Origin of the sequence: Nonomuraea harbinensis (assembly GCF_019396385.1) — a bacterium.
Classification (GTDB): domain Bacteria; phylum Actinomycetota; class Actinomycetes; order Streptosporangiales; family Streptosporangiaceae; genus Nonomuraea; species Nonomuraea ferruginea.
This window is the reverse complement of sequence record NZ_JAHKRN010000006.1, coordinates 112,757-170,427: the sequence shown is the minus strand read 5'-3', so window position 1 is coordinate 170,427 and position 57,671 is coordinate 112,757. Positions and strand designations below refer to the sequence as shown.

General features: G+C 71.7%; 50 protein-coding genes and 1 pseudogene (2 of these 51 running past the window's edge). 30 read left to right on the top strand and 21 right to left on the bottom strand.

Features of this window, described 5'->3' with window-relative positions:
- Positions 1–30 carry the 3' end of a Gfo/Idh/MocA family protein gene (locus tag KME79_RS08970; protein WP_219544031.1) on the top strand. 921 nt of this gene lie to the left of the window's left edge, so the window shows 30 of its 951 coding nt (coding positions 922–951); its start codon lies beyond the left edge, outside the window; the stop codon is at positions 28–30.
- On the opposite strand, the gene KME79_RS08965 is transcribed toward KME79_RS08970, so the two are convergent.
- Both KME79_RS08965 and KME79_RS08960 read right to left on the bottom strand, forming a co-directional pair.
- The gene (locus KME79_RS08965; RefSeq protein WP_219544030.1) at positions 19–1,182 is read right to left on the bottom strand and encodes an MFS transporter; all 1,164 of its coding nucleotides are present in this window, start codon (positions 1,180–1,182) and stop codon (positions 19–21) included. The genes KME79_RS08970 and KME79_RS08965 overlap by 12 nt on opposite strands.
- Before the next feature lie 77 nt (positions 1,183–1,259).
- The gene (locus KME79_RS08960; protein ID WP_219544029.1) at positions 1,260–1,931 is read right to left on the bottom strand and encodes a DUF998 domain-containing protein; all 672 of its coding nucleotides are present in this window, start codon (positions 1,929–1,931) and stop codon (positions 1,260–1,262) included.
- A 96-nt stretch (positions 1,932–2,027) separates the two neighbouring features.
- On the opposite strand from KME79_RS08960, the gene KME79_RS08955 reads away from it, so the two are divergent.
- Positions 2,028–2,672 carry a DUF1707 SHOCT-like domain-containing protein gene (locus KME79_RS08955; protein ID WP_219544028.1) on the top strand — a complete coding sequence of 215 codons (645 nt, stop codon included), beginning with the start codon at positions 2,028–2,030 and terminating at the stop codon, positions 2,670–2,672.
- On the opposite strand, the gene glpX is transcribed toward KME79_RS08955, so the two are convergent.
- Positions 2,673–3,707 (bottom strand): class II fructose-bisphosphatase, encoded by a 1,035-nt coding sequence (gene glpX, locus KME79_RS08950; protein ID WP_148029191.1) that lies wholly within the window; start codon positions 3,705–3,707, stop codon positions 2,673–2,675. It abuts the gene before it with no gap.
- An 82-nt stretch (positions 3,708–3,789) separates the two neighbouring features.
- On the opposite strand from glpX, the gene KME79_RS08945 reads away from it, so the two are divergent.
- The 3 genes from KME79_RS08945 to KME79_RS08935 all read left to right on the top strand — a co-directional run bounded on the left by KME79_RS08945 (position 3,790) and on the right by KME79_RS08935 (position 5,319).
- The gene (locus tag KME79_RS08945) at positions 3,790–4,401 is read left to right on the top strand and encodes a TetR/AcrR family transcriptional regulator (RefSeq protein ID WP_148029192.1); all 612 of its coding nucleotides are present in this window, start codon (positions 3,790–3,792) and stop codon (positions 4,399–4,401) included.
- Positions 4,402–4,412: 11 nt separating this feature from the next.
- A complete protein-coding gene (locus tag KME79_RS08940) occupies positions 4,413–4,949 on the top strand; it encodes a DUF4245 domain-containing protein (RefSeq protein WP_219544027.1) in 537 nt (178 codons plus the stop codon).
- Positions 4,950–5,088: 139 nt separating this feature from the next.
- The gene (locus tag KME79_RS08935; protein ID WP_148029194.1) at positions 5,089–5,319 is read left to right on the top strand and encodes an exodeoxyribonuclease VII small subunit; all 231 of its coding nucleotides are present in this window, start codon (positions 5,089–5,091) and stop codon (positions 5,317–5,319) included.
- 117 nt (positions 5,320–5,436) lie between these two features.
- Here KME79_RS08935 and KME79_RS08930 read toward each other — a convergent pair whose 3' ends face one another.
- Entirely contained in the window at positions 5,437–5,844 is a 408-nt protein-coding gene (locus tag KME79_RS08930) for a nitroreductase family deazaflavin-dependent oxidoreductase (RefSeq protein WP_219544026.1), read from the bottom strand.
- Between the two features lie 95 nt (positions 5,845–5,939).
- On the opposite strand from KME79_RS08930, the gene KME79_RS08925 reads away from it, so the two are divergent.
- Complete coding sequence (locus KME79_RS08925) at positions 5,940–6,551, top strand: TetR/AcrR family transcriptional regulator (RefSeq protein WP_219544025.1); 612 nt, start codon at positions 5,940–5,942, stop codon at positions 6,549–6,551.
- On the opposite strand, the gene xseA is transcribed toward KME79_RS08925, so the two are convergent.
- Positions 6,529–7,731: an exodeoxyribonuclease VII large subunit gene (xseA, locus tag KME79_RS08920; protein WP_219544024.1), complete on the bottom strand. Its 1,203-nt coding sequence runs from the start codon at positions 7,729–7,731 to the stop codon at positions 6,529–6,531. The two genes, KME79_RS08925 and xseA, sit on opposite strands and share 23 nt — an antisense overlap.
- Entirely contained in the window at positions 7,728–8,627 is a 900-nt protein-coding gene (locus tag KME79_RS08915) for a DUF8129 domain-containing protein (RefSeq protein WP_219544023.1), read from the bottom strand. The genes xseA and KME79_RS08915 overlap by 4 nt, the downstream gene beginning before the upstream one ends.
- 101 nt (positions 8,628–8,728) lie before the next feature.
- Between KME79_RS08915 and KME79_RS08910 the strand changes: the two genes are divergently transcribed.
- A complete protein-coding gene (locus KME79_RS08910; protein WP_219544022.1) occupies positions 8,729–9,694 on the top strand; it encodes a 4-hydroxy-3-methylbut-2-enyl diphosphate reductase in 966 nt (321 codons plus the stop codon).
- On the opposite strand, the gene KME79_RS08905 is transcribed toward KME79_RS08910, so the two are convergent.
- Complete coding sequence (locus KME79_RS08905) at positions 9,691–10,206, bottom strand: DUF6542 domain-containing protein (RefSeq protein WP_148029199.1); 516 nt, start codon at positions 10,204–10,206, stop codon at positions 9,691–9,693. The genes KME79_RS08910 and KME79_RS08905 overlap by 4 nt on opposite strands.
- Before the next feature lie 14 nt (positions 10,207–10,220).
- Positions 10,221–11,477: a DNA recombination protein RmuC gene (locus KME79_RS08900; RefSeq protein ID WP_148029200.1), complete on the bottom strand. Its 1,257-nt coding sequence runs from the start codon at positions 11,475–11,477 to the stop codon at positions 10,221–10,223.
- A gap of 84 nt (positions 11,478–11,561) precedes the next feature.
- On the opposite strand from KME79_RS08900, the gene ychF reads away from it, so the two are divergent.
- The 13 genes from ychF to KME79_RS08835 all read left to right on the top strand — a co-directional run bounded on the left by ychF (position 11,562) and on the right by KME79_RS08835 (position 29,160).
- On the top strand, positions 11,562–12,638 hold the full coding sequence (gene ychF, locus KME79_RS08895) for a redox-regulated ATPase YchF (RefSeq protein WP_187280942.1): 1,077 nt from the start codon (positions 11,562–11,564) through the stop codon (positions 12,636–12,638).
- A 57-nt stretch (positions 12,639–12,695) separates the two neighbouring features.
- A complete protein-coding gene (locus KME79_RS08890) occupies positions 12,696–13,427 on the top strand; it encodes a class I SAM-dependent methyltransferase (protein WP_219544021.1) in 732 nt (243 codons plus the stop codon).
- A gap of 115 nt (positions 13,428–13,542) precedes the next feature.
- The gene (locus tag KME79_RS08885) at positions 13,543–13,821 is read left to right on the top strand and encodes a hypothetical protein (protein WP_148029202.1); all 279 of its coding nucleotides are present in this window, start codon (positions 13,543–13,545) and stop codon (positions 13,819–13,821) included.
- Between the two features lie 682 nt (positions 13,822–14,503).
- Positions 14,504–15,259 (top strand): conjugal transfer protein, encoded by a 756-nt coding sequence (locus KME79_RS08880; protein WP_261808299.1) that lies wholly within the window; start codon positions 14,504–14,506, stop codon positions 15,257–15,259.
- Positions 15,260–15,334: 75 nt separating this feature from the next.
- Positions 15,335–15,580 (top strand): hypothetical protein, encoded by a 246-nt coding sequence (locus KME79_RS08875; protein ID WP_231619207.1) that lies wholly within the window; start codon positions 15,335–15,337, stop codon positions 15,578–15,580.
- Positions 15,581–15,634: 54 nt separating this feature from the next.
- The gene (locus tag KME79_RS08870; RefSeq protein ID WP_219544019.1) at positions 15,635–18,769 is read left to right on the top strand and encodes a TcpE family conjugal transfer membrane protein; all 3,135 of its coding nucleotides are present in this window, start codon (positions 15,635–15,637) and stop codon (positions 18,767–18,769) included.
- Between the two features lie 47 nt (positions 18,770–18,816).
- A complete protein-coding gene (locus KME79_RS08865; RefSeq protein ID WP_148029206.1) occupies positions 18,817–21,294 on the top strand; it encodes an ATP-binding protein in 2,478 nt (825 codons plus the stop codon).
- Positions 21,291–23,738, top strand: coding sequence for a type IV secretion system protein (locus KME79_RS46200; protein WP_219544018.1), 2,448 nt, complete (start codon positions 21,291–21,293; stop codon positions 23,736–23,738). Before KME79_RS08865 ends, KME79_RS46200 begins: the two co-directional genes overlap by 4 nt.
- Before the next feature lie 3 nt (positions 23,739–23,741).
- Positions 23,742–24,368, top strand: coding sequence for a hypothetical protein (locus tag KME79_RS08855; protein WP_148029208.1), 627 nt, complete (start codon positions 23,742–23,744; stop codon positions 24,366–24,368).
- Positions 24,365–25,456, top strand: a complete 1,092-nt coding sequence (locus tag KME79_RS08850) for a C40 family peptidase (protein ID WP_308248846.1) — start codon at positions 24,365–24,367, stop codon at positions 25,454–25,456. Before KME79_RS08855 ends, KME79_RS08850 begins: the two co-directional genes overlap by 4 nt.
- Positions 25,453–25,848 (top strand): (deoxy)nucleoside triphosphate pyrophosphohydrolase, encoded by a 396-nt coding sequence (locus KME79_RS08845; RefSeq protein WP_148029209.1) that lies wholly within the window; start codon positions 25,453–25,455, stop codon positions 25,846–25,848. Before KME79_RS08850 ends, KME79_RS08845 begins: the two co-directional genes overlap by 4 nt.
- A gap of 65 nt (positions 25,849–25,913) precedes the next feature.
- The gene (locus KME79_RS08840) at positions 25,914–27,716 is read left to right on the top strand and encodes a hypothetical protein (RefSeq protein ID WP_219544017.1); all 1,803 of its coding nucleotides are present in this window, start codon (positions 25,914–25,916) and stop codon (positions 27,714–27,716) included.
- Between the two features lie 73 nt (positions 27,717–27,789).
- Positions 27,790–29,160 (top strand): hypothetical protein, encoded by a 1,371-nt coding sequence (locus tag KME79_RS08835; RefSeq protein WP_219544016.1) that lies wholly within the window; start codon positions 27,790–27,792, stop codon positions 29,158–29,160.
- 257 nt (positions 29,161–29,417) lie between these two features.
- On the opposite strand, the gene KME79_RS08830 is transcribed toward KME79_RS08835, so the two are convergent.
- From KME79_RS08830 to KME79_RS08805, 7 genes and pseudogenes are all read right to left on the bottom strand, one after another.
- Positions 29,418–30,170, bottom strand: coding sequence for a succinate dehydrogenase/fumarate reductase iron-sulfur subunit (locus KME79_RS08830; RefSeq protein ID WP_148029212.1), 753 nt, complete (start codon positions 30,168–30,170; stop codon positions 29,418–29,420).
- The gene (locus KME79_RS08825) at positions 30,167–32,068 is read right to left on the bottom strand and encodes a fumarate reductase/succinate dehydrogenase flavoprotein subunit (protein WP_372452410.1); all 1,902 of its coding nucleotides are present in this window, start codon (positions 32,066–32,068) and stop codon (positions 30,167–30,169) included. Before KME79_RS08825 ends, KME79_RS08830 begins: the two co-directional genes overlap by 4 nt.
- A gap of 12 nt (positions 32,069–32,080) precedes the next feature.
- A complete protein-coding gene (gene sdhC, locus KME79_RS08820; RefSeq protein WP_148029213.1) occupies positions 32,081–32,869 on the bottom strand; it encodes a succinate dehydrogenase subunit SdhC in 789 nt (262 codons plus the stop codon).
- A 191-nt stretch (positions 32,870–33,060) separates the two neighbouring features.
- Positions 33,061–33,210 (bottom strand): annotated as a pseudogene (locus KME79_RS44625) (response regulator); the annotation flags it as partial.
- A 13-nt stretch (positions 33,211–33,223) separates the two neighbouring features.
- Complete coding sequence (locus tag KME79_RS08815; RefSeq protein WP_219544015.1) at positions 33,224–34,378, bottom strand: sensor histidine kinase; 1,155 nt, start codon at positions 34,376–34,378, stop codon at positions 33,224–33,226.
- A complete protein-coding gene (locus tag KME79_RS08810) occupies positions 34,375–35,505 on the bottom strand; it encodes a PP2C family protein-serine/threonine phosphatase (protein WP_219544014.1) in 1,131 nt (376 codons plus the stop codon). The genes KME79_RS08815 and KME79_RS08810 overlap by 4 nt, the downstream gene beginning before the upstream one ends.
- Positions 35,506–35,536: 31 nt before the next feature.
- Positions 35,537–36,466 carry a LysR family transcriptional regulator gene (locus KME79_RS08805; RefSeq protein WP_148034272.1) on the bottom strand — a complete coding sequence of 310 codons (930 nt, stop codon included), beginning with the start codon at positions 36,464–36,466 and terminating at the stop codon, positions 35,537–35,539.
- A 129-nt stretch (positions 36,467–36,595) separates the two neighbouring features.
- Between KME79_RS08805 and KME79_RS08800 the strand changes: the two genes are divergently transcribed.
- The 5 genes from KME79_RS08800 (at position 36,596) to KME79_RS08780 (ending at position 42,108) form a co-directional block, all read left to right on the top strand.
- Positions 36,596–37,360, top strand: coding sequence for a succinate dehydrogenase cytochrome b subunit (locus KME79_RS08800; protein WP_148029217.1), 765 nt, complete (start codon positions 36,596–36,598; stop codon positions 37,358–37,360).
- Positions 37,357–39,282, top strand: coding sequence for a fumarate reductase/succinate dehydrogenase flavoprotein subunit (locus KME79_RS08795; RefSeq protein ID WP_148029218.1), 1,926 nt, complete (start codon positions 37,357–37,359; stop codon positions 39,280–39,282). Before KME79_RS08800 ends, KME79_RS08795 begins: the two co-directional genes overlap by 4 nt.
- Positions 39,279–40,019, top strand: a complete 741-nt coding sequence (locus KME79_RS08790; protein ID WP_148029219.1) for a succinate dehydrogenase/fumarate reductase iron-sulfur subunit — start codon at positions 39,279–39,281, stop codon at positions 40,017–40,019. The genes KME79_RS08795 and KME79_RS08790 overlap by 4 nt, the downstream gene beginning before the upstream one ends.
- A 98-nt stretch (positions 40,020–40,117) precedes the next feature.
- Positions 40,118–40,606, top strand: a complete 489-nt coding sequence (locus tag KME79_RS08785; RefSeq protein ID WP_219544013.1) for a MarR family winged helix-turn-helix transcriptional regulator — start codon at positions 40,118–40,120, stop codon at positions 40,604–40,606.
- A gap of 71 nt (positions 40,607–40,677) precedes the next feature.
- Positions 40,678–42,108 carry an MFS transporter gene (locus tag KME79_RS08780; RefSeq protein WP_148029221.1) on the top strand — a complete coding sequence of 477 codons (1,431 nt, stop codon included), beginning with the start codon at positions 40,678–40,680 and terminating at the stop codon, positions 42,106–42,108.
- 36 nt (positions 42,109–42,144) lie between these two features.
- On the opposite strand, the gene KME79_RS08775 is transcribed toward KME79_RS08780, so the two are convergent.
- Positions 42,145–43,053: an alpha/beta hydrolase family protein gene (locus KME79_RS08775; protein ID WP_219544012.1), complete on the bottom strand. Its 909-nt coding sequence runs from the start codon at positions 43,051–43,053 to the stop codon at positions 42,145–42,147.
- A 45-nt stretch (positions 43,054–43,098) separates the two neighbouring features.
- Entirely contained in the window at positions 43,099–45,822 is a 2,724-nt protein-coding gene (locus KME79_RS08770) for an AAA family ATPase (RefSeq protein ID WP_219544011.1), read from the bottom strand.
- 123 nt (positions 45,823–45,945) lie between these two features.
- On the opposite strand from KME79_RS08770, the gene KME79_RS08765 reads away from it, so the two are divergent.
- A complete protein-coding gene (locus KME79_RS08765) occupies positions 45,946–47,445 on the top strand; it encodes an ATP-binding protein (protein WP_219544010.1) in 1,500 nt (499 codons plus the stop codon).
- A 56-nt stretch (positions 47,446–47,501) separates the two neighbouring features.
- On the opposite strand, the gene KME79_RS08760 is transcribed toward KME79_RS08765, so the two are convergent.
- The gene (locus KME79_RS08760; RefSeq protein WP_148029224.1) at positions 47,502–48,122 is read right to left on the bottom strand and encodes a phosphotransferase; all 621 of its coding nucleotides are present in this window, start codon (positions 48,120–48,122) and stop codon (positions 47,502–47,504) included.
- Positions 48,123–48,267: 145 nt separating this feature from the next.
- On the opposite strand from KME79_RS08760, the gene KME79_RS08755 reads away from it, so the two are divergent.
- Entirely contained in the window at positions 48,268–49,956 is a 1,689-nt protein-coding gene (locus KME79_RS08755) for an ABC transporter transmembrane domain-containing protein (protein WP_219544009.1), read from the top strand.
- A gap of 488 nt (positions 49,957–50,444) precedes the next feature.
- A complete protein-coding gene (locus tag KME79_RS08750; RefSeq protein WP_219544008.1) occupies positions 50,445–52,202 on the top strand; it encodes an ABC transporter ATP-binding protein in 1,758 nt (585 codons plus the stop codon).
- A gap of 64 nt (positions 52,203–52,266) precedes the next feature.
- Here KME79_RS08750 and KME79_RS08745 read toward each other — a convergent pair whose 3' ends face one another.
- On the bottom strand, positions 52,267–53,643 hold the full coding sequence (locus KME79_RS08745) for an alpha/beta fold hydrolase (protein WP_219544007.1): 1,377 nt from the start codon (positions 53,641–53,643) through the stop codon (positions 52,267–52,269).
- A gap of 91 nt (positions 53,644–53,734) precedes the next feature.
- The gene (locus tag KME79_RS08740) at positions 53,735–55,801 is read right to left on the bottom strand and encodes a S9 family peptidase (protein WP_148029229.1); all 2,067 of its coding nucleotides are present in this window, start codon (positions 55,799–55,801) and stop codon (positions 53,735–53,737) included.
- 33 nt (positions 55,802–55,834) lie between these two features.
- Between KME79_RS08740 and mshB the strand changes: the two genes are divergently transcribed.
- Positions 55,835–56,740 (top strand): N-acetyl-1-D-myo-inositol-2-amino-2-deoxy-alpha-D-glucopyranoside deacetylase, encoded by a 906-nt coding sequence (gene mshB, locus KME79_RS08735; RefSeq protein ID WP_219544006.1) that lies wholly within the window; start codon positions 55,835–55,837, stop codon positions 56,738–56,740.
- 11 nt (positions 56,741–56,751) lie between these two features.
- Complete coding sequence (locus KME79_RS08730) at positions 56,752–57,189, top strand: DUF6113 family protein (protein WP_219544005.1); 438 nt, start codon at positions 56,752–56,754, stop codon at positions 57,187–57,189.
- 135 nt (positions 57,190–57,324) lie between these two features.
- Here the strand turns inward: KME79_RS08730 and KME79_RS08725 are convergent, their stop codons facing one another.
- A protein-coding gene (locus tag KME79_RS08725) for a hypothetical protein (RefSeq protein WP_219544004.1) crosses the window boundary here: on the bottom strand, positions 57,325–57,671 show its final stretch. The gene runs 532 nt beyond the window's last position; 347 of the gene's 879 nt are visible here — the last part of the coding sequence; its start codon lies off the right edge, out of view — the gene reads right to left on this strand; the stop codon is at positions 57,325–57,327.

Here is a 57,671-nt window from a genome sequence, read left to right as displayed (position 1 = left end):
GCCGAGGTCAGGCCGAGCTCACCGCGGTGAGGTGACCGCCTTCGGCTCGAACCCCCTCGCCAGGACCACGATCGCGGCGGCCAGCACCAGCGGCGCGGCGAAGCCCACGCGCATGCCGGCCGCGTCCGCGAGCCCGCCCACCAGGGCCGAGCCCACGATGAAGCCGACGTAGTTGAACAGGTTGACCCGGGCGATCGCCACCCCGGTGCCCGACGGGTCCAGCCGCCCGGCGGCCGAGAACGACTGCGGCGCCACCACCGAGAGCCCCACCCCGGTCAGCCCGAACGCCACGATGGCCAGCGGCTGGCCGGGCGCGAGCACGATCCCCAGGAAGCCCAGCGTGGCGATCGCCCCGCCCAGCCTGACGACGGCTGCGGGACCGTACCTTCTGACCACCACGTCCCCGGCCAGCCGAACCAGCAGCGTGGTCGCCTGGTAGGCGGCGTAGGCCAGCGGGATCACCCGGGCGTCGGCGGACAACTCGTCCTGCATGAAGACCGTGCTGAAGTTCGAGACCGCCGCGTCGCCCACGTACAGGAAGCCCATGGCCAGGCAGAGCGGGATGATCGGCCCCCACGGGAACCGGGTCCCGGCGGCGCGCTCCACGGTGCCGGCCCGCTCCTCGTCCGGCGCGTACAGCCGGGGACCGGCGTAGAGCGACCCCGCGACGGCGAGCACCATGGGGATCGCCATGACCGCCTCCAGGGGCAGCCCGTCGCCCGCCGCCGACACCCACAGCGCGCCCGCCAGGCTGAACACGCTCCACAGGCAGTGGAAGCCGTTCAGCACCGCCCGGCCGTACCTGCGCTCGACCGCCACGCCCTGCATGTTCATGCCCGCGTCCACCGCGCCGACCGCCACGCCGAACAGCAGCAGCACCGGCACGAGCAGCGTCACGCTGGGAGCCAGGCCGGCGAGCACGACGGCCACCGCGACCGCGGGCTGGGCCAGGCGCAGCAGGAGCCGGCTGCCCAGACGGGCGGCGAACGCGCCCGCCGCCACGCTGCCCACCCCCGCGAACACCGGCACGATGAGCAGCAGCGCGGTCAGCGCCCCGGTGCTCAGCCCGTGTTTGTCCTGGAGGTGTGCGACCTGGGTGAGCAGGGTGGCGAAGGACAGGCCCTGCACCGCGTACACGGCGAAGGTGGCGAAGCGGGCCTGGCGATCACGCGGAGACGGCACGGCGGCCTCCTGAGTGGGGGGAAATCAAACGTGAGGCTGGGTCAGGTTAATCGCTGGGAACGCCGCTCCACCAGCACTCAGGCGAGGTTCTTCGGCCGGCTTTCCACCGCGCCCGCCACGGCGTGCTCCGCCGACAGCTTCTTCCCCGCCGCCCAGAAGCCGAGCGCCGCCACCGCAGCCACCTCCACGGCCGCCAGCCCGCGCTCCACCAGGCCGAGCGGCACGACCTGCCACCACCGCAGCCCGTCCTGCGCACCGAGCAGCACCAGCACGCCCAGCCCCGCCACGTACAGCAGCGAGCACACCCCGAGCCCGAACGCCACCAGCGACGCGGGGCGCCGCACGCCGCGCCGCCACGGCCTGGCGATGATCAGCGCGGCCAGGGGCAGGCACAGGAAGGCCACCAGGCTGCCCGCCCGGTGGATGCTGCCGCTCAGGCTCGGCCCCACCGACCAGTCGTGCTTGGGGAAGTAGGCCGCCACCAGCAGCCCGGCGCTCCACGCCAGCAGCGCGAGAGTGCCGACCGCCCCCGCCAGCCTGGCCCGCGCCAGCGACACCCCGATGGCCGCCGACCCCACGGCCAGCAGCGTCACGCCGAGCCCGAACAGCCAGCCCAGCTCGGTCAGGCCGTGCTCGCTGATCGTGCGCCGCAGCGGGTCGATCTCGCCCAGGGCGGCCAGGTCCAGCCCGAGGACGACCACGACACCGGCGCCCACCGCGCCCAGTCCCCAGCGTGCCGGCCGTCGCACCGCGCCTCCAGTGTCGATCTCTCCGGGTGCAACGGCTCGCGGACGCCGGGGATTCCGATCGGGCAAAGCTCGTGTTCGCCGGATATCGTGTTAGGCGTGAACGAACGCCCCGGATCCTGGCTCCCCCGCCTGCAGGAGGCCGGTGAACGGCTGGCCGAGGAGTGGGTGTCGGCCCGCCGCGCACCCAAGGACAAGCTCCCGCAGCCCGCCGAGCTGCGCGCGTCCGACGCCGACCGCGAGCGCATCGCCCAGGTGCTGCAGGATGCGCACGCCGACGGGCGGATCACGCTTGAGGAGCTGGAGGAGCGGCTCGGCGTCCTCTACTCGGCCCGCACGCTCGGCGAGCTGGCCAAGCTGACCGAGGACCTGCTGCCCGCCGACGAGCAGCCGCTCAACCTCGACGGCAGGCCGGTCTCCGCGTTCTTCCGCCAGCAGCAGCGGGGCGGGCGCTGGGTGGTGCCGGCGGAGCTGGACGTCACCGCCATGTTCGGCACCACCAAGCTCGACTTCCGCGACGCGATCCTGCAGAACAGCCGCGTCGTCATCAACGCCACCCTGGTCTTCGGCGGGCTGGAGATCCAGGTGCCGGAAGGACTCGAGGTCATCCGGGTCACCAAGGACAAGACCGCACGGCTCACCAAGGGGCCCGAGGAGCCGGGCGCGCCCGTCGTCGAGGTGCGCACCACCAACTTCGTAGGTGACGTCTCGGTCAAGCAGCCCAAGCGCAGGCGCCGCCGCTGATCAGCCCGCGGTGTCGAAGTTGATCGCGCTGTAGGCGCGCAGCTTCCACAGCTGGTGCTCGCTCTCGATCTTGCGGATCGTGCCGGAACGCCCGCGCATCACCAGCGACTGGGTCATCGCCACGCCGCCGCGGTAGCGTACGCCGTCCATCAGCTCGCCCTGGGTGATGCCCGACGCCGCGAAGAACACGTCGTCGGACTTGACCAGGTCGTTCGTGGTCAGTACCTGGCCGAGGTCGAGCCCGGCGTCCAGCGCCTTGCGGCGCTCCGCCTCGTCGCGCGGCCACAGCTTGCCCTGGATGACGCCGCCCAGGCACTTGAGCGCGCACGCGGCCACGATGCCCTCCGGCGTGCCGCCGATGCCCAGCATCAGGTCGATGGCGGAGCCGCCGCGGGCCGCCATGATCGCGCCCGCCACGTCGCCGTCGGTGATGAACTTGATCCGCGCCCCGGTCTCCCTGATCTCCTTGACGAGCTGCTCGTGCCGGGGCCGGTCGAGCACCACCACGGTGACGTCGGCGGGCGAGCAGTGCTTGGCCCTGGCCACCGCCCTGATGTTGTCGCCCACCGGCCGCTCGATGTCGACCACGTCGGCCGCCTCCGGGCCGGTCACCAGCTTCTCCATGTAGAACACGGCCGACGGGTCGTACATCGAGCCGCGCTCGCTCACCGCGATCACCGAGACCGCGTCCGGCATGCCCAGGGCGGTCAGCCGGGTCCCGTCGATCGGGTCGACGGCCACGTCGCACTCTGGACCGCTGCCGTCACCCACCTGTTCGCCGTTGAACAGCATCGGGGCATGATCCTTCTCGCCCTCGCCGATGACCACCACACCGTTCATCGACACCGTGTTGATCAACTGGCGCATGGCGTTCACCGCGGCGCCGTCGGCGCCGTTCTTGTCACCCCTGCCCACCCAGCGGGCCGCGGCCATCGCCGCCGCCTCTGTAACGCGGACGAGCTCCAGAGCGAGGTTACGATCGGGGGCATGCTCGCCCGTGGCCAACGGCTCGGGCACCGAGGTCTGATCCGACATGATGTGTGAGGCCTCCTCGTGACGACTATCCCGATGGTAGTTGTCCCTGTATCCCCGGTCAGCGGAGGATAATGTGCCAACCATGAGCAGCGAAGCGCAACCGCCTGTGACAGGCCGCACATCCGAGCGTGGTGCGGCCACGCGCTCCGCGCTGCTGCGCGCCGCCAGAGACGTCTTCGTCTCCAAGGGCTTCGCCGAGGCGGGCGTGACCGACGTGGTGGCCAAGGCCGAGGCCAGCGTCGGCAGCCTCTACCACCACTTCGCCGGCAAGGCCGACCTCTACCTCACGCTGTTCGAGGAGTTCCAGACCCGGCAGGCGCAGCGCACCAAGCAGGCCGCGCGCGCCGCCCGCGAGGCCGGCGAGACCGACCCGATGCGGGTGTTCGTCAGCGCCGCCCGCGCCTATCTCGACGGCTGCCTGGCCGAGCGCGAGCTGGCCGCGCTGTTCCTGCGCGGCGACGGGCCGCCCGGCTTCGAGGTCGTCATGCGCGACCGGCTCCGCACGTGGGCGCGCCGCAACGCCGCGCTCTTCGACGACGACGAGAACGCGCTGGTGGTGGTCCTGACCGGCGCGCTGGCCGGCGCCGTCAGCGAGATCGTCCAGTCGGGCGACAGGAAGCTGGCCGAGAACGTCCTGGAGATCATCGGCCGGCTCCGACCCGCCGGGTCCGCGACCGGCCCCGCCCGCGGGTAACCTCGCTAACTGTGCGACGGTTCACCGAAGGTCTCCACGGCTACGTCGTGGCCGTGCTCGTCTGCCTGGCGGCGGTCGGGCTGTTCCTGCTGGTCACACCGAGAGGCCAGGCGGAGCACATCCCCAAGCGCGACTACTCCATCACGGTCGCCAACTTCTCCCGTACGGTCCCGTACACGGTGTGGGAGCCCGCCTCGGATCCCGAGGGGTGGATCTCCAACAGCAACCGGATCGCCGAGGGCGAGAACGGCGCCCAGGTCCTCCACATCGGCTACGCCACGGCCGCGCGCGAGCACGCGATGTTCATCCAGAGCGACGAGAAGCCCGCGGCGGAGTTCGCCAACCGCATGGCCAACTCCGACAAGGCCGTCGGCACCCAGCAGGTCGGCGGCGAGACGTGGGAGCGGCGCTTCCGCGAGGACAAGAAACAGCGCTCCCTGATCCGCGTGCTGCCCGACGTGACGCTGGTCGTGACCGGCACCGCCGACTGGCCGGAGCTCGGCCAGCTCGCGTCCGCGCTGCGAGAACGTCCCCAATCGGCCACCTGACCCGCCCCGGACGCTGCTAGCATCAGCGTCCGCGTGGAAGGACGCGCCTTGACGGGTGCCGGTTCTGCTGTCAACCACGTGCGAAGGCCCCCGCCCGAGGCGGGGGCCTTCCCTTTGGCGCGGCATTAGGGTGGGGAGCGTGGCTGACGAGAAGACGCCCTCGTACGAGCAGGCGCGCGAGGAGCTGACCGACGTGGTGCGCCGCCTGGAGGCCGGCGGGCTCACGCTGGAGCAGTCGATCGAGCTCTGGGAGCGCGGCGAGAAGCTGGCCGCCGTCTGCGAGGAGTGGCTGCAGGGCGCCCGGGTCAAGCTGGCCGCCGCCATGGCCCGCCGGGCCGAGCCGGGCACCCAGGACGACACGCCCTTCTGAACGCGGGCCCCGTCGGGGATGACCGGCCCGCCGTGTTCCCCTTCCCGGCCCGCGGTCAGCTGAGCCGGTCTGACGGGGGTGGTTCGCTCCCCGCACCCTTCTTTTTTCGGCCTGTGGTCAGCTGAGCCGGTTGAGGGTGATGACGGGGATGACGCGGGTGGTCTTGGTCTCGTAGTCGGCGAAGCCGGGTGCCTTCTCCACCATGCGGGCGTAGAGCCGGTCGCGCTCCTGGCGGTCCACGACGGAGGCCTCGGCCTGGAACTCCTCGGTGCCGATCTCGACCTTCACCTCGGGGTTGGCGCGGAGGTTGTGGAACCACGCCGGGTTGTCGTCGGCCCCGGCCTTGGAGGCGATCACGACGAGCCGGCCGCCGTCCTCCAGGTACATCACCGGGCTGGTCACCTGCCTGCCCGACCTGGCACCCGTGGTGGTCAGCAGGAGCAGGTCGGCGCCCTCGAAGTAGCCGCCCACCTTTCCGCCGTTCGCCCGGAACTCCTCGATGACTTGCTGGTTGAAGTCGCTCATGGTTCCTCCTGTCAAGCGGAGAGCTCTCCGTATTGTGTCAACCGCGGAGCCTAACCGGAGATTCCTCCGGTTGCAACGCGCGTATGCTCGGATCCGTGTGCGGACGTCGCCAGCTGCCGGTGGTGGGGCAGCCCCAGCCGGAGCGCGCCGACGCGGCGCGCAACCGGCAGAAGATCATCGATGTCGCGGCCCGCATGATCGAGAGCCGGGGCGCCGACCAGCTCTCCCTGGACGAGGTCGCCAAAGAGGCCTGCGTCGGCGTCGGCACGGTCTACCGGCGCTTCGGCGACCGGGCCGGGCTGGTGTGGGCGCTCATCGACGAGCGGGAGCGCCGCTTCCAGGAGGCGTTCATGAGCGGCCCGCCGCCGCTGGGGCCGGGAGCGGCGCCGGCCGAGCGGGTCGGGGCCTTCCTCGCCGGTCTCGTGGACCGCGTCGTGTCGCAGCTCGATCTGTTTCTGCTGGTGGAGCTGGGCTCACCCAAGTCCAGGTTCGGCGGGCCCTATCGGGTCCACCATACCCACCTGGCCACGCTGCTGGCCGAGGCCAGGCCCGACGCCGACCCGCACTTCCTGGCCGACGCCCTGCTGGCCCCGCTCAACGCCCACCTGATCTCCTACCAGCGCGACGAGCGCGGCCTGACGGTCGAGGAGATCAAGGCGGGGGTCGCCTCCATCGCCGCAGCGGTCACGGCTCGGCCCGCACCGTGAGGCGGTCGTCGGGCAGCCGTACGGTGAGCTCGTCGCCCGGCGCGACCTCCTCGGCCCGGCGCACCACCTCGCCCGTCGGGCGCTGCACGATCGCGTAGCCGCGCTCCAGCGTGGCCGCCGGCGACAGCGCCACCAGACGGGCCCGCACGTGGCCGAGGTCGTCTCCGGCCCGGTCCAGCGAGCCCGACAGCGCGCGCCTGGCGCGCTCGCGCAGCGCGTCGGCCTGCTCGGCGTGCCGCTCCAGCTCGCGCACCGGATCCGCGAGCGAGGGACGCGAGCGCACGGCCGCCAGCCAGGACATCTCCCGGTCGAGCCAGCCGCTCACCACCCTGCGGCCGCGGTCGCGCAGCTGGCGCACCAGCGAGAGCTGCTCGCCCACGTCGGGGACGACCTTCTTGGCGGCGTCGGTGGGGGTGGAGGCGCGTACGTCGGCCACCAGGTCGAGCAGCGGGCTGTCCTGCTCGTGGCCGATCGCGCTGACGACCGGGGTGCGGCACGCGGCCACCGCGCGCACCAGCGTCTCGTCGGAGAACGGCAGCAGGTCCTCCAGCGACCCGCCGCCCCTGGCGATGACGATCACGTCTACGCCGGAGTCGGCGTCGAGCCGGCCCAGCGCCTCGGTCACCTCGCCCACCGCGTACGGGCCCTGGACCGCGACCTCCTCCACCTTGAACCGCACGGCGGGCCAGCGGCGCCGCGCGTTCTCCAGCACGTCGCGCTCGGCCGCCGAGTCGCGGCCGCAGATCAGCCCGACCGTGCCGGGCAGGAAGGGCAGCCGCCGCTTGCGCTCCGCGCCGAACAGCCCTTCGGCCGCCAGCAACTGGCGCAGCCGCTCCAGACGGGCCAGCAGCTCGCCCACGCCGACCGGGCGGATCTCCAGCGCGGTGAAGGCGAACGAGCCGCGGTTGACCCAGAAGTCCGGCTTGACGTGGACCACGACCCTGGCGCCGTCGGCGGGCCTGGGCATCGCGGCCTCGTACACCCCTCGCGGGGCCGTGACCCGGGCGGACACGTTGGCCACCGGGTCGCGCAGCGTCAGGAAGACCGTGCCGCCGCGCGCGCTCAGATCGGTGATCTGACCCTCGACCCAGACCGTGCCCAGCTTGCCGATCCAGCCGCCCACCATCTGCAGGACCGTGCGGACCGGCAACGGCGCCTCGGGCGTGGTCTTGGACGTCATTCGCCCGCGCGCAGCTTGGCCAGGCGGTTCTCGTACATGCGGATCACCTCGGGCCGACCCGAGGTGGCCTGCTCGTACGCGAGGTACTCGGCGATCTGCTCGCCGGTCTTGCCGCGCATGCGGGCGCGCAGCGAGGCCACCGACAGCGAGGCGAAGCCGGGCAGCGGCTCGGTCAGCTCGCCCGCGCCCAGGGTCGGCTCGTGCTCGGCGACGGCGGCGGGGACGGTCTCGGCGGCCTCGGCCAGCTTCGCGGTCTCCGGCGCCTTGGCGGGCGCGGCCTTGGCCTTCTTGGCCTTCGGCTTCTCCTCGGCCTGCTCGGGCTCCGGCTCGGTGACGGTCACCGGCTGGGCGACGGCCGGCTCATGGGCGAGCGTCGGCTCGGAAGCGGGCTCCGGCGCGGCGGCGGGCTTGTCCTCCGGCTTGGGCGGCGCCTCGGTCTTGGCTTCGGGCTTGGTCTCGGTCTTGAGCTTGGCCTCGGGCTCGGGCTTCGGCTTGGTCTCCGGCTCGGGCTTGGTCTCGGCCTCCGGCTTGGTGTCCGTCTTGGCGGCCGGGCTGAAGATGACAGGGTCCGGCTTGGTCTTGGCGGTGCCGTTGGGCTCGGCCGCCTCCGGCCTGGGGGCGAAGATGACCGGCTCCTTGCGGGCCGGCTTCGCCTCCTCCTCGACGGCGGCCGGCTTCTCGGCCGCCGCGGGACGGGATTCGAGGTCGTCCTTCTTCTCCTCGTCCTTGCCGCCCCTGAGCGAGTTCTTCACCCGGTCGACCAGCATGAGCGTCTGACCGGCGGCGCTGAGCGTGGTCTGGACGACGAAGAGCGGCAGCTCGCGGGCCTTCTCCTTGAGCCTGTCCTTGTCGGTTACGGTCTTGGCGATGTTGCGTATCACGTCGCTGAGGGACATGTACGTCTCCCTGGGAGGTCAGTGTGGAACGGCCAGTCTGGCAAAACGCGGGCACACGCGCACGCGCGGGCCGGTCGGCCGCTCCACGTAGCATATGGACTATGGAGCTCCACACCCCTACTTCCCGCCGCGTGCTCGTGGCCAGGCCGCGCGGTTACTGCGCCGGAGTCGATCGTGCCGTCGTGGCGGTCGAGAAGGCGCTGGAGCAGTACGGCGCGCCCATCTACGTGCGTAAGCAGATCGTCCACAACACCCACGTGGTCAAGACGCTCGAAGCCAAGGGCGCGATCTTCGTCGAGGAGACCGAGGAAGTGCCCGAGGGGGAGATCGTGGTGTTCTCCGCCCACGGCGTCTCTCCCGCCGTGCACGCCGAGGCCGAGCAGCGCGCGTTGCGCACCATCGACGCCACCTGCCCGCTGGTCACGAAGGTCCACAACGAAGCCAAGAGATTCGCCGGTCAGGACTATGACATCCTGCTCATCGGTCACGAAGGGCACGAGGAGGTCGAGGGCACGAGCGGCGAGGCGCCCGACCACGTCAAACTCGTCGACGGCCTCGACGCGGTCGACCAGGTCGAGGTGCGCGACCCCGGCAAGCTGGTGTGGCTGTCGCAGACCACGCTGTCGGTCGACGAGACCAACGAGACCGTCGCCCGGCTCAAGCAGCGCTTCCCGGCCCTGATCGACCCGCCCAGCGACGACATCTGCTACGCCACCCAGAACCGGCAGGTCGCGGTCAAGGAGATCGCCGCGGAGTCCGAGCTGGTGATCGTGGTCGGCTCCGACAACTCCTCCAACTCCAAGCGCCTGGTCGAGGTGGCCAAGGAACACGGCGCCGCGGCCGCCTACCTCGTCGACAACGCCACGTTCATCCATGACGAGTGGCTCGACGGCGTCACCACGGTCGGCGTCACCAGCGGCGCGTCGGTGCCCGATGAGCTGGTGGAGGAGGTGCTGGCGCGGCTGGCGGGCCACGGCTTCGACGATGTGACCGAGGTCGAGTCGGTGCAGGAGAAGGTGCGCTTCGCGCTGCCCCACGAGCTGCGCAAGGATCTGCGCGTCTCCTAGTCCTCGCCCCGGGGCGTGCCGTAGACCCGGGGCTCGAAGTAACCTTCGGGCTCCGGCACGTACGGCTGCGGCTGGCGCGGGCGCGGCACCTCCGCGCCCGCCCGGAGCTCGTCGCGGAGCTCCCGCACGTTGTCGCGCAGCCCGCGCGCCCACGCCACGCCGAGCACGATCGCCGAGCCGGCGAACAGCCAGGGCGCGCCGCGCGACAGCGAGCCGTAGAGGCCGAGCGCGAGCGACTGCAGGATGCCCACGGAGACGAGCGCCCGGCCCAGCTCGACGAAGAGGGTCGCGACGAAGAACACCAGCGGCGGCGTCACCACCAGCGACAGCAGCTCGCGCGGGTTGACCAGCACCACGCCGAGCACGCACGCGGCCACGAACGCCAGGCCGACCAGCAGCTGCATGTCGAGCAGGGCGGCCAGCACGTAACCGCCGAGCGTGGAGACGAGCGTGAGCGCGATGGCGCCGCGGGCGGTCAGCCTGACGGCGGAACGCTTGCCTGTGCCGGTCACCGGCCCCACCCCCCTTATTGCGACCCGTTGGCCAACTTACCGTTCGTGTGTGTGATGAGAGACGTGGTTTCGAGCAGTTCGGGGGATGCCAGGGGTCGCGGCACGCCCTCGACCATCTCGGGGGAGTCGAGCTCGCCGTCGACGACGCCCAGATCGTGCAGTTTGCGTGCGGTGACCAGGACCCGGCTCTCCAGCGACCCGACGGTCTTGTTGTACATCTCCACGGTACGGGCCAGCGACCTGCCGAGCGACTCCACGTTCCGGCCCATCGAGGACAGTCTTTCGTACAGCTCCTTGCCCAGCTCGAACACCGCGCGCGCGTTCTCGCTCAGCGCGGCCTGCTGCCAGGCGTAGTGAGCGGTGCGGAGCATCGTGATCAGCGTGGTCGGGGTGGCGATGTGCACCCGGCGGGCCATCGCGTAATCCAGCAGGGCGGGGTCGCGCTCCAGCGCGGGCGCCAGGAACGCCTCGCCGGGGATGAACAGCACCACGAACTCCGGCGTGGGAGCGAACGCCTGCCAATAGGACTTGGCGGCCAGCCGGTCGACGTGCTCGCGCACGTGCCGGGCGTGCGCGTCGAGCCGGACCGTGGCCAGCGACTCGTCGCCCGCCTCCGCGGCCTCCAGGTAGGCGGCCAGCGACACCTTGGCGTCTACCACGATGTTCTTGCCGCCGGCCAGCCGGACCACCATGTCAGGACGTACCGGACCCTCGGCGACCTGCTCGTCGAAGTCGCAGTGGCGCTGCATGCCGGCGATCTCGGCGACCCGGCGCAGCTGCATCTCGCCCCATCGGCCGCGCGCCTCCGGTCGCTGCAGCGCCCGCACCAGCGCCATGGTCTGGGAGCGGAGCTGCTCGTGGCTGTGGCGGACGAACTCCATCTCCTTGGCCAGCTCCGCCCGGGCCGCGCGCTGGCCGGACTCGGTGTCGCGCAACTGCGTCTCGACCCGCGCCAGCGCGTCGCGCAGCGGCTCGACCAGGTGCTCGACGGCCTGCCTGCGCTGCTCCAGATCGCCCGCCGCCTCCGCCCTGGTGGCGGCGAGACGGGTCTCGGCCAGCTCCAGGAAACGCACGTTGTTGACGTCGAGCGCACGGGTGGACAGGGCCTGGAAGCGCTCGGCGAGCTGCTCCTCGACGTAGACGAGCTTCTCGCCGGCGGACTTGGCGCGCGCGTCGGCCTCGGCCACCCGCACCGCCGCCCTCGTCCTGGCCACGAGGAACCCGACGGCGGCGCCGATGAGCAGGCCGAGGAGAAGCGAGACGACATCCATCTGATCGATGATTGCAGCCCGTCCCGCCCGGATCGGCCCCCGACACGCCTGGCCGCCTTCGGGGAGCAAGTAAACTCGCTGGGCGTGAGCCTCTCCATCGGCATCGTCGGCCTGCCCAACGTCGGTAAGTCCACGCTGTTCAACGCGCTGACCAAGACCGGCAACGCCCTCGCCGCCAACTACCCGTTCGCCACCATCGAGCCCAACGTGGGCATCGTGGGCGTGCCGGACGAGCGCCTGCCCAAGCTGGCCGAGATCTTCGGCTCCGCCCGCATCCTGCCCGCCAAGGTGGAGTTCGTCGACATCGCGGGCCTGGTCAAGGGCGCGTCGGAGGGGCAGGGGAGGGGCAACCAGTTCCTCGCCAACATCCGCGACACCGACGCCATCTGCCAGGTGATCCGGGTCTTCGACGATCCCGACGTCACCCACGTCGACGGCGACATCTCCCCCAAGCGCGACATCGAGACGATCAACACCGAGTTGATCATGGCCGACCTGCAGACGGTCGAGAAGGCCATCCCGCGTCTGGAGAAGGAGTCTCGCCACAACAAGGACAAGAAGCCCGCGCTGGAGGCGGCTCAGGCCGCGCTCGCGGTCCTGGAGACCGGCAAGACCATCTTCGAGAGCGGGCTCGGCGGCCCCGACCTGCGCGAGCTCCACCTGCTGACGGCCAAGCCGTTCCTCTACGTGTTCAACGTCGACTCCGACGAGCTGGTCGACGACGCGCTGAAGGCCCAGATGTCGGCCCTGGTCGCGCCGGCCGAGGCGGTGTTCCTCGACGCCAAGCTGGAGTCCGAGCTGGCCGAGCTCGACGAGGAGGAGGCCATGGAGCTGCTGGAGTCCGTCGGCCAGCACGAGTCCGGGCTGAGCAAGCTCGCCCGGGTCGGCTTCGAGACCCTCGGCCTGCAGACCTACCTGACCGCCGGGCCCAAGGAGTCGCGCGCCTGGACCATCCCCAAGGGCGCCACCGCGCCGGAGGCGGCCGGGGTCATCCACACCGACTTCCAGCGCGGCTTCATCAAGGCCGAGGTGGTCTCGTTCGACGACCTCGTGGAGGTCGGCTCGATCGCGGCCGCCCGCGCGGCCGGCAAGGCCCGCGTCGAAGGCAAGGACTACGTCATGCAGGACGGCGACGTGGTGGAGTTCCGCTTCAACGTGTAGCCGCGGTGGCCCTCCCGTCTCCGGAAAACGGGTTGTACGGGTCGATAGCGTCATTTCATGCCTGATCCGCACTACGCCGAGCCTCGGCTCGCCCGGATCTACGACGCGATCGACGCCGACCGGAGCGATCTCGTCGCGTACGCCGCGATGGTGACGGAGTTCGGCGCGCGGCGGGTGCTCGACGTGGGCTGCGGCACCGGCGTGTTCGCCTGCCTGCTCGCGGAGCGCGGCGTCGAGGTGGTCGGCGTGGACCCCGCCGAGGCGTCGCTGGCGGTCGCCCGCGCCAAGCCGGGCGCCGATCGGGTGCGCTGGATCCTCGGCGACGCCACCGTATTGCCGCCGATCCGGGCCGACCTCGCCACCATGACGGGCAACGTGGCCCAGGTCTTCCTCACCGACGACGACTGGCTCGCCACCCTGCGCGGCGTGCGCGCGGCGCTGCGGCCGGGCGGCGTGCTCGCCTTCGAGACCCGCGACCCCGCCCGCCGCGCCTGGGAGGAGTGGAACCCGGCCCGCACGCACGCCGTCACCGAGATCCCGGAGGTGGGCCCGGTCGAGTCGTGGAGCGACGTCCTGGACGTCTCGAGTCCGCTGGTGACCTTCCGCCAGACGTACGTGTTCGCGGCCGACGGCGCGGTGCTCACCTCGGACTCGACACTGCGCTTCCGGGAGAGGGAGGAGGTCGGGCGCTCGCTGCGGGAGGCCGGCTTCCGCGTCGAGGACGTCAGGGACGCTCCGGATCGGCCGGGTCGCGAGTTCGTGTTCGTGGCCCGTGCCGCTGATGTGTGATCTGTCACAATTACCCGGAAGCTAAACATCTGATTGCGGGATCTCTTCCGCGTCAACCACTTGGGCCTCCCGCGCGTCGAACGGTCACGGCGGCCACGCTGACTCGGGAGGGCCCATGCTCCGTCGCATCATCAGGAACCGGCGTCCGGCGCCCAGACTCACCGGCATCAGCCTGGAGGAGGAGCTCGCGCTCCTGCGGGTCGAGCTGATGTACGGCCTGCGCGTCGACCGCGACGACTACCTCCGCATGAAGGCGGGCGAGCGCGAGGAGGTGGTGGCCCGGCTGCGCGGCCGCGACGCCGCCACGAGCGTGCTGGCGGAGCTGCGCGGCTCGCTGGAGCGCGCCGTCCACCCGGCAGGGCTCCGCGACCACCGCCCCGGCGAACCGGCCTGACACCCCCGCGGCCGGGCAGTCCGGGGGCGGGAGCCCCGGCGTCCCGCGTCGCCGAACAGCCGGATCTCCGCCGGCCGTGCCCCGATGGCAGACCGAGCGGGTATCGGAGTCCGAGGAAATCGCAGGTCAAAGCCATTGCTCCGCCATGAGGACAGGTATTCGTGGCGGTCGGGTTATGCGTTCTTAGGTCTCTGGCCTGGTCGAATGCCCTTTCGGCAGGGAACACACACAAATCGGCGCGCCGGGTGCGTCCTATGCGGACTCGGTTTGCCCCTGGACGGCGATGCTTGCAGCATGGGCGTGGCTTTCCTGGAACAATGGCGGAGACCGGATAAGGTGACTGCTTCACCGCGGATGATGGGGATCGGCAACGGACGACACCGCGCCAGCCGGGGCGATTGGCGCGAGCGGAGGCGTGATGGCTCGTAGGTCAACCGTCCAGCACGGTCCTCGGACCACTGGCGGGCCCGAGCTTTCAGCACACCCCGACACCGGATACGACGCGCCGCCGCCGCGCAGGCCGCGGCGCGGCGGTTGGTCGGGTGGCGGCGGGCGGTGGCTCGTCTGGACGGGCCGCATAGTCCTGTGGGCGCTTATCGTAGTAATCGTGGTAAATGGGATCCGTGCCCCATTCGAGCGGTTTACCGGGCAAAACGCCGCCGCTCCGAATGAGTCTGCGCAAGTGGGCAGCGGTTTTCCCGACGACCAGGCCATGGCGTTCGCCGCCCAGTTCGCCGGCGTCTACCTGAATTTCAGCCCGGAAGACGCCGTGAGCAGGTCCAGCAAGCTGGCCGCCTTCGTCGCCGAGGGCATGGACCAGCAACTCGGCTGGGACGGCAACGGCAAGCTGGGCGCCGTCGCCATCCAGCCGTACGACATCGAGGTCGCCGACGACGCCAACGCCGTCGTCACGGTGGCCTTCCAGTCCGGCCCGCGCAGGCTCCACCTGTCGGTGCCGGTCTACTACTCGGGTGGCGACGACGGCCGGCGGTTCGTCGTCTCGGGCTGGCCCGCGATCCTGCCCGCGCCCGCCCCCGCCCAGCTGCCCCAGGTGGCCGGGCCGGAGACCGACGACGCGGCGACCGCCGAGCTCAAGCCGCAGCTGGAGGGCTTCTTCCGCAACTACGCCTCTGGCAACACCGCCGAACTTCAGCGTTACGTCACCGCCGGCACGAGCCTGCCGAGCTTCGCCGGCGCCTTCAGCTTCGCCGAGCTCAAAAGCGTCGTGGTGCCTGTGGGGGGTGCCACAAGAGAGATCGAGGCGGTCGTGGTCTGGGTCGTGCCCGGCAGCGCGCCCGCGTCCACCGACCCCGACGTCACCGCCGAACCCGGCGTGACGGACGGCCGCCTCCAGCAGGCATACCGCCTCACAGTCGAGAAACAGGGCGACAAATGGTACGTCGACGACATCCGTGGCGCCGGTCGTGTCGTCGGATAACAGCGTCCTGCTGATCGGCACCCCCCGGGAGGACAAGAAGTGATCGTGAAAACCCTATTGCTCAACCTGATCGAGATGACGCCGACACCCGCACCCACCGGCGTCAACACAGAAGGGCTCGCCGAGTTCCTGCGCGCGTTCTTCGCCCCGCTCTTCCTCGTCGTCGTGTCCGTGGTCGCGCTGTTCTTCCTCTTCACGCGCGAGATCACGCGGTTCGTGCAGTTCCTCATCCTGGCCGTGGCCATCGGAGTGATCTTCTACGTACCCAACATCATCGAGGTGACGGCCAAGGCGATCGCGGGTGCCCTCGGCATCCAGTAAGGGTTGAGACCACTCTCCTGTGGTCATGAACGAGCGGGTGGAGAGGAGGACCGCGTGGACCTGCCCACGTACACGAACATCTGGCGTATCGAGAAGCGGCTCTACAAGCTGTACGACCTACGGCTGCCCATGCCGCTCCCGATCGTCTGGATCGGCGTGTTCGTCGGCGTCTTCGTCCCGTGGTCGCTCCTGCTCTGGGTCATCGGCGTGCCGGTGGCGATGCCCTGGCACGTGCTCTTCCTGGTGCCGCCGGGCATCGTGACATGGCTGTCCACCCGGCCGGTCATCGAGGGCAAGCGGCTCACCGAGCTGCTGGAGTCCCAGCTGCGCTACCTGGGGGAGCCGAAGGCGTGGTACCGCCTGGCCTCCCTGTCGGAGCCCGACACCGTCACCTTCTCGGCCCGCGTCTGGCGTGCCTACCCCGTACGGGTCAAGGCCGCTCGCAAGTCCCGCAAGCCCGCGCGCAAGCGCGCGCCGGCGACGGGTCCACGGCAGGTCCGGCCGGCGGTGGCCGCCGCCGCTGCCGCCGCGGCCCAGGCCCCCGTGGCGGCAGCCCAGCTCACGGTCACGGTCGCGGAGTCGGCCCGGCTCCCCGCCACCGCGGTGGAGCCCGCCCGCACGGCCTGGGGCTCCCGGACCCGGCCCGGCGCTCCGCCCGCCCTCCCGTCCCAGGAGCCCGCGGCTCCGCCCGCCGACGATTCCGCTCCCGTACGTGAGCGGGCCCACTCGGGTGAACCTGCCGCTTCCCGCATGCCGGTACGGGAGCTTCGGCTGGTTCGCGACACCGAGACGCCGGAGCGCGAGGCCGGAGAAGTGGAGCGTCAGCCGGTTTCCGAGGGCGGGACCGTACCGGCGGTTCCGCCTTCCGACGTGCCGCCCGCGGCTTCGCAAGAGGAGGACTCTCGCGCGGACACCGGCGGACGCAGGTCGCGTCAGGAGACCGGGGCCAAGCCGATCGACACCGAAGCGCTGCGGCGGCTCCGCAAGCTGGCCGCCAGCGCCGACGGGCCCCCGGCCGGCGCCGCGCGCCCCGCGCCCGAGCAGGGCCGGGAGGACGAGGCGGCCAGGAGCCAGCATCGCAAGGGGCAGCCGCCGAAGCTCAACCCCGCCCTGCTCGCCGAAGCACAGCGGAGCTGGGCGCCGCTGACCCCCGACTCCCGGCCGGTCACGTTGTCCCGGCCTCTGCGCGGCTCCGACCAGGCGTTCCCCACCAGACGAGACGAGCCCCCGAAGACAGCCGACACCTCCTCCGACCGGCCGTCCCCTCATGAAGACAGCGCCCCCTCCGGGGAAGGCGCCGGTACGCCGGGTGGGCGAGTCTCCCAGCCGGTCGTACGGGAGTTCCCGCCCGAGGAGGTTGCCTCGTCGGACCTGCGGGATGGCGCGCCGGGTGCGGAGTCCCCGTCCGGGGAGGCCTCGTCAGTCGGGCGCGGTGGTGTTCCGGGTGCGGAGGGCCTGCCCGAGCGAGCTGGTACGCCCGGTGCGGAGGCACCTTCCGGGGAGCATGGCAGGACGGATGCTGAGGGCTCCCACGAGATCGGGGAGGGCGAGGGTGCGGAGAGCGCTCCCGGGCCTGCCGAGCACGAGGAGGACAGCGCGACGGCGCGGTCCGAGCGTGCGCGCGAAGAGACCGGGGTCGTCGAAGAGCAGGACTTGTCCGTAAGCCAGGAGGGTGCGGGCGAGATAAGCCTCGTGGTGGACACGTCGGTGCGGCACCGCGGGCTTCGGGCGGTTTCCACCGACCCCGAGCCTGCCGATCGCCCAGAGGCTCAGGCCGCCGGCGAGCATCCCGTACCGGACCCGGAGACGCGGTCCGAAGCAGGGCAGGACACGGACACCGCTCGCGGGCAAGAGACGCACGCCGACGACTCGCACGACGCGCGGCGCGGGACGCGCGCTGGGAGCGGACAGGAAGCAGCTCCCGGGACGCGGGCTGGCGATCGGCGGGATGCACGCCTGGGGAGGGGTGCCGAGGACTTGCGGGACGCGCTTCCCGGGACGCGGGCTGGCGACCGACGGGATGCACCCGCCGGGACGGGGGCCGAAGATTTGCGGGACGCGCCTTCCGGGAAGCGTGACGGTGACTTGCGGGATGTGGAGCGCGGGGGTCGGGCTGAAGGTGGGCGGGAGCCGCGCGACGGTGGGGTGCGGGACGTACGGGGTGATGGGGGTAGGCGGGATGTCGAGGGTGCTGATGGGGTGATCGTGCCGGGGCCTCGGGCGGGGGAGGCCAAGGTGCGGCGGGTCGAGTCCGTCGTGGGGCGGGACTCCGGCGGGTGGCGGCGGGTCGCGCGGGTCGTGGTCGGCGGGAACGGGGTGCGCGGCGACGGGTCCGAGATCGACGAGGCGCGGGCCAGGAGCGTGTTCAGCGGCAGCCGCCGGATCGTGGTGCTCGGCTGCACGGGCGGCGCGGGTCAGAGCACCACGGCGCTGATGCTGGGTCACACGCTGGCCCACTACCGCGACGACCGCGTGGTGGCCGTCGACGCCAGCAGCGGCGCGAGCACGCTGAGCAGCAGGATCGAGCCGGAGACGCCCGAGACGCTGACGTCGCTGCTGGCCGGGCTGCCCCAGGTCGGCGGCTACCTGAGGATGCGCGGCTACACCACCCGCACCTCCTCGGGCCTGGAGGTGGTGGGCGCCGACGGCGACGCGGAGGCCGAGCAGCGGCTGGCCGACCGCAGTCTCTTCTCGGACGACCGGCTGGGCGACGCGCTGGCCCTGCTCGACCGGCACTACAAGCTGACCGTGATCGACCCGGCCGCCGCGCTGGCCGCCCGGGTGCTCCCGTACGCGGACCAGCTCGTGCTCGTGGTGCCCGCCAGCGAGGAGGCGCCCGAGGCGGTCGGGATGACGTACGAGTGGCTCGACGGCCATGGCTGCGCCGACCTGAGGCGGCGCGCGGTCATGGTGGTCAACGGGGTGAGCAGGCGTTCGATGCCGGACGTCGAGCAGGCGGAGGCGGTGGCCAGCGGCAGGTGCCGGGCCATCGTCAGGGTGCCCTGGGAGGACGACCTGGCCCCCGACGGGGTGGAGGTCGTGGATCCCGGGCGGTTGCGCACGGCCGGCAGGAGGGCGTACCTGGCGCTCGCGGGGGTCGTGGTCGCAGGCTTCGCGGCACAGAGGATCCGACCTAGCGAAGAGGAGTTGGCGAGTGACCCCCCGGGCACGAGAATCGGTGAGCGTTAAGTGAACATCCGAGCAGGTCTGGCCCGTTCATGCGCTGAGGGGGCGGCATGAGCAGGGCGTCCCGTGCGCAGCAGCGCCTGGCCGTCCGCTTCTTCGACGACCGCATCCTGCTCACGGACACGTGCGCGTGGGCGTACTTCCGCCTTCCGACGGTCAGCTACGAGTTCGTCACGCCGGAGGAGCGCGAGGCGCTGGCCACCAACATCACGATCGCGCTGGCCGCGATCAGGATGCCCGACGCCGAGGTGCACCTGCGGGTGGCGCATCGGGCCTACCCGGCGGCCGAGTGGGCGATGGCGCTCAACGGCACCTCCGACGAGGGGCCTGGGTGGCGCGACTACCTGGAGGAGATGTACCGCCACGTCTGGGCCAAGGACTTCTGGACCAAGGAGGTCTATCTCGGGGTCCGGCTGGGGGCGCGGGGCAAGCAGCTCGGCGCGGGCGCGCTGGCCCAGCTTCTCGGGTTCTACCAGCGTACGGAGAAGGTGCTGGGCCTGGATGACGACCACGTGCCGGACGGCGAGATCACGCGCTGGACCGAACAGGCCGAACGGCTCGGGCGGGCACTCGCCTCCAGCGCCCTCTACGCCAGGCACGCCACCTCCACGGAGGTGGCGTGGTTGTTCCAGCACGCGGCGGCGGGCGGGCTCGCCGACGGGCCGCCATCGGCCAGCCCGAAGCGGCGCTGGGGCAAGGGCGAGATCGAGGCGCTGGTCGAGGGGGAGATCCACAACGGCCGGTCGCTGCTGCGCGTCGTGCAGCCGCAGGGCGACTCGTACGTGGCCCACCTGTCGTTCGCGCGGTTCCCCGACCTGATGCCGTTCCCCGACGGCGAGCCGTGGATGCACTTCGCCGACCAGCTGCCGTTCCCGGTGGAGATCTCGTCCCGGATGCGGCTGATCCCGCCGGTGAAGGCGTCCCGCGACGTGGCGCGCAAGCTGGCGCACGCCCGCGACATGGACATCCACATCCGCGAGGCCGGCGCGGAGGCGCCGCTGGCGCTGGCGGAGCAGATCGACGCGGCCCGGATGCTGGAGCACGGCATCACCAAGGAGCGGCTGCCGTTCGTGTACGGGTGGCACCGGCTGATCGTGTCGGCCCCGACCGAGGACATCTGCGTGCAGCGGGTGGAGGCGGTCGTCGAGCACTACCGCGACATGGGCATCGACGTGGTGAACTCGACGGGCGACCAGTTCTCGCTGTTCTGCGAGTCGCTGCCGGGCGAGCGGGTCAAGATCAACGCCTATGCCCAGCGGCAGCCGCTGCGGACGATCGCGGGCGGCATGGCCACGGCGACCGTCGATCTCGGCGACCGGCTCGAACACGACGGCGAGGGCTGGCTGGGCCCCTACATCGGCGAGACCGTCGGCCGGGCCCGCAGCATCGTCCACTTCGACCCGCTGCTGGCCGCGAGCCGCAACCGGCCCACGGCGATCGCGATCACCGGCGAGCCGGGCGGCGGCAAGACCACGCTCGCGCTGCTGATGATCTACCAGATGGCGCTGCGCGGCGTCACGGTGGCGGTGATCGACCCGAAGGGCGACGCCGAGTCGCTGGTGCGGCTGCTCGACAAGCGGGGCCGCAAGGCGCGGATCATCCCGCTCGGGGCGGCCGCGCCCGGCCTGCTCGACCCGTTCTCGTTCGGTGACGACATCGCGGCCAAGAAGACGATGGCCACCGAGACGCTCCGGCTGCTGCTGCCGCGCATGTCGGAGGAGCGCGAGTCGGCCATGATCCAGGCGGTGGCGGCGGTGTCCAACCAGCCGGACCCGTCGCTCGGCAAGGTCGTCGACCACCTGGAGCGGGCCGAGGACGCCGCGTCGAAGAACCTGGGCGCGGTGCTGCGCTCGATGTCGGAGATGCACCTGGCCAGGCTCTGCTTCGACCCGTCAGGCGGCGACCAGATCGACAGCGAGGGCTGGACCACCGTGTTCACGCTCGGCGGGCTGACCCTGCCGGACGTGGCCACGACCAGGGACGACTACTCCTACGAGCAGCGGCTCTCGGTGGCGCTGCTCTACCTGGTGTCCCAGTTCGCCAGGCGGCTGATGAACGGGCTCGACCGGCGCGCGCCCAAGGCCATCTTCCTGGACGAGGCGTGGGCGATCACCTCCACGCCCGAGGGCGCGAAGCTGGTGCCCGAGGTCAGCCGGATGGGCCGCTCCCGCAACACCGCACTGGTGCTCGTCAGCCAGAACGCGGGCGACCTGCTCAACGAGCAGGTGACGAACTGCCTGTCGTCCGTGTTCGCCTTCCGGTCGACCGAACGGGTGGAGGTCGACCACGTGATGTCACTGCTCGGGGTGGAGCCCCTGGAGGAGCACAAGGCCGTGCTCCGCTCGCTGGGCAACGGGGAGTGCGTGTTCCGCGATCTGGACGGCAGGGCGGGCCGCATCGGGGTGGACCTCATCTCGGAGGAGCTTCTCCGTTGGCTCGACACGAACCCGACGCACGACAAACCCGACGGCGACGGGCATGATGATCTTCAGGGGGGCATCGGCAGGGCGCAGGAGGTGCGGTCATGAAGATCCGGCTACCCAGGCGGTGGGCGCTCGCCGTGGTGACGGTGCTGCTCGGCTTCGTCGTGGTGCCCGTCGTGATCGGCGCCACGTCGCCGGCCGCGGCCGCGCCCTGCGACCTGTCGGGCGAGCTCGCGCCCGAGGTGATCGGCAGCGGCGTCGACGGCATGATCCAGCCACCGGTCCCCGAGGGCGGCGCGGCGCAGCCCGTCACCAACTACGGCCAGTTCGGCATGTCCGGGCAGTTCTGGCACACTCACGAGCTGGGCTGCTCCGACATCGCCGCTGTGCTCGGCAACTCCTGGGCCAACACGATCTTCCTGTGGGCCAAGGCCATCGACCGGCTGACCATCACGACCTACCAGGCCGCGGCCACCGAGGGACCGCTCCAGGCGATCAAGGACGTGGTCGACGACATCGTCACGAACCTGTCGCAGGCCATGTACTGGCCGTATCTCCAGCCGGTCGTCATCCTCGGCGCGATCTGGCTCGCCTGGTACGGGCTGATCCGCAAGCGGGCCACCACCACCGCCGAAGGCGTGATCTGGATGGTGCTCGCGGTCACGGTCGCGACCTGGTTCCTCAGCCGGCCGCAGGACTTCACCGGGCTGGGCAAGGTCGTCACGGACAAGACCGGCGAAGTGGTCAACTCCGCCTTCTCCGGGCTGCCCGGCGCGGGCGGCGCGTCCTGCCTCCCGCCGCCCGGCGAGACCAACCCCCAGGTGCGGGCCGGCGGCTTCGGCCAGAACGGCACGCCCGGCGTCGACCAGAACGCCGACGCGCTCTGGTCCACGCTGGTGTGCAAGCCATGGCTGATGGGCATGTTCGGCACCGCCGATCCCAACCAGCCGATCGTGCGCGACTTCGGCCGGGTCATGCTGGAGACCCAGTCCATCCCGGCCGCGACGGCCGAGAACCCGGCTCCCGACGTGGGCGCCCACCAGGCGAAGTACGCCGAGGTCGCCGACAAGCTGAGAAACGACTCGCGCTACTTCATCTTCTCCGGCCGTGACTGGACGAGCCGGCTCGGCGTGGCCATCGGGGCGCTGATCGCCGCCATGGTGGCCGGGGTGCTCATCTTCCTGGTGGCGGTGTCGCTGCTGGTGCTGAAGGTGGGCTTCCTGCTGTTGCTGATACTCGGGCCGGTGTTCCTGCTCATCGGCGTGCATCCGGGCAGCGGGCGGATCATCGCCATGCGCTGGGTGGAGATGCTCGTCGGCACGCTGCTCCGGCAGGCCGTGCTGGCGCTCGTGCTCGGGGTGCTCGTGTACGGGTACGCGCTGATCATCTCGACGGCGATGCCGTGGGGGCTGCAGATCCTGTTCATGGCGTTGCTGACGATCGCGGTGTTCTTCTACCGCAGACCGTTCCAGCACCTGTTCGCCTCGATCAACGGGCACACGCTCGCCACCCGGATGCTCGGCGAGGCGGCCAGTTCGCGGACCTTGGAGCGCTCGGCGAACGTGCTGCCGCCGGTGGCGTCGGCGCGGATCGGGCGCTGGGGCGTGCGCAAGGCCGAGCCGCTCATCACGGCCGCGGCGTCCGGAGGGGTGGCCGGCGCGGCCGCCGCCGGGGTCGCCCAGGGGCGGGCCAGGGGCGAGGAGGGCGAGGGCGCCTCGGGCGTGCGCGTGCCCGCGCCGCTGGACAAGGAGCAGCAGGGCGCCAAGGGCGTCGGCAGGGGTGTGCCCGAGGCGCGCAAGGGCGACGCGCCGCCGCTCAACCTGAACGGGGCGAACGGGCGGGGCGGCGCTGCCGGGCGCGGTCCCGTACGGTCGGGCGCCGGTGCGGGCGGAGCCCGGGCGGCCGGTGGTCCCCGGGGCTCGGGCGGCTCCGGCTCGGGCGGCCCCCGGGTTTCCGGCGGGTCCGGAGGCGGTGGCGCCGGTGGGTCCGTCGGCTCTGGTGCGTCCGGCGGGGGCGGTTGGTTCGGCGGTGCCGGCGGTGGCTGGGCGCCGCGCGGCGGGGCCTCGTCGAGCGGTTCGCGCTCGCGCTTCGGCGGGTCGGGTGGCTCTGGCGGGTCGGGTGGCTCTGGCGGGTCGGGTGGCTCGCGGTCCGGGGGTTCCGGATCGGGCCGGTCGCGGTCCGGCGGCGGGTCGTTGTTCGGCGGATCAGGCGGATCGGGCGGATCAGGTGGTTCCGGGTCGGGTCGGTCGCGGTTCGGCGGGTCCGGTGGCGGTTCCGGTTCCGGTGGGTCGTTGTTCGGCGGCGGGTCGCGGTCCGGCGGGTCGCGGTCCGGGCGCTCCCGGTGGAGCGACAACGGGTCCTCCGGCGGCGTCTTCGGCCGCAACCCCGACGGCCGCGTCTTCGGGGGCGGCTCGGGAGGCGGGTTCTTCGACCGCTCCGACTCCGACCGGCGCGGCTCCGAGCCGCCGCCGCTGTGGGGCAGCGGCTCGCGCAGGAGCGAGCCCGAGGTGCCCTTCTGGCTCAACCCCACCAACCCCGACAAGGACTAGACCGTGGCGCAGCCGGGTGACAGGCGAGGGCTGGTCTTCGCCGCCATCGTGGTGGTGGTCGCCGCCGTCGGCCTCTACCTGACCATGTGGCCGGACTCCCGCGAGCCCGCCGCCGAGGAGCGGGCCGCGCCCCGTATCACCACCTCGCCCGTCATCCCGGCCACGCCGCTGGCGACCGCCAGCGGCGCGCCGTTCGACGTCTACGCCTACCTGCCCATGTCGAAGGAGCAACTGGCCGCCGCCGCCGATCTGGCCGAGCGGTTCACGGCCGAGTACGCGACGTTCCGCCATGACGAGGATCCGGCCGCGTACGCGGCCCGGGTGCGCCGCTACACCACGGCCGACCTGGGCAACGTGCTCGCCCGTACCCTCACCTCGCCCGGCACCGTGGAGCAGAACCGCGCCGACCAGGTGGTCTCCACGGCCACGGCGAAACTCCGGGAAATCAGGCAGATCGAGAAGGCGTCCATCGTGTTCGTGGTCTCCGGAACGCAGCAGATCACCGCGAAGAGCGGCACCCGGCAACTGTCAGGGGACTACGCGGTCACGGTCAGCCAGCTCGGCTCCGACTGGCGCGTGTTCGACCTCCAGCCGGCCAGCGAGGGCCAGGAGGGGGACACCCAGGGGTGAACCGGACCCGGGCCGTCGTCGCGGCCGTCGTCGCCGGGGTGCTCGTGCTGCTCCTGGCCATCATCTCGCCGATGCTGATGACCTCGATCCCCTCGATCATCGGCTCCGGCGGCGAACTGCCCGACTGCACCGACGACGGCGCCGGCGTGCAGGAGGCGTCCGACTCGGCCGCCGCCGACATCCCGTCCGAATACCTGAAGCTGTACAAGGAGCACGGGGAGAAATTAGGGGTCCAGTGGACGATCCTGGCCGCCGTGGGCAAGCGTGAGACCGATCACGGCCGGTCCACCCTGCCGGGGGTGAAGAGCGGCACCAACTACGCCGGGGCGGCCGGGCCGATGCAGTTCCTGATCAGCACGTGGGGCGGCAGGGCCAGGATCCCGGTGTCGTCGCGGTTCAACGGCTACGCCTCCGACGGCGACGGTGACGGCGTCGGCGACGTCTACAACCCGGCCGACGCGATCCTCGGGGCGGCCAAGATGCTCAAGCGCAACGGCGCCCCGGAGAACGTGCGGCGGGCGCTGTTCGTCTACAACCGCGCCTGGTGGTACGTCGACCAGGTCGAGGAGATCGCCCGCAAGTACGCCGAGTCCGGGGAGGTCGAGGTGCCGCCGGAGGCTGACGACGCGTGTGACGAGCCGCTGGTCGAGGCCGCGCCCAGCGACGTGGTGGCCAAGATTCTCGGCTTCGCGCTGGACCAGCGGGGCAAGCCGTACCTCTGGGGCGGCACCGGGCCGGACGCGTTCGACTGCTCGGGCATCATCTACGCCGCGTACCGGCACGCGGGGCTGTCGATCCCGCGCACCACGTTCGGGCAGTGGCCGTTCGGAGTGAAGATCCAGCAGGGCGACGAGCAGCCGGGCGACCTGGTGTTCTTCGACTCGGGGCCGGGCACGGGACCGGATCGGCCGGGGCACGTCGGGCTGGTCGTGTCGAAGGGCAAGATGGTGGAGGCGCGCTGCCGCCTGTGCGGGCCGATCAAGGTGACCAGTTACGAGGGCCGCGACAAGATCGTGGGCTTCACCCGGCCGCTGCAGAACCCCGACGTGCAGGGCCAGCTCGCCAAGCTGGGGGATCCCGCGCTATGACGGTGATCGTGGTGGCCGCGGTGATCGTCGGGCCGGGCGGGCGGGTGCTGGCCGCGCAGCGGGCCGAGCCGCCGGCGCTGATGGGCGGGTGGGAGTTCCCCGGCGGGAAGGTGGATCCCGGGGAGGGCGAGATCGAGGCCCTCGTCCGGGAGTGCCGCGAGGAGCTCGGCGTGGAGATCGAGGTGGGCGAGCGGGTGGGCGGCGACTGGCCGCTGTCCACCGGCGGCTACGTGATGCGCGCCTGGCTGGCCCGCGTCGCCTCGGGCACGCCGCAGGCCCGTGAGCACCTGGCGTTGCGGTGGCTGGAACCCGGGGAGTACTACGACGTGGCCTGGCTGGCGGCGGACCTGCCTCTGATGGAGGCGGTGGAGAAACTCCTCGCACAGGATTGAGACGTCGCTCTCAGTGACATAACGATTACTAAGCGTTATTTCGTCACGTCGGGGGAGGCGTCACGATGAACCGTGGCTGGATGGTGGCCGGGGTCCTGGCCCTGGTGGCGGCCCCGGTCGTGCCCGCGGCAGCGGCGGGCGTGGCCATGGTGCTGGAACGGGTGGATGATCCCGCCGGCATGGTCAGGTGGATCAGGACGGGCGACGTGCTCCGGTACGAGGTGCGGCTGAGCGGCATGGCCGAGGACGCGAGCCTGGCGGTGGCGGCGACGCCCGTGCACTCGCTCACCGGGCTGTCCTGTGCTCGTCATGTCCCTCCACCCGACACGCCCGACCCCGGGGGCGCGGAGATCACCGCTCGGGCGCTGGCCGCCCGCGCGCTGACCGCGCCCGATGGGGTGGCGGTGCCCGGGGCGCAGGCGTGCCACTTGGGGGACGTCTCGTCGGAGAAGGCCGTACAGGTGGTGCTGTCCGTGCCGTCGGGCGCCGAGGAGGTGGAGGTGGCGGCGGTGGCCCGGCTGCGTGAGGGGGACGGCGGCCTGACGACCATCCTGCGCACCGCCACCACTTCCGCCGCCGAAGAATCCTCCACCATGAACGGCCCCGCGGCCCCCGTCCCGGACCCGTGGGATGAGTCGCGGGACCCGCGCGCCGTCGAAGAGCGGGAGTTCGGCCACTGGGAGGCGGGCGAGCGCGCGCGGCGCGAGACGTGGCAGGAGTGGCCCGGCGACCGGCGGCGGATGCGCGCCGCCGAGTCGGCGCGCCGGCCCGAGTATGGGGAGGACCGCGCGGCCTGGCGACCTGAGCGGGGGACTGGCCGGGAGAGGTCGGCGCGTGACCGCGAGGGTCACGTGCGTGACCGCGAGGGTCGCGTGGCCGAGCCTGGTCGCATGCGTGACCGCGAGGGTTTCGGTCGCGCGGCCGAGTTCGGTGGAGCGCGTGACGCCGGGTCGGCGCGTCAGCCTGAGGGCGGGGAAGATGGCGCGGCCGGGCGAGGTGCGTGGGAGATCGGCTGGGAGGTGCCTGACGACGAGTCGGCGCGCGCTCCCGAGGGCTTGGGCCGCGCGGCGGAGCCGGATCGAGCGCATATGGCCGGGCCGGCGCGTCAGCCTGGGGCTCGGGAGGATCGCGCGGCCGGGCGAGGTGAGCAAGGGCCTGGCCGGGGGGCGCCTGGCGCGGAGTCGGCGCGTGAACTCGGGGACCTGGGCCGTCCGGTCGAGTCTGGCCGGGTGAACGACGCCGAGTCGGCGCGTCAGCCTGGGGACCAGCGGGGCGGTGCGAAGGCGGTGGAGTCGCGTGACCGGTCCGGACGGCCTGAGGCCGGTAAGGCCCGGGAAGAGCACGGGCGGGCCGGTAAGGGCTGGGGAGAGCGCGGGCGTGAGGCGGGGAGGGGCCAGGAGGAGCACGGGCGTGAGGCCGGTAAGGGCGCGGAAGAGTACGGGCGTGAGATCGGTAAGGGCGCGGAGGAGCGCGGGCGTGAGGCTGGTAAGGGCGCGGAGGAGCGCGGGCGTGAGGCCGGTAAGGGCCGGGAGGAGCACGGGTGGGGGGCCGAGCTTGAGGAGCCTTCGCTGGAGGACGGGGCGGGCGAGTGGCCCGCGGCTCCGGATCGGACGCATCAGCATGGCGAGGTGAAGCTGCCCGAGGTGGCTCCGCCGCCGGTCGAGGCCGCGCAGGAGGTGGTTCCCGGGGCGCCGCTGCCGAGGACCGTCGACGGGGCGCAGGTGAGTGTACGAGCCGCGGAGAGGACGAATCCGCTGGCCGGGGTCGGCGGGTTGCCGTACGTGGCGGGCGGGATCGGGGTGTTGCTCGTGGGACTTTGGGCGGTCGCCAAGGCACAGGCCCGGCGTATGCGGAGAAAGGTATTCTAGATCCGTCTTTACTGTTCCTTTGACCCGACTAGTATTCCCTTGACCGTGGATTCGCCAATCGCGGAGGGCACAGGTGGCACGCAAACGAGCGACGGCCGTCTCCGCCATGGTGCTCGCTATCGGGTTAACCGGCATCGGGGTCATCCCGTTCGTCGGTGCGGGCGCGACGGCTTCGGCTACGGCGCTGGACCCGGTGGAGCCGTGTGACGTCGGGCAGGAGTGCCCGCCGCAGACCACCGTGACGATCACCACCACGCTCCCGACCCCGACCCCGGAGCCGGAGCAGCCCGAGACCACGATCACCAAGACGGTCACCGCGAAGCCCACCAAGACGACCAAGGCTCCCGAGCCGACGAAGACCAAGACGACCAAGGCCCCCGACCCTGCGCCGGTCACGCAGTCGGCGGCCCCGCCGCCGCAGCAACTGCCGGAGGAGACGCCGCAGGAGGTGCCGGACCCCGTCACGTCGTCGGCCGAAGAGTCGGTGCAGATGCCCACCGTGGCCGGCACCGACACCCCGACACCCGCGCTCTCCACCGACGCCGCCTCTGTCGAGACCGACACGGTGCAGTTGGAGGTGCGCAACGCGGCGCCGGAGTACGACCAGCGCAGTCTCACCCAGCGGCTCAGCATCCCGGCGCTGATCATGGTGCTGCTGGCGTTGTTCGCGGTGCTGATCTTCGAGGGGCGGCTGCGCCGGATGGCTCACGCCGCGGCCGTGCGCAAGGCCGGTCCGCAGGCCGGGGCCTACCCCGGGGCCTATCCTCAGCAGCCCGGCCCGTACCCGCACCAGGCCGAGGGCTACCCGGCGGGGCCCGGCTACGCCACCGCGGGCGTCGCGGCCCCCGGCTACCCTGGCGGCACCGCGTACGCGCCGATCATCAGCTTCGTGCCCGTCCAGACGTTCCCGAGCGGGCAGGTCCAGTACGGCGCGGTCTACCACGACCCGAACGCCCCCCACACCGCGCCCGCCCCCATGCCCGAGCAGGGTCCGGTCGTCCTGGCTCCCGACCAGTACGGCTCGTACAGTCACCAGCCGGGCGAGCCGCCGTCGTCGGGTCACCAGCCGGGCGAGGACGCGTACGGTCGGCAGCCGGGTGAGGCGGGCAGGGACTCGTCGGGGCACCAGCCGGGTGAGGCGACCAGGGAATCGTATGGTCACCAGCCGGGTGAGGCGGAGAGGGAGCAGCTCCGGGCGCCGTTCGAGCCGCTGATCGCGCCGGAGCCGCCGTCCTCCGACATCCCGCCGGGCGGCGCGGCCCCGTACGAGGACACCCCGGATCGGCCTCTGGGCCCGGCCTCGGCTGCCGAGTCCGGCGACTCCGAGCCCTGGTTCGGCCCGCGGACGACAGGCAACCCGCCGTCCGACCTCGACCGTACGATCGTGCAGCGCTTCCCCGACGACGATCACGGTCCGGACGAGCGCGGACGCCACCCCCGCTGACACCCGCCTGCGGCGAGCACTGCGCGTTCCGGGCCGAGCGTGTCCGTTCTCGCCAGCGAGGAGTGTTCTCGGTGGGGGCTCGTTCGCCGTGAACAGGCCGTGTTTCCGGCGCAGGGGTTGTTCGTGGTGAGCGCGGCTCGTTCCCGGCGGAGCGCCTGTTCCCAGCGGGTACGGCGTGTTCCGGGCAACTGCCGGTAGGACGGTGCTGGGGATGGGAAACGCGGCGGGAACGAGGGCCCGCCGCGTTTCCGAGGGTGTTACTTGGCGCGTTTGAAGATCTTGCTGCCGAGCCAGACCAGCGGGTCGTACTTGCGGTCCGCGACGCGCTCCTTCATCGGGATCAGCGCGTTGTCCGTGATCTTGATGTGCTCGGGGCACACCTCGGTGCAGCACTTGGTGATGTTGCAGTAGCCGAGCCCGTGGTCCTCCTGGGCCGACTCCTTGCGGTCCGCGACGTCGTACGGGTGCATGTCGAGCTCGGCGATCCGCATCAGGAACCGGGGCCCGGAGAAGGCCGGCTTGTTCTCCTCGTGGTCGCGGACCACGTGGCAGACGTTGTTGCACATGAAGCACTCGATGCACTTGCGGAACTCCTGGGACCGCTCGACATCGACCTGCTGCATCCGGTACTCGCCCGGCCGCACGCCCTCCGGGGGCGTGAAGGACGGCACCTCCCTGGCCTTCTGGTAGTTGTACGAGACGTCGGTGACGAGGTCCTTGATGACGGGGAAGGTCCGCATCGGGGTCACCGTGATCGTCTCGTCCTCGGCGAAGGTCGACATGCGGGTCATGCAGCTCAGCCGCGGCTTGCCGTTGATCTCCACCGAGCAGGAGCCGCACTTGCCGGCCTTGCAGTTCCAGCGCACGGCCAGGTCGGGGGCCTGGGTCGCCTGGAGCCGGTGGATGATGTCGAGGACGACCTCGCCTTCGTTCACCTCGACGGTGAAGTCCTCGAGCTTGCCCTCGCCGCTCTCACCGCGCCAGATCCTGAACTTCGCCTTGTAACTCATTTCGCGATCCTGTCGAACTCGTCCATCTCGTCGTCGGTGAGGTACTTGCTCAGCTCGTCGCGGTCGAACAGAGTGATCAGGTCGTCCCGCATCGCGGGCTGCTCCTGTTCTTCGACCGTGATGGACCCGCCGTCCTCGGTGGAGCAGACCAGCAGCTTGCGCCGCCACTCCGGCCGCATGCCCGGGTGGTCGTCGCGGGTGTGGCCGCCGCGGCTCTCCTCGCGCATCAGCGCGGCCTTGGCCACGCACTCCGACACGAGGACCATGTTGCGCAGGTCGAGCGCGAGGTGCCAGCCGGGGTTGTAGATGCGCGAGCCGCCCGCGCCGACGAGCTGCACGCGCTCCTTGAGCTTCTCCACGACCTCCAGCGCCTCGGTGAGCTCCTCGGCCTTGCGGATGATGCCGGCCAGCTCGTTCATGGTCCGCTGGAGCTCGTGGTGCACTTCGTACGGGTTCTCGCCGCTGGAGCGCTCGAGCGGCGCCAGCGCCTCGGTGCGGGCCGCGTCCACCTGCTCCTGGGCCACCTTGGGCCGGGCGGGCAGCGCGTCCACGTAGGCCGCGGCGCCGGCGCCCGCGCGCCGGCCGAACACCAGCAGGTCCGACAGCGAGTTGCCGCCGAGCCGGTTGGAGCCGTGCATGCCGCCGGACACCTCGCCGGCCGCGAACAGCCCGGGTACGGACGCGCCGCCGGTGTCGGCGTCGACCTCGACGCCGCCCATGATGTAGTGGCAGGTCGGGCCCACCTGCATGGGCTCGGCGGTGATGTCGACGTCGGCCAGCTCCTTGAACTGGTGGTGCATCGACGGCAGCCGCCGCTTGATCTCCTCGGCCGGGAGGCGGGTGGACACGTCCAGGTAGACGCCGCCCTGCGGTGACCCGCGGCCCGCCTTCACCTCGGCGTTGATGGCCCTGGCCACCTCGTCACGGGGGAGCAGCTCCGGAGGCCGGCGGTTGTTGGCCTGGTCGGTGTACCAGCGGTCGCCCTCCTCCTCGGTGGTGGCGTACTTGTCCTTGAACACCTCGGGGATGTACTTGAACATGAAACGCTCGCCCTCGGAGTTGCGCAGCACGCCGCCGTCGCCGCGGACCGACTCGGTGACGAGGATGCCGCGCACGGAGGGCGGCCAGACCATCCCGGTGGGGTGGAACTGGATGAACTCCATGTTGATGAGGTTCGCGCCGGCCAGCAGGGCCAGGGCGTGACCGTCACCGGTGTACTCCCAGGAGTTCGAGGTGACCACGTAGGACTTGCCGATGCCGCCGGTGGCCAGCACCACGGCGGGCGCGTCGAAGAGGACGAAGCTGCCGGTCTCGCGCCAGTAGCCGAACGCCCCGGAGATCCGGTCGCCGTCCTTGAGCAGGCGCGTGACCGTACATTCCTGGAAGACCTTGATGTAGGCCTCGTAGTCGCCGTGCTGCTCGTGGTCCTCCTGCTGGAGGGCCACGACGCGCTGCTGGAGCGTGCGGATCATCTCCAGGCCGGTGCGGTCGCCGACGTGCGCCAGGCGGGGATACTCGTGGCCGCCGAAGTTGCGCTGGCTGATCTTGCCGTCCTTGGTGCGGTCGAAGAGCGCTCCCCAGGCCTCCAGCTCCCAGACCCGGTCCGGCGCCTCCTTCGCGTGCAGCTCGGCCATCCGCCAGTTGTTGAGGAACTTGCCGCCCCGCATGGTGTCGCGGAAGTGCACCATCCAGTTGTCGTCGGAGTTGACGTTCCCCATCGCGGCGGCGGCCCCGCCCTCGGCCATGACGGTGTGGGCCTTGCCGAACAGCGACTTGCACACGATCGCCGTGCGCTTGCCCTGCTGGCGGGCCTCGATGGCGGCACGCAGCCCGGCGCCTCCCGCGCCGATGACGACCACGTCGTACTCGTGACGCTCGATGTTGATCGAGTTATCCACTTGAACTGATCCTTACGCGAACGGGAAGGCGATGATGCCCTTGGCCACCAGGCGGACGTAGAGGTCGGCGCCCATGACGGAGAACATCGAGGCCCACGCCCACTGCTGGTGCTTGGCGTTGAGCTTGGAGACGAAGGTCCAGGCCCGGTAGCGGAGCGGGTGACGGGAGAAGTGGTTGAGCCGGCCCGCGGTGATGTGACGGCAGGAGTGGCAGCCGAGCGTGTAGCCGAGGATGAGCACGGCGTTGAGCATCAGGATCCAGCTGCCGAGGCCGATCGGCTTGTGCACGACGGCCAGCACGGCGTCGTAGGTGAGGATGGCGCCGATCAGGAGCGCGAAGTAGAAGAAGTAGCGGTGGATGTTCTGCATGATCAGCGGGAAGCGGGTCTCACCGGTGTACTTCCCGTGCGGCTCCTGCACCGCGCACGCGGCGGGCGACAGCCAGAACGAGCGGTAGTAGGACTTGCGGTAGTAGTAGCACGTCAGCCGGAACCCGCCCGGCAGGCCGAGGATCAGCAGCCCCGGCGGGAGCGCGTACCAGTCGCCGACGGGCGCCCACCCGAACAGCCGCGCGCCGTCACAGACCTCCTGCGTGGTCAGACAGGGTGCGGCGAAGGGGGCGATGTAGGGTTCGGCGAAGTTGCTCGTGTCGAGGATCGCCCACACACCGTAGATCAGAAATGAGCTGAGCCCGAGGAATACCAGCAGCGGGGTGAGCCACCACCGGTCGGTGCGCAGCGTGCGCACCTTGACCTGGGCACGCTGCTTTCTCGCTGGGGCATCGGGCGTCGTCTGGGTCATCGCGGACCTCTCCACCTCCCGCGGACCCCGCACGCCTGGGGTCCGGGTCGTTCTTCTAGGCGCGTTCGGCGGTGACTATGCCGCGCGGGCGCGCAGTTGGTGTGGCATACGTTACGACGAGCGCATCGCGATTTGTGAGGACGGTCACTCACTTTCTCCTGCTCACGCTGTGATTCCTGTCACGTATCCCGTCAGGGGCGCTGTCCCTGGTAAGGCAACTTCACCACAGTCACAAAAAAGTTATCGATTTGACGGACAACCCTTATGAATTGCCCAAAATCTACGGGTTTAGCCACGTATGCATTGGCGTGCAGCCGGTAACTCCGGACGACGTCCTCCTCGACAGGCCGCCAGTCAGGCATCGTCGTCACCGGCGGCGGGCAGCGTCCAGCGGAACGTGGTGCCGCGGCCGCCGGTCTCGCCCGAGTCGCCGTCGAGCCAGAGCCGGCCGCCGTGATAGTCGACGATCTTGCGGCAGAGCGCCAGGCCGATGCCGGTGCCGGCGTAGACGTCGCGCGGATGCAGCCGCTGGAAGATCAGGAAAATGCGGTCGGCGTACTTGGGATCGACGCCGATGCCGTTGTCGGAGCAGCTGAACTCCCACATGCCGTCTCTCTCGACCGCCTCGATCCGGACCCGCGGCGGCTCGTCGCCGCGGAACTTGACCGCGTTCTCGATGAGGTTCTGGAACAGCTGGGTGAGCTGGCTGGGGCTGCCCGTCACCCGGGGCAGCTCGCCCGTGGTGACCGTGGCCCCGGCGTCCTCGATGGCCGCCGACAGGTTGTCCAGCGCCGACCGCACCGCCACGCCGCTGTCCATGGGCGCCTTCTCGCCGCCCACCCGGCCCACGCGGGAGAAGTCGAGCAGGTCGTTGATGAGCAGCTGCATGCGCTTGGCGCCGTCCACCGCGTAGTGGATGTACTGCCTGGCCCGATCGTCCAGCTCGTTCTCGTACCGCTGCTCCAGCATCTGGGTGAAGCTCGCCACCTTGCGCAGCGGCTCCTGGAGGTCGTGGCTGGCCACGTACGCGAACTGCTCCAGCTCGCCGTTGGAGCGGCGCAGCTCGTCGGCCTGGTCGGAGGCGGTGCGCCAGGCCGCCAGGATGCGCCTGCGCATGGAGTCGATGTGGCTCGACAGCTCGGCCAGCTCCGCGGGCCGCTCGACGCCGAGCCGGTGGTCGAAGTCGCCGCCCGCGACCGTGCGCACCTGCTCGGTCAGCCGGGCGATGGGGTCGAGCACGGTGAAGCGCACGATGAACGCCAGCGCCACGCCGGCGACCAGGATCACCACGAACAGCACCACGAGCGCGACGTTGAGCCGGTCGATCTGCGCGGCCACCTCAGGCTCAGGAGCCAGCTCGCGCGCCTGGGCGATCATCAGCATGATGAGCGCCACGCCGGCCAGGAACGCCACCGCGGTGGCCGCCCCGGCGAAGACGAACCAGCGCGCTATCGGCACCCTGCCGACGCCGGTCGGCGGCTTGGCGGGGGGAAGCGGATTGATGCTCATGTCTCGCCCCTGCTGACGATCACGGCCGCCAGATCGTCCTTGAGAGTCCCGACCTCGCCGATGAGCCGGTCGATGTCGATCGCGCCGTGCAGCCGTACCAGCTCGACGAGCCCCTCCACGCCGAGCAACTCGCCGCCGACGGCGGCCTCGATCAGCCCGTCGGTGTAGAGCATCATCGACCAGCGCTCGCCCAGCGGCACGTCGAGCACCGCCCACTGGGCGTCCGGGAAGATGCCGAGCGGCGGGCCGGACGGCGCGCCCTCGACGACCTCGACCACCCCGTCGCGCACCAGCACCGGGGGCGGGTGGCCGGCCACCCGCATCCGGGCGCTCGCCAGGTCGGGCGCGATCGTGGCCATGCAGAGCGTGGTGAAGATCTCCGGGGCCCTGCGCTCGGCCCGCAGCAGCGTGTCGAGCGTGCGCAGCAGCAGGTCGCCGGTCTGCCCGGCGAGGACGAGGGTGCGCCAGGCGATGCGCAGCGCCACCCCGAGCGCGGCCTCGTCGGGCCCGTGGCCGCACACATCGCCGACGATCACGTGGACCGAGCCGTCGGGCGTCTGCACCGTGTCCAGGAAGTCGCCGGCCAGCCGCTGCCCCTGCGAGCCGGGCAGGTAGCGGGTGGCGTGGCGCAGCTCGCGGGTGCGCAGCAGCGGCACGGGCAGCAGGCCGTTCTCCAGGCGGGCGTTCTCCTTGGCGGTCAGCTCCGCCTCCACCAGCCGGCGCTGGGCCAGGTCGGCGCGCTTGCGCTCCATGGCGTAGCGGATGGCCCTGGCCAGCAGCCGGGCGTCGACGTCCTGCTTCACCAGGTAGTCCTGGGCGCCCGCCTGCACCGCCGCGACCCCGACGTGAACGTCGCGTAACCCCGTCAGCACCAGCACCGCGGCGTGCGGCGCCAGGTCCAGCACGTGCTCCAGCGCCTCCAGGCCGGTCGCGTCGGGCAGCGAGAGGTCGACGAGCACGCACTGGATCTGCGGGCCGAGCTGGGCCTTCGTCTCCTCCAGGCTCCGCACCCAGGTGATCCTGGGCGGCGCCTCGGCCTGCATCAGCAACTCCTCCACGAGGAACGCGTCTCCCGCGTCGTCCTCCACCAGGAGCAGCGTCAGCGTTTCGTCCAGAGTCGTGGTCACGCACGCCTTCCGCGGGTTGGGGCCGTGCTGCTCATTCTGCGATGAGCTCGACCCCTTGTGGAAGGGTGCCTTCCTGCCCTGCTTCGATCACGTAAGAGAGAAGCGTCGCCCGGAACGCCTGCGCGGCCCTGATCGGTTCCACGTCCTTGCGGTGCGCCAGCGCGATGGTCCGGCTCAGCCCGGGCGGCGCCAGCGGCGTGCCGGCCAGCCCCGGCCGCCCGTCGAGCACCATCGACGGCACCACGGCCACGCCCAGCCCTGCCTCCACGAACCGCAGCACCGCGTCCATCTCACCGCCCTGGACCGCGAACCGGGGCTCGAACCCGGCCTGCCGGCAGGCCGCCAGCGTCGCGTCGCGCAGGTCGTAGCCGGTCCTGAACATCACCAGCGGCCTGCCGCGCAGCTCGTCGATGCGCAGGTACGGCTTGCGCGGCCGCTCGGCGGCGGGCGAGGCCACGACCAGGTTCTCGCGCAGGATCTCCTCCGTCACCAGCGACGGGTCGTCGTGCTGCAGCGGCATGATGATCAGCGACATGTCGAGCTGGCCGCGCGCCAGCGCGCGCACCAGGTCGCGCGAGCCGCCCTCCTCGACCAGCAGGCCGATCCCCGGGTACGAGTGATGGAAGCGGGCCAGGGCGTCGGCCATGAGCCCCGCGCAGAGCGAGGGCGTCGCGCCCAGCCGCACCTGGCCCCGGCGCAGCCCGGCCAGCTCGGCGACCGCCTGCCTGGCGGTGTCGGCGTCGGCCAGCATCCGGCGGGCCAGCGGCAGCAGCGCCTCCCCGGCCGGGGTCAGCGTGACGTTGCCGCGCGCCCGGGAGAACAGCGGCGCGCCCAGCTCGTGCTCCAGCGCCTTGATCTGCTTGCTGAGCGACGGCTGCGCGACCCGCATCCGCTCAGCCGCGTGGGTGAAGTGCCTGGTCTCGGACACGGTGACGAAGTACGCCAACTGCTGGAACTGCATGTGATTTTCCTCGCAACCGGCCAGCCCGGTGAACGTGCTTATGCCGTACAAACCAGACATCATAGCCGCTGGCTATCGAAACCAGGCCCCTCATGACTTGGACGGATCATCGCAGGCTACCTAGCGTCGATGAACGTGACTGCCACGATAGAGCGCGGCGCCGCCACCGCGCCCGTTATCCCCCCCAAGGGTGAAGAGAAGCCCAGAGCCAAGAGGCCTGGCGGATTTCTGACCTCGTCCAACGGCAAGAAAGCCGTCATGGCCGTCACGGGGGCCGTCATGGTGCTCTTCCTCGTCGGCCACATGCTCGGCAACCTCAAGATCTTCGCGGGCCGCGACTCCTTCGACGAGTACGCGCTCGCGCTGCGCACCCTGCTGGAGCCGATCGCCCCGTACCGGACCCTGCTCACCCTCGTCGAGATCGTCCTCGTGGTCTCGGTCGTCCTGCACATGTGGGCCGCGATCTCGCTGTCCCGCCGCGCGGCCGCGGCCCGGCCGGTGAAGTACGCGGCCAGGAAGAAATCGCAGGCCAAGGGGTACGCGACGCACATCATGCGGTTCGGCGGCATCACGATCGCGCTTTTCGTGGTCTGGCACCTGCTCGACCTGACCTTCGGCGTGGTGAACCCGAAGGGCTTCGACTCCTCACCGGCCGACCGGATGATCGCCGGGTTCGACCCGTCCCGGTGGTACGTGACGCTTCTCTACATCGTCGCCGTCGCCATGGTCGGCCTGCACCTGCGGCACGGCATCTGGAGCGCCTTCCAGACGCTCGGCGTGGCCAACCGCGACAGGAACAGGGCGCTGCGCGCGGTCGCGGGGCTCGGCTCCGCCGTCCTGGTCATCGGTTTCCTCGCGCCGCCGCTCGCCATCACGTTCGGAGTGGTCCAGTGAATTTCGTCGAAGGCGCGGAGATCCGCGACACCAAGGCACCGGCCGGTCCCATCGAGGAGCGGTGGGAGAAGCGCAAGTTCGGCGCCCGCCTGGTCAACCCCGCCAACAAGCGCAAGCTCGACGTCATCGTGGTGGGCACCGGCCTGGCCGGCGGTTCCGCCGCCGCGACGCTCGGCGAGCTCGGCTACAACGTCAAGTCGTTCTGCTACCAGGACTCGCCCCGGCGCGCCCACTCCATCGCCGCCCAGGGCGGCATCAACGCCGCCAAGAACTACCGCGGCGACGGCGACTCGATCTACCGCCTGTTCTACGACACGGTGAAGGGCGGCGACTTCCGCGCCCGCGAGTCGAACGTGTACCGCCTGGCCGAGGTCTCGGTGAACATCATCGACCAGGCCGTGGCCCAGGGCGTGCCGTTCGCCCGCGAGTACGGCGGTCTGCTCGACACCCGCTCGTTCGGCGGCGCCCAGGTGTCGCGGACCTTCTACGCCCGCGGCCAGACGGGCCAGCAGCTCCTGCTCGGCGCCTACCAGGCGCTGGAGCGGCAGATCGCGGCCGGGACCGTCGAGATGTTCACCCGGCACGAGATGCTCGACCTGATCGTCTCCGACGGCCGGGCGCGCGGCGTCATCGTGCGCGACATGGTCACCGGCGACATCGAGCGGCACTTCGCCGACGCCGTGGTGCTCGCCACCGGCGGCTACGGCAACGTGTTCTACCTGTCCACGAACGCCAAGGGCTGCAACACCACCGCCATCTGGCGGGCGCACGAGCGCGGCGCGTACTTCGCCAACCCCTGCTACACGCAGATCCACCCGACCTGCATCCCGGTCTCCGGCGACCACCAGTCGAAGCTCACGCTCATGTCGGAGTCGCTGCGCAACGACGGCCGCGTGTGGGTGCCGCTGCGCAAGAACGACTCCCGCGCCCCCGGCGACATCCCGGACGCCGAGCGCGACTACTACCTGGAGCGGATCTACCCCGCCTTCGGCAACCTGGTCCCGCGTGACATCGCCTCCCGCGCCGCCAAGAACGTCTGCGACGAGGGCCGCGGCGTCGGACCCGGCGGCCTGGGCGTCTACCTCGACTTCCGCGACGCCATCGGCCGGCTCGGCCGCGACGCCGTGGAGAAGAAGTACGGCAACCTGTTCGAGATGTACGAGCGCATCACGGGCGAGAACCCGTACGAGACGCCGATGCGCATCTACCCGGCCGTCCACTACACGATGGGCGGACTGTGGGTGGACTACGACCTGCAGTCGACGGTCCCCGGCCTGTTCGTGATCGGCGAGGCCAACTTCTCCGACCACGGCGCCAACCGGCTCGGCGCGTCCGCGCTGATGCAGGGCCTGGCGGACGGCTACTTCGTGCTGCCCACCACGATCGGCGACTACCTGGCCGACGGGCCGTTCGGGGACGTCGACGAGGAGGCCGTCGCGGCGGCCGAGGTCGCGGTACGCACGAAGATCGACCGGCTGATGTCGGTGAACGGCACCCGCACCCCCGACTCCTTCCACCGCGAGCTGGGCAAGCTCATGTGGGACTACTGCGGCATGGACCGCACCGAGGAGTCGCTGCGCAAGGCCCTGGAGCGCATCCCCGAGCTGCGCCAGGAGTTCTGGGAGAACGTCAAGGTCACCGGCGTCGCCGAGGAGCTGAACCAGACGCTGGAGAAGGCCGGCCGGGTGGCCGACTTCTTCGACCTGGCCGAGCTCATGTGCCTGGACGCCCTGGTGCGCAGCGAGTCGTGCGGCGGCCACTTCCGGGCCGAGTCGCAGGACTCCGACGGGGAGGCGCTGCGCGACGACGAGAACTTCGCCCACGTCTCGGCGTGGGAGCACTCGCCGGACGGCACGCCGGTGCTGCACAAGGAGCCGCTCGAGTACGAGTACGTCAAGATGAGCCAGCGGAGCTACAAGTGAACCTGACCCTGAAGGTCTGGCGTCAGAGCGGCCCCAAGGACCGCGGACGCATGGTGACTTATCGGGTGGAGGATGTTTCGCCCGACATGTCCTTCCTCGAAATGCTGGATGTGCTGAACGAGCGGCTCATCCTCGAAGGCGACGACCCGATCGCCTTCGACCACGACTGCCGCGAGGGCATCTGCGGCATGTGCGGCATGGTCATCAACGGCGTCGCGCACGGCGAGCAGGTGGCCACCACCACCTGCCAGCTCCACATGCGGCACTTCGAGGACGGCGCCACCATCACCATCGAGCCGTGGCGGGCCGCGCCGTTCCCCGTGATCAAGGACCTGGTCGTCGATCGGAGCTCCTTCGACCGCATCATCCAGGCCGGCGGATTCGTCTCCGTCCCGGCCGGCTCCGCCCCCGACGCGCACAGCGTGCCCGTCCGCAAGGAGGACGCCGACGCCGCCTTCGACGCCGCCACCTGCATCGGCTGCGGCGCCTGCGTCGCGGCCTGCCCCAACGGGTCGGCGTCCCTCTTCACCGCGGCCAAGATCACCCACCTGAGCCTGCTCCCGCAGGGCCAGCCCGAGCGCCTGTCCCGCGCCAAGGCCATGGTGGACCAGATGGACGCCGAGGGCTTCGGCGGCTGCACCAACACCGGCGAGTGCACGGCCGTCTGCCCGAAGGGCATCCCGCTGGACACGATCGCCCAGATGAACAGCGACTACCTCAAGGCCAACGCCAAGTAGCCCGCTTCTCCGGAAGGGCCGCGCGGTCCCCACCGTGCGGCCCTTTCCTGCTCCTGTTGGGGATAATCCGGTTCCGGACGGTTGAGTAGGCTGGCGGCATGACCGCCATGGCGCCGGGCCGCTCCGAGCCTGACCTGTCGTTCCTGCTCGACCACACCAGTCACGTGCTGCGTACGAAGATGGCGGCCGCGCTGGCCGAGATCGGCCTGACCGCGCGCATGCACTGCGTGCTCGTCCACGCCCTGGAAGAGGAGCGCACGCAGATCCAGCTCGCCGAGATCGGCGACATGGACAAGACGACCATGGTGGTCACCGTCGACGCCCTGGAGAAGGCGGGCCTGGCGGAGCGCCGCCCCTCCAGCACCGACCGGCGGGCCCGCATCATCGCGGTCACCGAGAAGGGCGCCGAGGTAGCCCGGCACAGCCAGCGGATCGTGGACGGCGTGCACCGGGAGGCGCTGGACGCCCTGCCGGAGAAGGAGCGGGAGATGCTCCTGTCGGCGATGAAGCGGCTGGCCGAGGGCCATCTCGCCACCCCGGTGGAGGTCGCGCCCGGCGCGCGCAGGGCCAGGCAGTCTCGGAAGTAGTTCTGTAAAGGATCGTCTACAACAAAACTATCTGTTAAGGTCTCTCCTGTTTCCCGTGAACAGGAGGGGCCATGTCGCCCACCCCGCACCGCCGGCTCGCGTTGATCGTGCTGTCCGCGGCGAGCCTGATGACGATCCTCGACGGCAGCATCGTGACCGTCGCGATGCCGGCCATCCAGCACGACCTGGGCTTCACGCCCGCCGGGCTGAGCTGGACCGTCAACGCCTACTTGATCCCCTTCGGCGGCCTGTTGCTCCTCGCCGGGCGGCTGGGCGACCTGATCGGCCGCAAGACGATGTTCCTGGCGGGCAACACGCTCTTCACCGTCGCGTCACTGCTCGCCGGCCTGGCCACCACGCCCGGCATGCTGGTCGCCGCCCGCTTCCTGCAGGGCGCGAGCAGCGCCATGGCGGCGGCCGTGGTCCTCGGCATCCTGGTCACCCTGTTCACCGAGCCGGGCGAGCGGGCCAAGGCGATCGGCGTGTTCAGCTTCACCGGCGCGGCCGGCGCCTCCATCGGCCAGGTGCTCGGCGGCGTGCTCACCGACGCGCTCTCCTGGCACTGGATCTTCTTCATCAACCTGCCGATCGGGCTGGCCACCGTCGCGCTGGCCGCCCGCGTGCTGCCCGCCGACCGCGGCACGGGGCTCTCGGCGGGCGCCGACGCCCTCGGCGCCGCGCTGGTCACCGGCGGCCTGATGCTGGGCATCTACACCGTCATCAAGATCGAGGAGTACGGCTGGGCGGCGGCCCACACGCTGGGCCTGGGCGCGCTGTCGGTCGCCCTGCTGGCCGGCTTCTTCGTCCGCCAGGCCACGGCCCGCACCCCGCTCATGCCGCTGCGCGTCTTCCGCTCCCGCAACGTCTCCGGCGCGAACCTGACCCAGATGCTGGGCCTTTCGGCCATGTTCGCCTTCCAGATCCTCGTCGCGCTCTACATGCAGAAGGTCCTCGACTACAGCGCGCTGGAGACGGGCCTGGCGATGCTGCCCGCGGCGGTCGCGATCGGCGGGATCTCGCTGTTCCTCTCCGCGCGGCTGAACGAGAGGTTCGGGGCGCGTGCCGTGCTCATCGCCGGCCTGGCACTGCTGATGGCCGCGATGGGCTGGCTCTCCCGGGTGCCGGTCCAGGCGTCGTACGTCACCGACCTGCTGCCGGCCATGCTGCTGATCGCCGGGGGCGGGCTGGTGCTGCCCGCGCTGGCCACGCTCGGCATGTCGGCCGCCAGGGCCGACGACGCGGGGCTCGCCTCGGGCCTGTTCAACACCACCCAGCAGATCGGCATGGCGCTGGGCGTGGCCGTGCTGTCCACGATGGCCGCGTCCCGCACGGGGGACCTGCTGGCCCGGGGCATGACGGACGCGGCGGCCCTCACCGGCGGCTACCGGCTGGCGTTCGGCATCGCGGCCGCCCTGCTGCTGACGGCCCTCGTGGTCGCGGTGACCGTGCTCCGCTCGCCGGCACCGGCCACCGAGCACCTCGTGGAGCGCAGGCCGGCCTGACGGCCTCCCCGGGTGGGGAGGCCGTCGAAGAGCGGGTCAGCTGTGCGGGCAGGTGTCGCGATACTCCTCGATGGCGGTGCCCCGGGGGGCCGGGCAGAGGAAGGGGTCGTAGCGGAGGTCGTCGTCCACGAAGCGCTTCAGCCAGGCGACCATCGACTTGGCCATCGTGGTGTTGGTGGTCTGCGGGAAGAAGTGGCTGGCGCCGTTCAGCTCCAGATACGCCTTCTCCGACGAGGCGGGGATGCTCTCGTAGAACGGCTGGGAGTGGGTGGTGACCGAGGCGACCGAGTCGTTCTCACCGCCGATGATCATCGTGGGGACGCGGACGCCCGACCAGTTCTTGGTCAGGTTCCACGGGGCCAGCGGCACGGCCGCCTGCAGGCTGGGGCGGTCGTCGGCGGCTTCGAGGCTGCCGCCGCCGCCCATCGAGTGGCCCGCCATCGCCAGCCTCGACGGGTCGATGCGGCTGCGCACGGCGGTCGGGCTGTCCTCCACCAGCCAGTCGAGCGCGGCCAGGAGCTGGCGGCCGCGGCTGGCCGGCTGGTCGTAGCGGCTGTTGGTCTCGATGCCGATGACCACGAAGCCGTGCGAGGCGATCCGCGGGCCGAGCCACGACAGGCTCGACCAGGAGGCGGTGTAGCCGGGCGAGATGGCGATCGCGCCGAACGTGCCCTGGCTGGTGTCGTTCGGGTAGTAGACGCGACCGCCGCCGAACCCGGTCACGAGCGAGGACACGGACTGGTTCGAGGTGCTGAACGGGCCGCGGCTCGCCTCCAGGAGGGAGTCCGTCGGGTTCGGGCCGCGCTCGAACGGTCCGGCGGCGCTAGCCGGCTGGGCCAGGGTGAGGGCGCCGCAGGCGAGGGCTGCGGCCACGGCGAGTCTGGCGATCGCGTTGCGGGGATACACGTCGGCAACTCCATCTGTGGGGGGTGCGAACGCCGCCATTGTCAGACCGGGCGGCGCGTCCCCGCATCGGGTGAATCACCGGTGTCAGAACAGCAGCCGCGCCAGCTCCACCCGGGACCGCACGCCCAGCCTGGCGAACACGTTGCGCAGATGATGGTCGACGGTGCGCGGGCTGAGGAAGAGCTGGGCGGCCACCTCCCGGTTCGTCGCGCCCTCCGCCACCAGCCGGGCGATGCGCAGCTGCTGGGCCGTCAGCACCTGCTCGGGGCCGCCGCCGGGCGCCGGGCGGGCCACGGTCTCACCGGCCGCGCGCAGCTCGGCGCGGGCCCGCTCGCTCCACAGCCGCGCCCCCAGCCGCTCGAACGTCTCCAGCGCGCCGTGCAGGTGCTCCCGCGCGGCTCCCGGCCGGCGTTCCCTGCGCAGCGCGCCCCCGTACAGGAGCTGGGTGCGCGCCGTCTCGAACCGGCACGCGCCCTGCCGGTGCAGCTCCAGGGCCTCCTGGAAACGCTCGCCCGCCTCGCCGGGCGCGGCGAGCAGCGCCCGGCAGCGCGCGACGAGCGCGCGCCGGTCCGGGCTGCTGGTGCTCCCCGCCCACCGCTCCAGCACCCGCAGCGCCGCCGTGGCGCGCCGGTCGTCGCCTGTACGGGCCGCGGCCTCGATGAAGTGCGGGCTGGCCATGACCCGTACGACGACATGGTCGTTGTCACGGTGCCCGCGCAGCCGGGCGGCGGAGTCGGCGAGCCTGCCGGCGGCCAGGTCGAGGTGGGCCAGCGCCCAGGTGCCGAGGGCGCCGGCGATGCCCAGGCCGTGCGACTCGGCCAGGTCGAGCGCGCGGTGGGCGCGGTCGCGGCAGGCGTCGGCGTCGCCCTGCACCGCGTCGGCGTGCGCCAGCCAGGCGAGATGCTGGGCGGCGGCGTTGGGCTGGCCGGACGCCTCGGCCAGCCGGAGCCCCTCCGCGGCGTGCGCGGCCACCGACGGGTAGCGGCCCAGCCAGAAGTGCGCCTGCACCACCGACTCCAGCAGTTGCGGCACGAGCGTGACCGCGCCGCGCCGGCGCGCCGTGTCGACCGCGCGCGCCGACAGCTCCAGCGCGGTCGCGTCCTCGCCCAGCAGCAGGCTCGCCACGCACGCCCACACCAGCGGGACGGGGCTGCGCACCGCCGGGGCGAGCCGCACCACCCGCCGCAGCGGGCCCGCCGCCGCGCGATGGTCGCCGCTGAACGTGGCGGCGATCCCCTGCAGATACTCGAACATGAGCTGCGCGTTCGCGCAGTCGTCGGGACGGCGCAGCAGGGCGACCTGCCCGGCGATGGCGTGGAAGGTACGGATGTCGCCGGTCAGATAGCTGGCCTCGGCCGCGTGCAGCAGCGCCTTGACGCCGTCGATCCGGTCGCGCTGCACCAGGCAGGAGGCCGCGGTCAGCAGCTTGTCCCTGGCGCTGTCGGCGTGACCGCTCAACAGCTCCAGCCTGCCGCGCATGAGCTGGGCCTGGCCCTCCAGAGGGTGCCTCGGCTGCGCGAGCAGCCACCTGGCCCGGGGCACGTCACCGGACACCCAGGCGTGGCGGGCGGCCGCGGCCAGCCACTCCGTCCTGCGCTCCTCGACGCCGGTCAGCTCGGCGGCGTGCTCGTACGCGGCGGACCTGCCCGGGTAACCCCGCGCGGTGGCGGCGGACGCGGCGGCGGCCAGCTCGGCGGCGAGCTGATCGGGCGGCCCGTCCAGGGCGTGCGCGCGGTGCCAGGCGCGGGCGAGCCGGTGCCGGTCGCCGTCGAGGAGCCTGCCCAGCAGGGCGTGCGCCGCGCGCCTGCGGGCCGGCGGCGCCTCCGCGTAGGCGACGGCACGCACCGTCTCGTCCGCGAAGCCGTACCGCCCGCCCTCCGCCCTGATCAACCCCGCGCGCTCGGCCGGCGCCAGGACGGCGGGCGGCCCGGCGGCCAGGAGTTCGCGGTGCAGCCGCGCCTCGGCGCCGGACTCCTGGGCGGGTCGCCGGCGGAGAGTCTCGGCGTTCAGCCCCGGATGGGCGGCGAGCAGGAGGAGCAGGAACCGGGTGGCTTCCGGGAGCCGGGCCAGCCGCTCGGCGTGCGCGCGGTGCAGACGCCCGCCCGGCGGGAGGCCCGTGGGCGGCGCGGCCAGCCCGGCGAGCTGCTCGGGCGTCAGCGATCCGACGAGCTCGCGCCAGGCCAGCGGGTTGCCTCCGGCCAGTCGCGCCAGGCAGGTGCGCAGGTCGTCCGGGAGCGCGCCCGCCGCCAGCTCGTGGGCGAGCGCCCGGCACGCGGCGGGATCCAGTCCTTCCAGCACCCGCACGGGCACGTCCTCCGGCAGCCCGGCCGCGTCCCGCACCGCCAGCAGCAAGGCGATCCGCTCGCCCGTCACCCTCCTGGCCGCGAAGCACAGCGCCTCCCTGCTGACCTCGTCGAGCAGGTGCAGGTCGTCCACGCACACCAGCACCGGCTCGGCCGCCGCCAGCTCCGTCAGGAACTCCAGCACCGCGGCGGGCAACGCCATCCCGTCCCCGGCCGTACCCCGCCGCAGCGCCCGCGCCAGCACCGGCGACCGGACCAGCCGCGCCACCGGCCGCAGCAGCGCGTGCAGCCCGGACCCGGCCAGCCGCGCCTCCTGCGGCACCCCGCGGGCGCGCAGGACGGCGAACTCACCGGCCATGGACGTGGCCCGGCCGAGCACGGCGGTCTTGCCGATGCCCGGCGGTCCCGCCAGCACCAGCGCGCCGCCGTCGCCGGCCCGCGCCGCGTCCAGCAGCAGCCGCACGGCGTCCAGCTCGGCGGCTCGGCCATGCAGCCCCTCTGACATGACCAGAGTGTGACTCGCGTTTGTCAACCGGAAAAGGGCCCAGCTGTAAAGTCGGCGAAATCGCCGATGGGGCCGCGTGACTTAATTAGTATGTCTCAAAGCGTACAAATGAGGTGGCACACGATGCAGAAGCCCCAGCGGGTACTGGCCCGCGAGATGGAATGGTCGGCGTTGACCAGCTTTCTCGAGCACCCGGATCGCCGGCTGAGGCTGGCCGTGGTGTCCGGCAGGCGGCGAGTGGGGAAGAGCTATCTGCTGCGCGCCCTGGCCGAAACCGCGCATGGCCTCTACGTCACGGCTGTCGCGGAGGAGGGCGTGGCCCCCGCCAGGCGGCGGTTCGCGACGGAGATCGCGCGGTACGCGGGCATCGACCCCGGGCTCATGGCGGACGCCGATTGGGAGACCCTCCTGACCGCGGCCATCGAGTTGACAGCGGGCCGGGGTGGGTTGCTGGTGATCGACGAGTTGCCGTACTGGATGGCGCACTCTCCTGAACTGCCCGGCCTGCTGCAACTGCTCTATGACCGGTCGCAGGCGGGGGAGGGCCCGGAGGGCGGCCGGGTGATCGTGTGCGGTTCGGCGCTCTCGGTGATGAACGAACTCTTGTCCGGCACCAAGGCGCTCCGCGGTCGCGCCGCCGTCGACCTGCGGCTGCATCCGTTCAACCTGTCCACCATGGCTCGCCACTGGGGCATCGGTGATCCGCACGCGGCCCTGCGGGTGCACGCCGTCTACGGCGGCTCCCCGGGCTACCGCAACCTGGCCAACGTGCCACCGCCGCAGTCTCTCGCGGAGGTGGACGACTGGGTCGCGGCCACGGCTCTCGACTCCAGCCAGGCGCTGTTCTCGGAGAGCGAGAGCGAGTATCTGCTCCGCGAGGACCCCCGCTTCACCGGCAGCTCCCTGCACTACGCGATCATCAACGCGGTAGCCGGTGGAGCGACGAGTCCCAGCAAGATCGGCGGCTTGCTGGAACTGTCACGTACGTCGCTGACTCGCCCCATCGAGGCGCTGGTCACCGCGGGTTACCTGCGGTACGACAGCGATCCGTTGTGGGAGCGCCGTCCGATGATCAGCGTGGTCGACCCCATCGTACGGTTCCACAACCTGATCACCGTGCCGCAGCGCGACCTGGTGGAAACCGGGCAGGGAGCGGAGGCCTGGCGCAGGGCGCGACCCACCTTCGACTCCCGGATCCTCGGCCCGCACTTCGAGGAGTGCGCCAGGGGGTGGCTGCGGGGTCAGACGGCCACCGCGCTGCGTGGCGCCGCAGGTCAGATCACCTCGACCGTGGTCAACGACGGGAAGGGCCGGGCCAGGCACGAGATCGACGTCATCGCGCTGGACAAGCGAGGCGGGCGAGCGGTCGTCGGCCTCGTCGGCGAGGCGAAGGCGACGATCACCAAGAGGGGCATGGCCGATCTCGACCGGTTGGACATGCTCGCGGGGCTGCTCTCACAGCACGGTCACGACACCTCGGCCGCCACCCTCGCGATCTTCTCGCTGACGGGTTTCCACCGGGATCTCATCGAGGCGGCCCGCGCCCGGGGCGACGTGCTCCTCGCCGACCTGGAAACGCTCTTCGGGATTCGCGAGCCGGTGGTCACGCCCAGGGAAGGCTGAATCAGCCGGAAGCGGGCCGGACCGGGCGACTGCCGCGGTCGGTGAGGCCGGGACGGTCAGGCGACCCAGTCGGCGGTGTCGTCGATCCGCTGACGCCACAGCTTCTCGCCCTCGCCGCCCGGCTCCCACCGCGCGGCGAAATCCAGCAGGTTGCGGCAGCGGTTGAGCATCGCCGCGTGACGCTCCTCCCACGACGGCACCGGCCCCCCGTACGCCTCGAAGAAGTGACGCAGGTGGGGAACGTGCTCCGGATGGTGGGCGCGCACGATCCACTCGCACCACGCCAGATCCTCCACCGGCCGGCCGGGATGCGCCCACTCCCAGTCGAGGATCGCCACCGCCTTGAACGTCTCCGGGTCGAACAGCATGTTCTGCGGCCCGTAGTCGCCGTGCACGAACCCCATCCGGTGCAGCCGGGACAGCGCGCGGCCGCACTCGGCGAGCACCTCGACCGGGTGACCCTCGTCGAGCAGGTCCTGACCGTGGACGCCCGGGATGTAGTGCATGCTCACGCTCGTGTCGGTCACCGCGTGCAGCTTCGGCACCGGCATCCGTCTGCGCAGCCGCCGCAGGAACCGCGCCTCCGTCCGGAGCCGGACGGCGGCGTCGGGCCCCTGGTAGCACTTGACCACGAGAGCGCCGTCTCCGACCGTGCTGTTGGTGTACCCGTGCTCCACGAGAGACGATTGTGGCGTACTCCTGAGGTCGGTGTGAGGGGGCACGCCCAGGCTGACCCATCTTGTACGAAACGTCGGGTGATCGACACGCTGCGGGATAAATCAATTGCCGATCAACCAGGGACTTTGCCACTGTTGACTGGCTATGCGCTCCCTTCCTGACGCCGACCCCGGCCTGCCCGACATCCGCAGCCCGTTCCGCTATCTGTGGTGGAACGCGCGGCGGCAGAGCCGCGCCCTTCTGGCCGGCATCGCCTTCGCCACCACCTGGTGGCTCGCGCAGGCGCTGGTGCCGGCCGCGCTCGGCATGGGCATCGACGCGCTCAGGCTGAAGGACACCGGCGCGCTGCTCGCCTGGTCGGGCATCCTGCTCGGGCTCGGGCTGGTGCAGGCGTTCACCGGGATCATGCGGCACCGGTTCGCCGTCTACAACTGGCTGTCGGCCGCCTACCGCACGGTCCAGCTCACCACCCGGCAGGCGGCCAGGCTCGGCGCCACCCTGTCGAAGCGCCTGTCGACCGGCGAGGTGGTCAGCGTCGGCAACTCCGACATCGCGCACATCGGCAGCTCCATGGACATCCTGCTGCGCGGCACCGGGTCCGTCGTGGCGATCGTCGCGGTCACCGTGATCCTCATCTCGACCTCGCCCGTACTCGGGCTCATGGTGCTGATCGGCGTGCCCGTGATGACGGCGGCCGTGGGGCCGCTGCTGCGGCCCCTGCACCGCAGGCAGAAACGGCAGCGCGACCTGACCGGCGACCTGGCCACCAGGTCCGCCGACATCGTGGCCGGGCTGCGGGTGCTCCGCGGCATCGGCGGCGAGCAGGTGTTCGCGGAGCGCTACCGGGAGGAGTCGCAGCGGGCCCGCCACGCGGGCGTCGGCGTCGCCCGGGTGGAGTCGCTGCTCGAAGGCGCCCAGATCGTGCTGCCCGGCCTGCTCATCGCGCTCGTGACCAGCGTCGGCGCGGCCTTCGCCGTCGATGACCGGATCACCGTCGGCCAGCTCGTCACCTTCTACGCGTACGCGGTGTTCCTGGTCGCGCCGATGCGCACGATCACCGAGGCGGCCGACCGGCTCACCAAGGGACACGTCGCCGCCCGCCGGGTGGTGCGGATCCTGTCGATCGAGCCGGAGGTGACCGGCGGCACGGGCAGCACCGCGGGCGGCGTGCTGCGCGACAGCCACAGCGGTGTCACCCTGCAGCCCGGCTCTCTAACCGCGCTCGCCGCGGCCCGGCCCGAGGACGCCATCTCCATCGCCGACCGGCTGGGCCGCTACTCCGACGGCGACGTCACGTTCGGCTCCGCCGAGCTGGCGTCGCTGCCGGTGGAGGAGGTCCGGGCACGCATCCTGGTCGCGGACAACGGCGCCCGCCTGTTCACCGGGACCCTCCGGGCCGAGCTGGACGTGCGCGGCACCGCGACCCCCGAGCTGATCAGCCGGGCCCTGCACGCGGCGTGCGCGGAGGACATCGTCGAGGCGCTGCCCGGCGGGCTCGACGCGCAGGTGGCGGAGGCGGGGCGGGAGTTCTCCGGCGGCCAGCAGCAGCGGCTCCGGCTCGCCCGGGCGCTGCTGGCGGACCCCGAGGTGCTCATCCTCGTCGAGCCGACCAGCGCCGTCGACGCCCACACCGAGGCGCGCATCGCCGACCGGCTGGCGGCCGCCCGACGTGGCCGCGCCACGCTGGTCTGCACGACCAGCCCGCTGGTGCTGGGCCGGGTCGATCACGTGATCTACGTCGAGGACGGCCGGGTCCAGGCGGAGGGCACCCACCGCGACCTCCTGACCACCTGCCCGGCATACGCGGCCACGGTCACGAGAGGGGAGACCTGACGAGATCCCGCACCCTTCGGAGTTTCGGACCTCCAAAGGTGGTCCTGAAGGGATCAGCGGCGAAGAGAGAAACGGCCCCCGACCAAGGACTGTGGGGGCGGCACGGCCCCCGGAGCGGGAGGGGCCGCACGTCGGGAGGCGACGCGTCCGCAGGAGGAGCCCGACGCAGAGCGGAGACAGGACAGGGCGGCTCCGGGTGGACGGGGGGAGCGGCGACGGCGGAGGCGGGGCGGGTCGGCTCGCGTGAGCGGCGGGAGCGGTGAGTGTGAAGGCGGGACGGGGTGACTCCGGGTGAACGGCTGGAGGTTGGCTGCGGAGCCGGGACGGGGCGGCTCGGGGTGAGGGCAGGGGCCGGCCTCGGCCTCGGCGGAGGCCGGATGGAGTGGGTCAGGACGAAGGCCGGGCCGGGAGTCTGAGGGATCGGGTGGGGGCCGGCAGGGAGTGGGACGAGAAGTGGATGTCGAGCTGAGAGGGGAGGGGTGACGGGGATGGCCCGCGAGATTCTTCCGGTCGCCGATCGGAAGCAGGTGCGCGCCTACGCGCGGCGGTTGACGTTGAAGTATCCGCGGCGGCTCGCCACCGCCCTCGCCCTGCACGCGCTCGCCGCCGTCGCCGGGCTGGTGGTGCCGTGGCAGCTCGGCATGCTGGTCGAGGACGTCGAACGAGGCGTCGCGGTGAACGTGGTGCTGTTCGCAGCCGGGGTCGCGGGATTCCTGCTGCTGCAGGGCGTGCTGGTCAGGTATGCGGTGCTGGCCTCGGCCCGGCTGGGCGAGAAGGTGCTGGCGGAGCTGCGCGAGGAGTTCGTCGAAAGGGTGCTGGCCCTGCCGCTGTCGACGGTGGAACGGGCCGGCTCCGGCGACCTGCTCACCCGTACGTCGCGCGACGTCGACTCGCTGTCGAGGACGGTGCGGCACGCGGTGCCGGAAACCCTGATCGCGGTCGTCACGTTCGTCATCACCATGGGCGCGATCGTTCTGGTCAGCCCGCTGCTCATGCTGCCGATGCTGCTGGCCGCGCCGCTGCTGTTCTTCTCCACCCGCTGGTATCTCCGGCGGGCCAGGGACGGCTATCTTCGCGAGAACGCCGCGTACGCGGAGATGACCGAAGGGCTGGCCGAGACCGTCGAGGGCGCCAGGGCCGTGGAGGCGCTCGGCCTGGAGCGGCGGCGGCGCGAGCGGGCCGACCGCGACATCGCCGGTTCGTTCGCCGCCGAACGCTACACGCTCGGGCTGCGCACCGTCTGGTTTCCCTCGGTGGAGCTGGGCTATGTGGTGCCGCTCGTGGCGACGCTGCTCGTCGGCGGCTTCCTCTACAGCGCCGAGTGGGTGACGCTGGCCCAGGTCACCTCCGCCGCGCTCTACGCACAGCAGCTCGTCGACCCGCTCGACCGGTTTCTCATGTGGATCGACGAACTCCAGGTGGGCGGGGCGGCCATGGCGCGACTGCTCGGGGTCGCGAACGTGCCCGACGACCGCGAGCCCTCCGGCGCCCGGCCCGCCGGTGAGCTGCTGAGCGCCGACCAGGTGCGCTACGCCTACCGGGAAGGGCGGGACGTGCTGCACGACGTGTCGCTGACCGTGCGGCCCGGCGAGCGGCTGGCCATGGTGGGGCCGTCGGGCGCGGGGAAGTCGACGCTCGGCAGGTTGCTCGCCGGCATCCACGGCCCCGGCGCCGGGACCGTCTCGGTCGGCGGCGTGCCCTTGGTGAATCTGCCGCTGGACGAGCTGCGCGGGCACGTCGCCTTGGTCACCCAGGAGCACCACGTGTTCAAGGGCACCCTGCGGGACAACCTTGTGATCGCCAGGCCCGGCGCCGACGAGGAGGCGGTGCGTGAGGCGCTCGCGGCCGTGGACGCCCTGGACTGGGTGCTCGGCCTGCCGGACGGGCTGGACACAGAGGTCGGCTCCGGCGGTCTGGCGATCTCGCCCGCGCACTCGCAGCAGCTCGCGCTGGCCAGGCTCGTGCTCGCCGACCCGCACACGCTGGTGCTGGACGAGGCCACGTCGCTGATCGACCCGCGGGCCGCCAGGAACCTGGAGCGCTCGCTGGCGGCGGTGCTGGACGGGCGCACGGTCATCGCCATCGCCCACCGGCTCTACACCGCGCATGACGCGGACCGGGTGGCGGTGGTGGAGGACGGACGGATCATCGAACTGGGCTCCCATGACGAACTGGTGGCGGAAGGCGGCTCCTACGCCGCTCTCTGGCAAAGCTGGCACGGCACCTCGGACCGCGCTCCAGTCTGAGCCGGTGCTGCGACGCGTGTCTGACAGGCCGCTCGGTCCGCCGTAGCATCCGCGTTCACCATGGTCAGCACTTCGCCGGGGTCGGGGGCAGGGTCTTGTCGGTGAGGTAGCGGTCGATGTGGGTGCGGGCGCAGGGGTTGGAGGTGTAGAGGGTGTGGCCGGGGCCGTCGTGGGTGATCGTGACGCTGCCCGGGACCGTGCTCATGGCTCGGGTGACCGCGTCGGACTCGCCCCAGGCGCCGGCGCCCAGGAGGGGCGGGAGGGTCTTGGGCAGTGGGGCGGGCGGGTTGGTGACGGGGACGGGCCAGCCGACGCAGGCCAGGCCCGCGGTGGCCATGGTGTTGGCGGCGCCCGCGTTGGGGGCGGCCTTGCGCAGGCGGGCCGTCATGGCGTCGAGGGCGGACCGGCTCGCGGGGCGCGGCCAGTCGGTGCACTCGGTGACCCCGGTGGCCTGGTCGGGGTAGCGGGCGCCGCGGGCGGGGAGGAAGGCCGAGGCGTCGCCGCCGTGGGCCCTGCGGATCGCCGCGGCCAGGCCCGGCCAGGCGGCGCGGCCCTGGCGAGCCGAGGAGACGGCGAACGAGCGCAGGTCGCGGCCCGTGTAGGCGACGCCGTCGGCGGCGCGGACCGGCTCGCGGTCGGCCCCGGCGACCAATGAGCGCCACTTGCGGGGGACGTCGCGGCAGCCGCCGGTGGCGCACCAGTCGAAGAAGCGGGTCAGCGACCGCTCGTTGCTCCTGGCCATCGCCTCCACCTCCTTGCCCCAGTCGGCCGGGCTGTGGTTCCACGTGCCGTCGAGGACCATGGTGCGGACCTGGCCGGGGAAGAGGCGGGCGTAGGCCTGGCCGTAGAAGCCGGCGTAGGAGGCGCCGTAGTAGTTGAGCCCGCCGTCGCCGAGCGCCTTCCTGATCGCCTCCATGTCACGGGCGTGGTCGGCGGAGCTCATGTTGGCGAACAGCTCGGGGTCCTTGTGGCGGCACGCCTCGGCGAGACCGCGGTTGGTGTCGGACAGGCGCCCCCACTCGGCGTCGTCGCGCGGCGCGGCAGGGATGGGGACGCGGGTCCAGACGCACGGCAGGCCGGTGCTCCGGCCGCGGAACTGCTCGCCGTAGCCGCGGGTGTCCCACACGACGACGTGCATCCGCTTGCGCAGCCCGGCCCAGGTGTCGACGATCGGCTCGGTGTAGGCGATGCCGGGGGCGCCGGGGCCGCCGTAGGCGACGAGCGCGGAGCCCTCGGCCCGGCCGGTGGCCTTGAGCCGGCCGAGCTTGAGAGTGATCCGCCGCCCATCGGGCTTGGACCAGTCGACCGGCACCCGCAGGTCGGCGCACTCCATGCCGATCTTGTCGCCGGGGCACGGGGCCCAGTCGAGTGAGGCCGTCTCCTGTGCGGGCGCGCCGCCCGAGAAAACCAGCGTCAGGGCCATCGCGATTGACTTCAGCATGCCGATCACGATGGCCGAACGCCCCGCCCTGCCACATCGGACCACGGTCTGGTTTCAGGAGGGCCGAATCAGACCGTGGTCTGTCATCCCGCTACAGGTGCAGCGACTTCTTCAGGAAGTCGACCTGGAGCAGCAGCAGGTTCTCCGCCACGATCTCCTGCGGCGTCATGTGGGTGACGCCGGACAACGGCAGCACGGTGTGCGGCCGGCCCGCCGCCAGCAGCGCCGACGACAGGCGCAGCGTGTGGGCCGCCACCACGTTGTCGTCGGCCAGCCCGTGGATGAGCAGCAGCGGCCGCTCCAGCTTGGCCGCGTCGCCGAACAACGACGACGTGTCGTACACCTCAGGCTGCTCGTCGGGATGCCCGAGGTAGCGCTCGGTGTAGCAGGTGTCGTACAGCCGCCAGTCGGTCACCGGCGCCCCCGCCACCGCCGCGTGGAACACGTCGGGCCTGCGCAGCACTGCGAGCGCCGCCAGGAAGCCGCCGAACGACCATCCGCGGATCGCCACCTTCTCCAGGTCGAGGTCGTCGGGATACTGCTCGGCGACCCCATGAAGAGCGTCGACCTGGTCCTCCAGCGCGGGCGTGGCCAGGTCGCCGAGCACCTCCCGCTCGAACGCGGGCCCGCGCCCCGGGGTGCCCCGCCCGTCGGCCACGACCACGGCGAACCCCTGCTCGGCGAACCACTGGCTCTCCAGGTAGCCGCCACGCCTGTTGAGCACCCGCTGGGCGTGCGGGCCCCCGTACGGATCCATGAGGACCGGCAGCCGCCGCGAGCCCGGCTCGTGCCAGGAGGGCAGCACCACGGCGGTCGCCAGCTCGCGACGGCCGGAACGGCCGAGTGAGACGCGCAGGTCGAGACCGGGACGCTCGGCGTAGGAGGGGATCGGGACGGCCACGCCGTCGCGGCGCACGACGGTGGTGGAGACGCCCTCGGTGTCGAGGTTCTGCTCGGTGAGCACGCCGACGCCGCCCGCCATCCGGCCGGTGAACACGCCCGACCGGGTGGAGACCGGCAGCAGCGAGTGGCCGTCCCAGGTCCACAGCTGGATCTCGGTCGGGTCGCCGCTGGCGCTGAACAGCACGCTGTCGTGGTCGACGTCGAGCACCGCGCGCACCTGCAGGGTGGGCGGGGTGACGGGGCGGTCGCCGACGAACAGCCGGTGGCCCCCGTCGGCGGCGGCCACCCAGACCAGCGAGCCGTCGTCGAGGTGGGCGGGCACGCCGGAGACGACGTCGACCCAGGCCGGGTCGGTGTCCTCGCGCACGAGGGTGGACTTCCCGGTCTCCGGGTCGACCGAGAGCAGGCGCATCGTCTTCTGGTCGCGGGAGAGCGTCACGATCGACAGCGCGTGGGAGTCCCACGCCGCCGTCGCGAGATATTCGTGCTCGTACGGGACCGCGACCCTGGACCCGTCGAGCCCCAGCACGAACAGCTCGGTCACGGCGTTGGGCGTGCCGGCGGCGGGATAGCGCTGGACGGCGGGGGGCCGGCCGGGGTTGGCCGGGTCGGCGATGTGCCAGGTGTGGACCGGCGCCTCGTCGGCCCGCTCCACCAGGAGGGCGTCGCCGGAAGGCGACCACCAGTGGCCGCGCATGCGGCTCATCTCCTCGGCGGCGATGAACTCCGCCAGACCGTACGTGACGGTCTCCGACTCGGGGGTGGCGAGCACGCGGTCGTCGCCGGTGGACAGGTCGTGGACGTGCAGGGCGCCGCCGGTGACGTAGGCGACCCGCCGGCCGTCGGGGGAGAGCCGGGGGTCGATGACCGCGCCCGCCGTCTCCAGCCGCCGGGTGCGCGCGGCGGCCAGGTCGGTCACGTAGAGGCCGCCGGACAGCGCGAACGCCGCCGTGGTGGCCTCCGCGTCGGTCGAGTAGGACACCACGCCACCGGCCTGCTCGCGGCTGCGCTCGCGCCGGGCGCGCTCCTCCGGCGGCAGGTCCTCGTCGCCGGAGTCGAGCGAGCGCGGATCGACGACCAGCCGCTCCACGTGGGTCTCTGTGTCGAGCTCCCACAGACACGTCACGGGGTCGGTGCCCGACTTGGTGCGCAGGAACAGCACCCGCGCGCCGTCAGGGGAGATGGTGAAGCCCCTGGGCACTCCCAGGGTGAAGCGGCGGGTCCTGGCCGACAGGCGCGGGAAGCTCTCACTCATGGTCCCAATCCTGCCAGTTGTTACGCTCGGAGCATGATTGACCGACGGCTGCTGCTCGTGCACGCCCATCCCGACGACGAGTCGATCGGGACCGGCGCCACGATGGCCCGCTACGTCGCCGAGGGCGCCCACGTCACGCTCGTCACCTGCACGCTGGGCGAGGAGGGGGAGATCATCCCCGTGGAGCTCTCGCACCTGGCGTCCGAGGAGGACGACGTGCTCGGCGACCACCGGATCGGTGAGCTGGCCGCCGCCTGCGAGGCGCTCGGCGTCGAGGACCACCGCTTCCTGGGCGGCCCAGGGCGCTGGCGCGACTCCGGGATGATGGGGGTCGCCACCAACGACAGGCCCGACGCGTTCTGGCGGGCCGACCTCGACGAGGCGGCGGGCGAGCTGGTCGCGGTCATCCGCGAGGTGCGGCCCCAGGTGCTCGTCACGTACGACGAGAACGGGCATTACGGTCACCCGGACCACATCCAGGCCCACCGCGTCTCCCGGCGGGCGTTCGAGCTGGCGGCCGACCCGGGATTCGGCGAGGGCGAGCCGTGGCGGATCGCGAAGTTCTACCACACGGCCACGCCGAGGTCGGTGCTGGCGCGGTCCAACGAGGCGCTGCTGGAGGCGGGCGCCCCGTTCACCGTCGCGAGCGTGGACGACATGCCGTTCGGCGACCCCGACGGGGTCGTCACCACGGAGATCGACGCCCGGCCCTGGCTCGGCCACAAGGCGGCGGCCATGCGCGCGCACCACACGCAGATCACGGTGTCCGAGCCGTGGTTCGCGCTCTCCAACCACGTCGGTCAGGAGATCCGGGGAGTCGAGCACTTCGTGCTGGCCATCGGGGAGCGCGGGCCCGCCGTGCCCGGTCCTCCGGTCGAGGCAGGAGGGCTCGGCGAGCCGTACGAGCGGGAGAACGATCTGTTCGCCGGCATCCACTAACCTCGACCGACATGGAGCAACGCAGCCAGGTCGAGTCGGCGCTGGGAGGAGCCGCCTACGGCATGCTCTTCGTGCTGGGCGTCGTCATGGGCGTGGTGGGCGGGTTCACCCACAGCGCGTGGCCGGGTCTCCCGGTGGTCTCCGCGGTGCTCTGGCTGGTGCTGATCTTCGGTGTCTCCCTGGGTGCGGGCAAGCTGATGGGCGGGCGCGCGGCCGCCGCCGTCACGTCGGCCGGGTGGGTGCTGGTGTCGTCGGCTTTCTCGCTGAGGCTGGGCGCGGGGGATCTGGTGATCGCCGGGGACGCGTCCGGGCACGTGTACCTCTACGGCGGGATGGTGGCCGCGGTCGCGGCATTTCTGATGTTGCCCTCGTCGGGGGGATCGTGGCTGTTGCGCGGATATCCGGAAGGGGGCTCGGCTCCGCCGGGTAAAGTGCAGCAGGGCCGATGAAAGCGCTGCTTAATAGCGCGACAGGCATGTGAATGATCTGTCGCCGAGCGCTATATGAAATTCACTGGATTTAGCAATATGTTTCTCCCGGCCCGGCGGCTGAAGGGAGGCCGCCGGTGGGCCGGGGAAACGTGATCACTGCGCCGGTGGCGTCACGGTCTCCGTCGGGGGCGGGGTGTCCGTGGGCACATCGGTCGGCGTGTCGGTCGGCGTGTCGGTCGGGGTGTCAGTCGGCAGGTCGGTGGGAACCTCCGTCGGGATCTCGGTCGGCCCCGGACATGTCGGGATCTCGGTCGGGCCGATAGTCGGATCCACCGTCGGGTCGACGGTCGGGGAGATGGTGGGATCCAGGGTCGGGTCCACCGTCGGGTCGACGGTGGGATCGACGGTCGGGTCCACTGTCGGGTCCACTGTCGGGTCGACGGTCGGGTCGACGGTGGGATCAACCGTCGGGTCCACCGTCGGATCGACGGTGGGATCGA

Coding starts and splice junctions, on each gene's coding strand:
- glpX (WP_148029191.1), bottom strand. CDS start 3,707: ATGTCGGATCAGACCTCGGTGCCCGAGCCGTTGGCCACGGGCGAGCAT.
- KME79_RS08945 (WP_148029192.1), top strand. CDS start 3,790: ATGAGCAGCGAAGCGCAACCGCCTGTGACAGGCCGCACATCCGAGCGT.
- KME79_RS08930 (WP_219544026.1), bottom strand. CDS start 5,844: ATGAGCGACTTCAACCAGCAAGTCATCGAGGAGTTCCGGGCGAACGGC.
- xseA (WP_219544024.1), bottom strand. CDS start 7,731: ATGACGTCCAAGACCACGCCCGAGGCGCCGTTGCCGGTCCGCACGGTC.
- KME79_RS08915 (WP_219544023.1), bottom strand. CDS start 8,627: ATGTCCCTCAGCGACGTGATACGCAACATCGCCAAGACCGTAACCGAC.
- KME79_RS08910 (WP_219544022.1), top strand. CDS start 8,729: ATGGAGCTCCACACCCCTACTTCCCGCCGCGTGCTCGTGGCCAGGCCG.
- KME79_RS08900 (WP_148029200.1), bottom strand. CDS start 11,477: ATGGATGTCGTCTCGCTTCTCCTCGGCCTGCTCATCGGCGCCGCCGTC.
- KME79_RS08890 (WP_219544021.1), top strand. CDS start 12,696: ATGCCTGATCCGCACTACGCCGAGCCTCGGCTCGCCCGGATCTACGAC.
- KME79_RS08885 (WP_148029202.1), top strand. CDS start 13,543: ATGCTCCGTCGCATCATCAGGAACCGGCGTCCGGCGCCCAGACTCACC.
- KME79_RS08875 (WP_231619207.1), top strand. CDS start 15,335: ATGACGCCGACACCCGCACCCACCGGCGTCAACACAGAAGGGCTCGCC.
- KME79_RS08865 (WP_148029206.1), top strand. CDS start 18,817: ATGAGCAGGGCGTCCCGTGCGCAGCAGCGCCTGGCCGTCCGCTTCTTC.
- KME79_RS46200 (WP_219544018.1), top strand. CDS start 21,291: ATGAAGATCCGGCTACCCAGGCGGTGGGCGCTCGCCGTGGTGACGGTG.
- KME79_RS08845 (WP_148029209.1), top strand. CDS start 25,453: ATGACGGTGATCGTGGTGGCCGCGGTGATCGTCGGGCCGGGCGGGCGG.
- KME79_RS08840 (WP_219544017.1), top strand. CDS start 25,914: ATGAACCGTGGCTGGATGGTGGCCGGGGTCCTGGCCCTGGTGGCGGCC.
- KME79_RS08830 (WP_148029212.1), bottom strand. CDS start 30,170: ATGAGTTACAAGGCGAAGTTCAGGATCTGGCGCGGTGAGAGCGGCGAG.
- sdhC (WP_148029213.1), bottom strand. CDS start 32,869: ATGACCCAGACGACGCCCGATGCCCCAGCGAGAAAGCAGCGTGCCCAG.
- KME79_RS08815 (WP_219544015.1), bottom strand. CDS start 34,378: ATGAGCATCAATCCGCTTCCCCCCGCCAAGCCGCCGACCGGCGTCGGC.
- KME79_RS08805 (WP_148034272.1), bottom strand. CDS start 36,466: ATGCAGTTCCAGCAGTTGGCGTACTTCGTCACCGTGTCCGAGACCAGG.
- KME79_RS08800 (WP_148029217.1), top strand. CDS start 36,596: ATGAACGTGACTGCCACGATAGAGCGCGGCGCCGCCACCGCGCCCGTT.
- KME79_RS08785 (WP_219544013.1), top strand. CDS start 40,118: ATGACCGCCATGGCGCCGGGCCGCTCCGAGCCTGACCTGTCGTTCCTG.
- KME79_RS08780 (WP_148029221.1), top strand. CDS start 40,678: ATGTCGCCCACCCCGCACCGCCGGCTCGCGTTGATCGTGCTGTCCGCG.
- KME79_RS08775 (WP_219544012.1), bottom strand. CDS start 43,053: ATGGCGGCGTTCGCACCCCCCACAGATGGAGTTGCCGACGTGTATCCC.
- KME79_RS08770 (WP_219544011.1), bottom strand. CDS start 45,822: ATGTCAGAGGGGCTGCATGGCCGAGCCGCCGAGCTGGACGCCGTGCGG.
- KME79_RS08765 (WP_219544010.1), top strand. CDS start 45,946: ATGCAGAAGCCCCAGCGGGTACTGGCCCGCGAGATGGAATGGTCGGCG.
- KME79_RS08755 (WP_219544009.1), top strand. CDS start 48,268: ATGCGCTCCCTTCCTGACGCCGACCCCGGCCTGCCCGACATCCGCAGC.
- KME79_RS08750 (WP_219544008.1), top strand. CDS start 50,445: ATGGCCCGCGAGATTCTTCCGGTCGCCGATCGGAAGCAGGTGCGCGCC.
- KME79_RS08745 (WP_219544007.1), bottom strand. CDS start 53,643: ATGCTGAAGTCAATCGCGATGGCCCTGACGCTGGTTTTCTCGGGCGGC.
- KME79_RS08740 (WP_148029229.1), bottom strand. CDS start 55,801: ATGAGTGAGAGCTTCCCGCGCCTGTCGGCCAGGACCCGCCGCTTCACC.
- mshB (WP_219544006.1), top strand. CDS start 55,835: ATGATTGACCGACGGCTGCTGCTCGTGCACGCCCATCCCGACGACGAG.
- KME79_RS08730 (WP_219544005.1), top strand. CDS start 56,752: ATGGAGCAACGCAGCCAGGTCGAGTCGGCGCTGGGAGGAGCCGCCTAC.